Consider the following 57,671-nt stretch of genomic DNA (forward strand, 5'->3'; position numbering starts at 1 on the left):
AACCAGCGACCGATCGTTGCCATGAGCTTCCGCCATCCACCGCGGAAGCTCATTTTTCGTTGCGACGACGAACCCTGTGCAGCCGGCACAATTTCAGTAGTGGAGCTTTTCTGCGGAGGCGTTGACGTGTCCTCGGCTCTCTGGCTGGAGTCCTGAGATTCATGCGCAGAGGGCGCGTGTGCGTCCCCGTCGCGGGTCAAGCTCTCAGGTGACGTTTGCTTCCCTGGGGACGCCGGCTGATGAGAGGTCTCGGGCTGGTGGGGCAGCGCATTCACTACGTGAATAGATGGCATCAGCGCCCGCGGGACGCGCCGGGCAAGATACGTTTGCGCCGATTTTTCCGTCAGGCTCTTGCTCTGGACGTACCCCAGCAGTTTCGGCCCGTGCGTCGATGTCGTGAGCGCCGCCGTGGTGTCGTCGGCACCCGGAAGGTCGTGGAGAACAGCGTCGACATGGATGAGGTCCACGCGGTGCCCGCTGATGCGCGCCTGCTCGTCGATATGTCGCACGAAATGCAGACCGTCCTCGCCGACGGTGACGAGGTCGCCGGTCCGGTACGCGCGATTCCACCCGAATTGCGAGACGGGTGCGAAGGTCTCCGCATCGTGGATGAGGTCGAAGTAGTGGGCGAGCCCAACACCGCTGATCACAAGTTCGCCGGCACGGCCTGGCTCGACGGGGTGTCCCACTTCATCGATGACGGTCGCTTCCCACCCAGCGAGCGGCTGCCCCATCAGCGATAGGGGAGTTTCCGGGGTTATTTTGGCTGCCGACGTGACCCCGGTCGCTTCAGTGCGGTACGTATTCCATACTTCGCGTCCGGCCATGACGCGCGTGATGTCGGCCGGGCAAGGCTCCCCGCCCAGGATGAGGAGGCGTAACGCGGCGGGGTCGGTGTGCCAGGACAACACGTCGCTCGGCGTCGTCGAAATGACAGAGATGCTGCGATCCGCGATCCAGCGGTCAATGGTCGTCGGTGCGGGTCCTTGTACGGCGTCATTTGTGTAGGGCACGAGGCACGCACCGGTGGACCAGGCCAGCCACATTTCCTCGACGCTGCGTGGATCCGTGTGTGACGCAATCGCGCCGATGCGGTCGCCTGCGCCGATCGGATCGGCGGGAACAAAGAGGTGTGTTTCTGCGCTGATCCCCGCGGTGGCGCAACGATGGGGAAGCACCAATGATCGGCGGCCGAAGAACACAGCGGCGGCGTCGGAGGGTGATGGCTTGTGGGCCTGGCGTGTTGCCGGCCGCAGGGATTGAACGCCCGAGTCTGTTACAGCGGCGGTGAGTCGGAGCCCGGCGCTGACCTCAGCGAGTGAATATCCGGAGGCTGGTTCGGGTGACCGAGGAATAGCGCGTGGGCGTGAGGTCAAAGCCGAGTAAGGGACCGTTCGGCCGCGTGCCTGGGACTGCTGTCTTCCTCCACTCCCAGCGGCCGAGCGGTTTTCTCCAGCAGCCGACCGGCGAGTAATCGAGTTCCGCGAGTTCACCGAATCGTGGCCAGCGTGTTCCGCAGATGGTTCAGTGGTGGCATGGTCTGAATCCTGGTGTCGGCCGTGCGCGGAAGTCGCCGACACAGGGACATACGCTGCACCGATAGACATGGTCGCAAGGAGCGCGGCGTAGTAGTCGATCGGGTTAGCGATGGCGATGCCGACGCGGTCGCCACGCCCGGCGACAGCGCGAAGTTCGTCGGCAATCTCGTGGTACCGCTGCGAGAGGTGAGCGTATGTGATGATCTGGGGGCCGGTGTCGATGGCGAGGGCATCGGGGGTGGCGTCGGCCTGATCAGTAAAAATCCGTGTGAGAGTGTGGGGTTGTGAAGCGAGCGAATGGTTCCCCAACACTCTCCGCGAATTCACAATGACACTCCCGTGGTTAGCTTGCTGGTGTATTTCCGTAGGCGGTTACTTTGTTTGTCGTTGAGTTCGTCGAGAAGATCATTTTCGGCGTCGGTTAGCGCGTGACGAATCTTGTGTCGAACAGTAATGCCGTCTGGCGTAATCGTAATAAGTTGTTTTCGACGGTCTTCTGTGGAGCGTACCCGCTGTAGAAGGTTGTCTTCCTCTAATGAATCGATGAGGCGGACCATATCAGAACGGTCAACGCCGAGGAGTTCTCCGAGCTCGCTTTGGGAATAGCCCTTGTCGCGTCGGACGCATTCAAGAAGCCAGTACGCGCGTTGAGAGAGCTCGAATTCATTAAGGGTGTTATCGGCGACCTCTCTGAACATTTTGTTCAGCTGGTACACCTGGTAAAAAAGCGAGTCTTCGACTTCCGAGGTGAGGGTAGCTGGCGCGGTTTCGGTGCCATCGGTTGCACCTTGGGCAGCCTTATTCCCGTCCTTGTTTGATTTATCTGGCTTATGACCAGATTTCTTTTTCTTGCTCGACTTCGCCATATTGCTGATCTTAGCCGAAAGTGGGGTATTAAAAACAATTGATATTTCCCACAAAAATGATGTCGTTATCGTCTTCGACCATTGTGTATTGACTAAGTGTATTGGTTACGCCTGCGTAGTTATTCAATGACGATTATTGACGACGAAAAACCCCGGCACTGAGCACAACTCCACTGAGTTTGTGGTGCTCAACCGAGGTTTAGGAGAGCTACCGGAACCTGGTGCGGGCCTAGCCGCTGAACTTAGTCGTCACCGGATCCCGTTTCCATGGGGAGCTTAGCTTCGCGCCAGGCCAAGGTGCCGTCCTTCACGTTGATGACGTCGAGGCCGTTTTGCTCCAGGAACTGGCAGGCTCGGGTGGACCGTCCCCCGGAGAGGCAGATAATGTACGCCGGTTGATCGAAGTCCAGTTCTTGGTAGCGACCCATTAATTCGCTGAGCGGAATGTTGATAGCACCCTCGGCATGGCCGTCGGCATATTCATCTGCCTCGCGGACGTCGACGAATTGCGCGCCGTCGGGAATGTCGTGGACTGTCACACTTTCCATAAATCTGCTCCTTGTTGGGTATTCGGCGTTCGATCTCGGCGTACTCGGCGTACCTGCCGGTGCAATTACCGGCGCGGTCTTACTGCTGCTCGGTCAACTCGCCGTACTGCAATGGGCCGATGCCATAGGTCTTCGCACCATTCTCATTGGCGGGCGACAAGATACCGATGGGGCGTCGAGTTAACGAGTCTGGCCCCACGTTACCGTCCGATGTCTCCGCAGTCAGGATTTCGGTTCCATTAGGCAGCGTAATGATCCACGGATTAGCGACGGTCAGCTCGACAACATTGAACCGTGCGGACCCCGTGACGGAACCCTTGTAACGACGGATGCCATCGTTTGCAGCTTCTTCGGCGGCACGGTCGCGGCTAAACGACACCGTCTGGGCATCGTCCTGCTTGGCTGCCCCATCCTTGGGGTTGACTCCACCCTGTGCCAGCTTCGTCGCCGTGAAAAGCTCGTTCGCCTTAACGACGAGGTCCTCAGTGGGTGCTGGAGGGGTGTTCGGGCCAGGCTCGGGGGAGTAGTTGATCGGAACGTAGAGCTCCTCGGCTGGGTTGACGGATCCGCCACCGGCGTAGGTGTACACGCCGAAGTTGGTGCCGGGTGTCTGCTCAGGGGGATCGACGACGAGACGAGCGGTGAAGGTGCCGTCGTCGTTCATGGGTTGAGCCTGGCGGGCGATTGAACGGTGCATGTCAATCGGCTGCTGCGGAACTGCGTCCAGTGTCCCCTTGGGCATGACCCACGCCATCCGGTCGTGAGGGTGCTTGCGGGTGGAGGAATCGGCGTTTTCACTGGGCTTCCATTGATCGGGGAATCCACTGTAAAGAACGAATACGCCGTTGGATGTTCCCGGGGGTACCGGAAGCGGGAAGCCGCCCTTATTGGCCTGTGGGGAGAACCCGGAACCGTGGACCAGGAGAACATCGCCACGATGCACGGTTGCACCTTCGGCGGGGGTTCCATCTTCAAAGGTGACAGTGATGGATGGATTCTCCTGAACCTGAGGGAAGATGGGGAGATTATCCGGGATGCTCGGTGTCGCCGCTGTTGCGGGCGCCGGTGCCGTTAGTGCTGGCACACCCACTGCGAGAGCCGCGGTGAGGGCGGTAGAACTGGCAATAAGTACTAGTGGGGAGCGTGAACGAGAGAACATACTTAAATCCTAAACCTAGCCTCCCCTAAACGGAAGAGCGTGGGTGTTTTCTGTTTGTTCACCTAAACTTTTTCGACGGTTTACCCTAAGGTCACGCGAAGATTTGTTAGGGGAGCTAGCCTGCGTGGGTGCTCGATAGTCAATCAATTCACGCACCAGACACCAAGCGGGCTCAACGGAAGGAAGCGCTGCTAGCTGCAGCACTGCTTTTTCCTAATCTCCTGCTGCTGACCGTGTTTACATATCGGCCATTAATAGACAACATCCGTTTATCATTCTTCCGGTGGAATATCTCATCGCCCTCGGCGACGTTTGTGGGGCTCGATAACTACAAGGAATGGCTCACCCGGGATGACACCCGAACCATTGTTCTCAACACCCTTGTGTTTACCGGTTTTGCCGTGATCGGCTCCATGGCCTTAGGCCTTATTCTTGCTTTGATATTGGATCAAAAGTTGTTTGGTCGTAACGCTGTTCGGTCTATTGCTTTTGCTCCCTTCGCATTATCCGGAGCTGCCATCGGGGTCGCCTTTCAGTTCATTTTCGACCCTCACTTTGGGCTGATCCAGGACATTCTCAGCCGTTTTCATATCCCCGTGCCTAACTTCTACTCGGAGCCGGCATGGGCTCTTTTTATGGTGACCTTCACCTTTATTTGGAAGAACCTCGGATACACATTCGTCATTTATCTCGCCGCATTGCAGGGCGTGAATAAAGAATTGGATGAAGCAGCGGCCATCGATGGTGCCGGCCCGTGGACCAGATTGTGGAAGGTCATTCTTCCCCAGCTGCGGCCGAGCACCTTTTTCTTATCGATCACCGTGACGCTCAACTCTGTCCAAGTCTTCGACATTATTTCAGTAATGACCCGGGGTGGCCCGCAAACAACCGGCACGACCACGTTGGTGTACCAGGTCTACCAGGAAACATTCACGAATTTCCGGGCGGGGTATGGAGCCACCGTCGCCACCATCCTTTTCCTCATCCTGTTGTGTCTCACTCTTGTTCAGGTTCGCTATATGGACCGGCAGATGGATAACGGGAGATAAAGACGGTGACTGTAAAGGAAAGCCATACATCTGGCCATAACAAGAGCCATCACAAGACAGGAAGAGGTGACATGGGAAAGAAAGCCGTGGGCTACGTCGGAATGATTTTTATCCTTCTGCTTATCGGGCTGCCCTTATATTGGACTCTCAGCGGATCATTGAAAACGCATCCAGAGATCTACACGAACCCGGTGACGTGGTATCCGCACCACATGCATCCACAAAATTATGATGAAGCAACACAGCGGGTGCCCTTTTGGCATTACCTGCGAAACTCGCTCATCATCACGGTCATTCTGTGCACAGTAAAAATTACCCTGGGGGTCTTGAGTGCTTATGCGCTCGCTATTCTCCGATTCCCCGGACGCAACCTGGTTTTTATCATCATCATTTCTGCGCTCATGGTTCCCAGTGAAATCACCGTGATCTCTAACTATGCATTGGTAGCTGGTCTAGGGTGGCGAAACACTTTCCAAGGCATCATTATCCCGCTCGCCGGAATCGCATTCGGAACGTTCTTAATGCGTAATCACTTCATGAGCCTGCCAAAAGAGCTCATTGAGGCGGCACGGATGGATGGTGCCGGCCCGATGCAATTGCTCTTCCGAGTACTCCTCCCCGTGTCAGGCCCCACATTGGTGGCTTTCGCCATGATCACCGTGGTCAACGAATGGAACCAATACTTGTGGCCCTATGTCATGGCAGATACCGACAAAGTGGCGCCGCTCCCCGTCGGCCTGGCATTACTCCAAAACTCAGATGGAGTGACTAACTGGGGTCCCGTGATGGCGGCAACTCTGCTCACCATGGTCCCGATATTGCTCCTCTTCATTTTCCTACAGAAATACATGATTAAAGGCTTAACGACTGGGGCAGTGAAAGGCTAATGAAAATTTCGGATTGGGGACAACGCTCGAATTCACAGCGCTCAGATTCACAGCGCGCGAGCATATCGCGTCGTTCTTTCTTGGGGCTCGCGGGCACCGCGTTGGCGGCGACGGCGCTGAGCGGATGCGCGGGAACACGATTCTCGCCGGGAGGCCAGGCGCACCAGGATGACAACACGATCACGTGGTGGTCGTCGCACCCGGGGCAATCAAAGCCCGTTGAACAAGAATTGATCCGCCGATTTGAAACGGATCATCCTGATCTCACGGTCAACCTCATTGACGCCGGGAAGAATTACGAAGAATGCGCTCAGAAATTCAACGCGGCCCTAACGGGACGAACCGTTCCCGATATCGTCATGCTCTCGGATGTGTGGTGGTTCAACTTTGCACTGAATGAGCAGATCACGCCGATTGAAGATGTGGCGTCGGAAGTAGGGCTGGATACGTCAACATATGTGACGTCTCTTTATGAGGACTATGCATTCAACGGTAAGCATTTCGCGCTTCCGTTTGCCCGCTCGACGCCGTTGTTCTTTTACAACAAAGACGCGTGGAAACGAGCAGGCCTTCCCGACCGCGGGCCCGAATCATGGGATGAAATGGATGAATGGGGGCCGCGCTTACAGACAGATCGGCAGAAAGGGCACGGGTGGGGCAACGCCGTCGATTATTTGTCATGGACGTTTGAGGGCCCGTTGTGGACAAAAGGCGGGGCGTACTCAAAAGAGTGGGATTTTACTTTCACATCCGACGAAACAATTGCCGCGGTGGAATGGCTCAAACGTACGGTGTCGAGTGATGGGTACGCTGCGATTTCTCAATCGCTGGCCAATGATTTCTCGGCCGGATTATATGCCTCGGTGATTGCGTCGACAGGAGATCTGAACGGGATTGTATCCAATGCCTCATTTCCCGTGGGGACGGCGGCCTTGCCTAATCCTCGGGGAACAGGCGGATGTCCAACGGGTGGGGCAGGGCTCGCTATCCCGGCCATCATTTCCGATAAAAGGAAGAAAAACGCGGCAACGTTTATCAACTACATCACGAACACAGCTAATACATGCTTCTGGTCGAGGGAAGTGGGGTATATGCCGGTTCGAAAAGATGCGTCGGCTGATCCAGAGATGAAAACATTCTTGGACGAACACCCCAACTATCAGACCGCGATTGATCAGCTTCCGCATACGCGCATCCAAGATCCGGCGCGCGTCTTCGTTCCTGGTGCAGACCAGGTTATTGGGGGCGCTTTCGAATCGATCCTCACGAATAACGCCGATATACGGTCCACGATGAAAAAGGTTGATAAGGAAATCAGCCGGGCCTATGAGACGCAAATTAAACCGAAAATGCCGTCGTGATGGGTTTTCATAGCACCGTTTTCGGTCATCACGTTGTTGACCACGTAATTGTTCACAGAACGTAACTGCAGAAAGAAAGAGCACAAGAATGGCGTCGATACGTTTTAATAATGTCTCACGGATTTATGGTGACCGCAAAGCCGTCGATAACCTGAACTTGGATATCGCGGATGGTGAATTCTTAGTTGTCGTGGGGCCGTCCGGCTGCGGAAAATCCACGAGTCTGCGGATGCTCGCGGGCCTGGAACCTGCTGATGAGGGGTCCATTTTTATTGGCGACAGGGACGCGACGGGGGTGCCCCCGCGCGAGCGCGATGTGGCGATGGTGTTTCAGAATTACGCGCTGTACCCCAACATGACGGTTGAGGGGAATATGAGCTTTGCTCTCCGCAACCGTGGGATGGGGAAGAAAGAAACGCGACGACGTGTCCAAGAGGCGGCGGAGATGCTGGAGCTCACCGATCTGTTGGACCGCAAACCCGCAGCGCTGTCGGGCGGGCAGCGGCAACGCGTCGCGATGGGGAGGGCGATCGTCCGTGACCCCGCGGTGTTCTGCATGGATGAACCGCTATCCAACCTCGATGCGAAACTTAGGGTCTCGACGCGGTCACAGATCCTTTCTCTGCAGAAAAAGCTGCGGACAACCACCGTGTATGTGACGCACGACCAGGTTGAAGCGATGACCATGGGCGACCGCGTGGCCGTGCTGAAGGACGGCGTGCTGCAGCAGGTCGATTCGCCCCGCGATGTTTATCAGAATCCGGCGAACACGTTTGTGGCGTCGTTTATTGGATCGCCGACGATGGGCCTTTTCACCATTGATGGTGGGCCAATTATGGGTGTGCGCCCCGAGGACTGGGAGGTCTTATCGGTGGCATCCGGGGACGATAGAGAACCGACGACGGGGGAGGAAAACGTGCAGGTTGCGGGCGCGGAAAGTGATGCGCCCGTACTCGATCTCACCGTCACGCACATCGAGGAGCTCGGTGCGCAGTCCTTTGCTTATGGCACGCCGACGGCCTCACGAGGGTCCCAAGGTGGCGTCCAGATCAACCCGATGACTGGCCGGGACGCCCTCGCCGTGTTCCTCCCGCGAGATAGTGTCGCGGGGAGCGGGCGGAACCACGCCACGTCGGACGTCGTTCATAACAACGGTCAGGCCACGGCTGCAAATGTAGCCGTCGGGTCCGTGATCACTGTCCGCGCAACACGAACCCACTACTTCGACCCAGATACGGGCAACCGAATTAATCCCCCCGCTGGCTCTGCACGTTACTAAGGCCCCAACGAAGCCCGGTTTACTAACCCCCACGGCAGCCCCCCGATGCGGAAGAAAGGACGCTACTAGTCTTCGTAGCGATCCTTAGCTTCCTGCAGGATGCGCTCGGCTTCTTCCTTATCGCCCCAGCCAGAGCCGCTGACTTCCTTGTTCGGCTCCAGATCCTTGTAGTGGACGAAGAAGTGTTCCACCTCGTCCTTAATGTGATCCTCGACGTCGTTGATGTCTTGGTACCGCTCGTAGCGGACATCGTCGATGACGCAGAGCAGCTTGTCGTCGCCACCTGCTTCGTCGGTCATCTTGAACACACCGACCGGGCGGGCCTCAACGATCACGCCGGGGAATACCGGCTCAGGAAGAATGACCAGCGCATCGAGCGGATCGCCATCCTCGCCGAGCGTGTGATCAATAAAGCCGTAGTCGGCGGGGTAAGCCATAGGGGTGAAAAGGTACCGGTCCAGGTAGACCTTGCCCGTTTCGTGGTCGACTTCGTACTTGTTGCGTGAACCCTTCGGGATTTCGATCGTCACTTCAATACTCATAAGTCCTACTGTACTGAACCGCCGCGCAACCGGGGGTGCCACGCTGGAGAACCAGCGCGATTTCTGCCTTTCCTTCTACCTTTCCGTCGCCGCGCATCTGGCCGGAAGGTGAAGTGTTCCGCGTTGTGTCCGGGGTCTCCGCTAAACTCACCACCGTGAAAAAAGGTAAGAAGAACTCTGGTGGGTCGACGGCCGTTCGTACTGGCTCTTTTCGACGTTCCGCTGTCTCTTCTGTCCTCACCGTGCTCACCATCATCGTGGTGGCCGCGGTGATCGTTGGGGCTGTGGTCATATACCATCAGCGCAACGCATACACATCTGCCAACCCGGCGGGGCCAGCCGATAGTGGTGTCTCCGCGTCCGGGCCGAACGCGGACGCTCCCATTCCCGACATCACGAAAGCCCTCCAGGGGCCGGCGTCCAACGGTGCTTTGGGTCAATTGGCTGGCCAGGTGACCGACGCGTCCACCGGGAAGACGTTGTGGGAGAAGAATTCGTCCACCGCGATGGTTCCAGCGTCGTCAACAAAAATGATGACGACGGCGGCTGCGCTGTTAACTCTTGGCCCGAAGGATCGAGTTCGCACGGTGGTGAAACGAGGCACGAAGCCTGGGCAGATCGTGCTGGTTGGTGGCGGTGACGTGACGCTCGCTGCGTCGAAAGACAGCGCGTTTTACACGAACGCCCCCACGATCCAGGACTTGGCGAGCCAAGTGAAGAAGAACATGGGCGGTCAGCCGGTGACGAGCGTGGTGGTTGATAATTCACGTGCCGGCCAGGGCGATACCTTTAATTCGACGTGGAGTCGCGGGGATATCTCTGGCGGAAACGTGACCTCCGTGGACTCTGTCATGCTCAACGGGGGACGGCAGGATCCCAGCGACGCCGATTCCCCGCGAACGGACAATCCGGCGTTAGTTGCCGGACAAGCGCTAGCTAATGCCGTGGGACTCTCTAGCAGCAGTTCTGACGGCGGTGATGGCGCAGACAATGGTGGCGAATCCGGTAGCTCCGGCGACTCCGGTGAAACCGATGATGAGTCCGGCAACTCGGGCGGGGGAGACGACAACTCCCAGGGAGTGTCCGTGTCCAAGAAATCCGTGGATACCGAGGATGGCGAACTCGGCGCTGTGGAATCCGCCCCGCTAGACATCAGGATCCACGACATGCTCGTGAATTCCGACAACATGGAAGCTGAAGCGATCGGTAGAGAAATCGCGAAGAAAGAAGGCAAGCCCTTGACGTTCGAGGGCGCGACGTCCGCGACCAAAGAGGTTCTCTCCCAGCACGGTTTCCCCCTCGAGAGCGTGGTCCTCAAAGACAATTCGGGAATGAGCCCGGATAACCGCATTACTCCACGCCTTCTCGACCGCATCATGGTGAAAGCCACATCCCCGGTGACCAACGAGGGAGATTCCGGTTCGTCCTCGGCGGATAGCCAAAGCCATGATCTCCGGCCCATTCTCGACGGCCTGCCGGTCGCCGGCGGTAACGGAACCCTGGCCGGCCGGTTCACCCCCGGATCATCGTCCGGGCCCGGAGCAGGATGGGTTCGCGCGAAGACAGGGACCCTGGATGGCGTGTCTGCGCTGGTCGGAACCGTGATGAACCAGCAAGGCCGCGTCTTAACCTTCGCGTTTATGTCGAATGGCTCCGATATTGAGCCTGCCCGTTCCGCCTTGGATGATCTTGCGTCCGCATTGAGGATGTCGTCATAGGGAACGCGCCGTGACGAATACCGCCATGAACCCGAACCACAGCGTGAATCAGAGTGGCGAACCCACGCCGTCCTATATGCCACCCTCAACCAAACCCGGACCCCATGTGTTGCGCATCCGCCATGCGCTCGAAGCGTGGCACACAACCTGGAATTCTCTTCCTGCTTCGGAGCAAGCTAAAGGCGACGGCCTGGGGTTTTCATGCCTCATCGGATGTTCCGGTGGCGCCGATTCCTTATGTTTAGTGGGTTGCGCGGTCAAACAAGGTTGGCGAGTCCACGCCGTGGTTATTGATCACGGCCTACAAGCAGGATCAGCCGACGTAGCGACCCGAGCTGCGCACGTGTGCCAGGCCCTAGGTGCGACTGCTGAGGTGGTAAAAGTGAGCCCTCGCGAGGCCACCGAAGCTGCTGCCAGGGAAGAACGCTATCGCGCCTTGGGGCAGGTAGCACAAGAGCGTGGCGGACTCCCCGTGCTCGTAGCGCACACCGGGGATGACCAGGCAGAATCCCTACTCCTAGGGCTGGCACGAGGTGCAGGACTGGGAAGCATCGCCGGAATGCCACCAATTCTCTTCCACCATCCGGCCGTCGACGCCGGAGCCACAGCGCTCGGACGCCCGCTTCTCGCCGTGCGCCGAGACAACACCATTGGAGCCTGCGCGGAACTAGGCATCACACCGTGGCACGATCCCACCAATACGTCCGGGGACAATCTCCGATCGCGGGTCCGCACGCAGCTCATCCCGCAGATTCGCTCCGTTCTGGGGGAGGCTGCCGTCGATAATGCAATTGCCACCGCGGCCATGACCCGCACTGACGAGGACTACCTGGCGCGCCAGGCTGCCGAAGCACTCAAAGAATGTGAGCCCCACGATGCCTCTATAGATAACCCAGGCAGTTCCGACAGCACCAGCCTGGACATCACTACATATCTACGTCAACCGCGAGCGTTGCGCGGAAGGATTATCAAACAGTGGCTGCAGCACCGCGCCGGGCCGTTGACCAGGGCACACGTGACCGCGATCGATGCGTTGGCCACGCAATGGCATGGGCAGGGGGGCGTCGCCATTCCTTGGGCGCGCACGCCCGCCCCGCCTGGGCGCTTGCTCGTCGTTCGTCGTCACGATGAACTACGGCTGACCGCGGAGGCTACGCATGACCGTTAATGTTCAGCGAAAATTGCCAGATGGGCGCCTATAAGCGACCATATATTTACGGACCACACAGACAACAACGCCACATGATCGAGAGCTAATGATGCAATCCCATCAACCCGTCCCCGTCCCCGAACACGGCTATGGCGACGATGTTGACCACGTCCTCATCACCGAAGAACAACTCCATAACCGCATCGCAGAGATGGCCGATCGCCTCTCCGAAACTTACGCCGATGAGGACGACGACCTCATCCTGGTGTGCGTGCTCAAAGGTGCGGTGTACTTCATCACCGACATTTCCCGGCAGATGAGCATCCCGACGCAGCTAGAGTTCATGGCCGTTTCGTCCTACGGCAATGCCACCAGCTCGTCAGGCGTCGTACGCATTCTGAAAGACCTCGACCGTGATATCCATGGCCGGAACGTCGTCATTATTGAGGACGTCATTGACTCCGGTTTGACGTTGCACTGGCTCATCAAGAACTTGAAGAGTCGGAAGCCTAACTCGCTGCGGATTGTGACGCTCCTCCGAAAACCCGAAGCCATCAAGGTGGACATTGATCTCTTCGACGTCGGCTTTGATATCCCCAACGAGTTCGTCGTCGGATATGGGTTGGATTATGCCGAGCGCTATCGTGACATCCCGTGGGTAGGGACGTTGAAATCCCAGGTCTACGAAAAATAGCCCAGGTCAAACACACACGGACAACTGAACACGACGATGCCGACGCCGGAGGACGCGTAACCCGGAGTACGTTGAGGTCAGAACGGGCAGGCGGCGGAAGAATCCGCACTGTTCGCGCACAGCGAACGCCTGTCTGGCCGACGTGTCCTAGGGTTCGACTACCCTGGTAGCAATCGCCACCGTACCTGCGACGACAGGTATTCATATTTTTCCCAATGAGAGGTTCCATGGACCGCAAGAAAGTCATGCGCATAGCGACGGTCATCGCTATCATCATGCTCGGGATTTTCGCTTTCTCGGTATTTTCTAGCTCGACGCGCGGGTATCAAGATGTCGATACCTCCGTCGCCCTGAAGCAGCTCAAAGACGGCAACGTCAAAAAAGCCCAGATTAACGACAGGGAACAACAGCTCCAGCTAGACCTGAAGAAGAAAATTGACGAGGGCGACCACAAGGACGTCGACAAAGTCATAGCGAAATACCCTGCCAGGACGTCGGACCAGGTTTTCGACGCGGTTCAGAAATCCAATCCTGAGAGCTACACAACTAAGGTCACGCAGGATTCATGGCTGGGCCAGATGTTCGCCGTCCTCGGCCCCATGATCCTCTTCTTCCTGCTGATCATGTTCTTCTTCTCCCGCATGCAGGGCGGATCCGGTATGGGCGGCATGTTCGGCTTCGGTAAATCCAAGGCCAAAGAACTGACCAAAGACATGCCGAAAACCAACTTCGGCGACGTCGCCGGTGAAGAAGAAGCCGTCGAGGAACTCACCGAAATCCGTGACTTCCTCCAAGGGCCGGAACGGTATGAACGCCTCGGTGCAAAAATCCCGCGTGGCGTTCTGCTCTATGGGCCTCCCGGTACCGGTAAAACCCTGCTGGCGCGCGCAGTCGCAGGTGAAGCCGGCGTACCTTTCTATTCCATCTCAGGTTCAGACTTCGTCGAAATGTTCGTCGGTGTGGGTGCATCCCGCGTTCGTGACCTGTTCACGCAGGCCAAAGAAAATTCGCCATGCATCATCTTTATCGACGAGATCGACGCCGTCGGGCGTCAGCGTGGCTCGGGAATGGGCGGTGGCCATGATGAGCGCGAGCAGACCCTGAACCAGTTGCTGGTAGAAATGGATGGCTTCGGTGACCGCCAAGGTGTCATCCTGATCGCTGCAACGAACCGGCCGGACATTCTGGATCCCGCACTGTTGCGGCCGGGACGTTTTGACCGGCAGATTCCGGTGACTAACCCTGATCTTGCAGGTCGTGAGCAGATTCTCCGTGTTCACGCCAAGAACAAGCCCTTGGGCCCGGACGTGGACCTCAACTCGTTGGCTAAGCGAACCGCCGGTATGTCGGGTGCGGACCTGGCCAACGTGCTCAACGAAGCGGCGCTACTCACCGCGCGTGTGAACGGCAACATCATCACCGCCGACGCGCTCGAAGAAGCGACCGACCGCGTTGTCGGTGGGCCGCGTCGAAGCTCGAAGATCATCTCCGAGCACGAGAAGAAGGTCACCGCTTACCATGAAGGCGGGCACACGCTTGCCGCATGGGCGATGAAAGACATCGAACGCGTGTACAAGGTGACGATTCTGGCCCGCGGGCGCACAGGCGGCCACGCCATGACCGCCAGCGAAGACGACAAAGAAATGTACAACCGAGCAGAGCTTTTTGCCCGGTTAGTCTTCGCTATGGGCGGTAGGTCCGGTGAAGAGCTCATTTTCGGTAACCCGACGACGGGGGCCTCCGCGGATATCGAGCAGGCCACGAAAATCGCCCGCGCCATGGTGACCGAGTACGGTATGAGCCCCGACCTCGGAGCCGTAAAATACGGTGAGGAACAAGGCGACCCGTTCTCCGGGCGGGGAAGCGGCGGAAAGTTGGAATACTCCGACGATGTCGCGGCGACCATTGACAAACAGGTGCGCTACCTCATTGAAAAAGCCCACGACGAGGCCTACGCGATCCTAAAAGAAAACCGCGAGACCTTCGATCTCTTGGCCCAGAAGCTGCTGGAAAAAGAAACTCTGCGGCGCCCCGACCTCGAAGCCATCTTCACTAATGTGAAACCGCGCGAGCGGCTGGAAATCTTCACCAACGAAGACGTTCTCCACCCGAAAGATGACAAGGATCCCGTCAAGACCCCTGTGGAATTAGCACGTGAACGTGGCGAAGAGCCACCCAAGCGGCACGATTTCCTGGAAGCTTCCCGGCAGGCACGACGTGAACGTGAATCTGCTGTCAACCAGGCGAACGCTCAGTCGGTAAATGCTGGCGGCACTAATAACGCAGTGGGTGCTGGTCAGCAGGGATCGGTGCAGCAGGGACCTGGCGCGCAGGGCTCCGACACCCGTGGCTGGTCGGCGAGCGATGGCTCGGCTGGGGCGAACGGCAACTCCAACGCTGGATATGAAGGCCAAACGACGGTCATACCTCGCAATAATGGATCGTCGAATTACGGTAGCTACCCAGCCGGAACGCCAACGAGCCAGCCGACCCCAGGCTCGACCAATGACGATGGAACGCCCGTTTACGGTGGAACCCCACCGCCCGCCGGATGGACCGCCCCAGGATGGCCACCATCCGATCGCGCCCCCCGGTACTCGGAATCAGGTGAATCCCAGACCCCTGGTGCTCATCAAGCAGGTGCCCGCCACTCTGCTGAGAACCGAGGCACCACAGCAGGACAACCGGGCCAGCACCCAGGAATGCAGAACTACGGCGTCGGCCAACCAAGTGAACCCGCTGATAACGAACTCCACGGTTTCCGATTCCCGGAGAACGAACGCCCAGACCACCCCTGGGACGATGGGCGCCACAGCACCGGGGAGCAGAACTCGAGCGACAACGGACACAACCACGACGCCTCTGGCTACAACTGGTCCGATCACAACGGTTCGTCCGAGCAAGGCAACCGCCGTGAAGACGGTGACCACTGATGGCCGTCGACCATGAACGGGCGCGGGCGGCCGTCCGCGACCTGTTAATCGCCGTGGGGGAAGACCCCGATAGGGAAGGGCTCGTTGACACACCAGAGCGCGTCGCACGAGCCTATGAAGAAATTTTCGCCGGCCTCCACCAGGACCCGTCGGAAGTTCTCACCAAAACCTTCAACGAAGACCACCGCGAACTCGTGCTCGTCCGAGACATCCCCGTCTACTCCACCTGTGAGCATCACCTGGTCCCGTTCTATGGGAAAGCTCACATCGGGTACATTCCGGGGAAATCGGGGAAAGTCACCGGACTCTCCAAGCTGGCCCGGCTGGTTGACCTCTACGCCAAACGACCACAAGTGCAAGAACGCCTGACCAAGCAGGTCGCCGACGCCATGGTGAAGCGCCTACAACCCCAGGCGGTCATCGTCGTCATCGAATGTGAACACCTGTGCATGGCGATGCGGGGCATCCGCAAACCCGGGGCGACAACCACTACGTCCGCGGTTCGTGGCGGGTTCCAAACGAACCCAGCCAGCCGTGCCGAAGTACTCAGCCTCATCCGCGGATAACCACGTCAGCGTCGGAGCACACAAAACACAACAGGCGGAAGGAGCCAAATAAACATCATGGATGCACCACGCACACAAGTGATGGGTGTCCTAAACATCACCGACGACTCCTTCTCCGACGGCGGCCAATGGCTTCCCGCCGACCTCACGCGCTCCGACATCGCCGTCACCCACGCCCGCGACATGATCCGCGACGGAGCCACCATCATCGACATCGGCGGCGAATCCACCCGCCCCGGCGCCGTCCGAGTCACCGAACAGACCGAACTTCAGCGCGTGATGCCCGTCGTCGAAGCCCTCGCGAATGACGACGTTATGCTCTCCGTCGACACCATGCGCGCCACCGTCGCCCGGCAAGCCGTCCAAGCAGGGGCGACGCTCATCAACGACGTCTCCGGAGGACTGGCCGACCCGGACATGATCCGCGTGGCTGCAGACACCGGCGCATACCTGTGCCTCATGCACTGGGAAACCGACCGCTTCGGTGATGCCGACTCCCAGGGCGCAGCCGGCGCCAACCAAGGCGCCGACCACGGACCTCAGTTCGTCCGCCGCGTCGTCGATTTTCTCCGTCAGCGCGCCACCTACGCCAGTGAGCACGGCGTCGACAAGGAAAAAATCATCATCGACCCCGGGATCGGGTTCGCCAAATCGGCGCTCGGCAACTGGTCGCTGCTGAACGGCCTCGACCAACTCACCGAGCTCGGATACCCTGTCCTCATCGGAGTTTCCCGAAAACGTTTCCTGACCAGCCTCATCGCCGGATCCGACGGCATCCCCACCGCACCAGCCGACGCCGATGCAGCCACAGCAGCCATCAGCGCACTGGCCGCCGTCCACGGGGCATGGGCCGTCCGCGTACACGACGTGCGCCCCAACGTGGACGCCGTCAAAGTCGCCCACGCCTGGGCCACAGCCCACGGACCCGACGTACCCCAAGGATGGAGAGCACGACGTGGCTGACCGAATAGAACTCACAGGCGTCGAGGTATATGGACACCACGGGGTATTCCCGCACGAAAAACGCGATGGCCAGCGGTTTCTCACCGACGTCACCGTGTGGACCGACTTCCGCAAGGCAGCTGCTACCGACGATCTCACGCACACGATCAGCTACGCTGACATCGCCGACCTCATCGATGCCACCCTCGGCGGGCCCAGCCGCGACCTCATCGAAACCGTCGCCAGTGAGATCGCCGACACCCTCATCCTCAACAACCGGGTCCACGCCGTCGAAGTCACCATCCACAAACCCGACGCCCCCATCCCGCACCCCTTCGCTGACGTCGCCGTCGTCGCACGTCGAAGCCGAAAAGACCTCCGCCACGTCGTCCTATCCTTCGGCTCCAACATCACTGCCGACGGGATCACCCCAGGCCAACGGGTAGAACGTGCCATGCGCTGGTTCGAGACCAGCGCGGACTACCGCGTCATCGCCACGTCTTCGCTGTACACGACACCAGCCTGGGGCGGCGTCGAGCAGGACGACTTTATGAACTCCGTCGCCGTCGTCGAAACCATGAAAACACCCCACGACATGCTCGACGACGCGCACGAACTCGAACGCGACGCGCACCGCACGCGCGATGTCCACTGGGGGCCCCGGACCCTCGATATCGACCTCATCACCAGCATTAACAACGGATCCGAAGAACACTACGACACCGACGACCTCACGCTTCCGCACCCGTGGGCGCACCAACGTGCCTTCGTGCTCAAGCCGTGGTTGGACGTGGAACCCCACGCTCGGTTAGGGCGGCAGAGTATTGCTTCCCTGTTGGATAACCTGGATTCCCGCGAGGTAGAAGAGGTGAAACCGCAATGACCTCCACCAAGCCCACCTACCTTGTGGCCACCGCACTCATCGTCGGGTTCGGCGCATTCATGCTGATCTGGCGCTTTTATGGCTCCATCCCGGGGTTCAATCTGACGCTCCCGGTCATCCTGATCGTGCTCGCGGTCATCTGCACTATCGCGGGATTCATCATCAGAAAGCGGATCGCCGATAACGAAGTCGGGCAAGATCGATCACAAATCCACCCGCTCACCATCGCCCGATGCTTCGTCATGGGAACGTCCACAGCGTGGTTTGGGGCCATTTGTGCAGGATCGTACGCGGGTATAGCCGTCTACCTGTGGATCAATTACAGCCGGCTGATCGCCGCACGGGAGGACACACCCGCCGTCGTCGTCGGACTTATTGCAGCCATTCTTGTTGCCGCATCGGGTTTATGGCTGGAGCGTTGTTGCGGGGCACCCCCACCAAACGATGAAGATACGCAGTCTAGCAATGTAGTGTGGAGTTCATGACCGGCCCACAGCAATCCCACGATGGTTACGACAGCTCCAACAACCAGGGACACTATGACGACCAGTCGCCTGATTATCGCGACGATTACCCGCCCGCCAACACAGGTGGCAGTGGCAAGTTTTCCTTCGCGGCCATCGTCGTCATGCTGGTCTTTGCCGTTGTTGCGACGATCCTCATGCTCTTTACGGAGAGTGAAACATGGACCAAGATCGCTGTCCTCTGCGCCCTCTGGGCCGCCATCGTCGGATGTATTGCTGTAGCGCGCCTGCGGAAACAGGTGGATAACCAGCAGCGGGACACCGACAACCTTGAGCGCCTGCACCAAGCAGAGCTTGAACGGGAACTGGCTACCCACCGCGAGCAAGAACTCATCCTGGAGCAGAACTACTACGACTCGCTGCAGGAACAAGAGCAAAACACGCTGGCCGATATTCGTGCGGAACTCACCGTGCTTCGGGAAAACCTGTCCGCCATGATGGGCACCGATCTGGACACCGAGCGCACCGCCCTCAAAGCCGAGGCACAGCGCATTCTGGAATTGGAACGCGACACCAAAGAGCAATCATCGACGACGGAAGCGCGCACGAGTGGGTCGACGTCACGAACGTCATCTGTGCCGGCCTCGTCACACGCGCCATCGGGTAAGCGTGGGCAGAACCGTGGTGGAGCTGGTCAAACGCAGGGTGCCGGGAAAGCATCGGGTGCTGGGCGATCATCGGCCGCGCAGCAAGGGCGTGCGAACCAGTCGACGGCTGGATCACGCGCAGCCGATTCGACCTCCTCGCAGCAGGGTGATAATTCCCTGCGCACGGGTTCGTTTAATGCAGTGAAGTGGACTGCTCAGCCATCGCGTCGCTCAGGCTCGGGATATTCCGCGGATCAAACCACCGTATTGCCTTCTGTGGAGAAGAAGTCGAACCCGCAGGCTCAGCAGCGGTCGACCGGGTACGGGGCATCGCAGCAGGCTTCGCAACAGCAGCGGGCCCAGCAGTCTCGGACGCAGCAGCAACAGCCGGCTCAACAGCAGCCCACGCGGCAGGCAACCCAACAGCAGCCTGACCGTGCTGCTCAGAACAACCAGCGGTCGAGCGCGCCGCAGGGGAGCGCGGTGTACCGCGGCGCAGACCGTGACAACTCGCAATTCTTTGCATTCGGCGCGGGTTCGTCGTCAGCATCCTCGGCTCAGCCTGCATCCGGGGCGTCCCAGCCACAGTCGTCTCGAACGGAATCGACGCCCTATGTTGGTTCTCATCGCGGCCCAAACCCGAACGCCAATTCCGCGCAGAGCCGAAGCGCCGCACAAAGCGGCAGCACCATGGGCGGATCTCGTCGGAACACGGATCCCGATACAGGTTCTTTCGCTGCGTTCGGCTCGGGCCGCTCCTCGGCGCCGTCCTATGACCGCACCCACGCCCCGACCACGGGCGGTTTCCGGGCACAATCACCCAGCGCAGGATCCGCACCTGCATCCGGCGGCCAAACCGGTGGCCGCTCTCCGCACGAGGGCATGTTCACGGGGAGCCAGAGTTATGGCCCGTCGGCAAGTTCGTCGAACACTCCCGACCCGAGAGGCCGTCACGAAGGGCCACAGGACTCATCGTCGGGCGGCCGTCGGCGTCGGGCAGACAACGGAGACTCAAGCCAAAACGTCACCGTCGCATCCTTACTTGAACAGCTGAAGAAGAATAGCGAGAAGTAATAACCCACCATGTCTACACCGACGAATCCCGGGTTTGCGGCCGGTGAGCTGCGTGTTCATGATTCCGCCGAGACATTCGCAGCAACAACGAGGGCGTTGCGTAAAACGGGGAAGCGTATTGTTCTTGTCCCCACCATGGGGGCCCTGCACGCGGGTCACCGTGCTCTTCTCCGCGCAGCGCACAGGCTTCCCGGGGCCGTGGTGGCGTCGTCGGTTTTCGTGAACCCAGCCCAGTTCGATAACCCCGATGACTTCGAAAAATACCCCGTGACGCTGCAGCGTGACCTGGATATCCTTCGTGAGGAAGGCGTGTCCCTCGCGTTCACGCCCCAGGCTGAGGACATGTACCCTTACGGGACCCGGACAATGGTCCACCCCGGCCCCGTCGCCGAGGGGCTCGAAGGGGACCGCGATGGCCACTTTGTCGGTGTGGCCACGGTGGTCTCTAAGCTGCTCAATCTGTCCCATGCCACGGACATCGTGATGGGAGAGAAAGATTATCAGCAGTTGGTGATCATCCAGCAGCTGGTCACCGACCTCAACATGGAGGTCACGGTGCATGGGGTGCCGATCGTGCGGGAACATGATGGGCTGGCGCTCTCGTCGCGTAACGTTCGCCTGGACCCGGAGGCTCGCGTCACCGCGACGGCGATCTCGGCCGCGATGACCGCTGCGCTATACAAAGCAAAAGACGGTGCTCGCGCTGTCGAGGCGGAAGCTCGGCGGATCATGGAGGGCGAAGGCATTGATGTGCTTTACGCCGTTGTCCGCGGGAAAGATTTGGGGCCCGCTCCCGAGAACGGGGAGGGCCGTCTGCTTGTCGCCGCAAAGGTTGGTGGCGTGCGGTTGATCGATAACACCGGCGTCATGTTAGGGGAGCTTCCCGCCGACAGCACCGACACACCCGCCGCCCACTAAGCTTACAAAGCCGACTAGGGACGGCCCACAGGTTGCCTGTGAGGCAAGGTCAGCTACTCTTTATCGCGTGAGTAAAGCGACGAAAAACCAGGATGTCCCAGAGCAAGTTAAAGTTCGCAAGGCAAAAAGGGAGCGGTTGCTCTCCGAGGGAACTGCGCCGTACCCAGTCGACGTCGAGCGCACCCACACGCTGAAACAAATTCGCGACGCCTTCGTCGTCGATGAAGATAAAGCGGGGACCACCGAACAACGTGCCGACGGCACCGTTCGTCGTTATTTAGGTATCGGTGATGAAACGGACACTGAGGTGGCTGTGGCCGGGCGTGTGATTTTTATGCGCAATACCGGCAAGCTGTGTTTCGCCACGCTGCAAGAGGGGGACGGGACGCAGCTCCAGGCGATGCTGTCGCTCGCCGAGGTAGGGGAGGACGCCCTCAAACGCTGGAAGTCCGACGTCGATATGGGCGACTTCGTGTCCATTCGTGGTCGTGTGGTGTCGTCGCGCCGCGGCGAGCTGTCGGTGTTCGCGTCGACCTGGACATTGGCGTCAAAGGCCCTGCGCCCCCTGCCCGTGTCCTTCGCCGACATGAATGAGGACACCCGCATCCGCTACCGCTACACCGATTTGATTATGCGGGACGACGCCCGCCGCATGATGATCACCCGCGTGACCGTTGTGCGCGCTGTGCGTGAATACCTCCAGGGCCTGGGCTTCCTCGAGGTCGAGACTCCCATGTTGCAGACGTTGCATGGTGGCGCGGCCGCGCGCCCGTTTGTGACGCATTCCAACGCTCTAGACATGGATCTCTACCTGCGCATTGCGCCGGAACTGTACCTGAAGCGCTGCGTCGTCGGCGGTATTGAGAAGGTTTTCGAGGTCAACAGGAATTTCCGGAACGAGGGCATCGACTCCTCCCACAGCCCGGAGTTCGCCATGTTGGAAACCTATCAGGCCTACGCGACGTATGACGATAACGCCGCCTCCACGCAGGGCCTGATCCAGCATTGTGCGCGCGCCGTCAACAAGTTGGTACACGACAACTGGGATCCGGAGCAGGACCCGGATTCGCTGGTCGTCACTCTTGCCGACGGTTCCACTTACGATTTTGGTGGCGAGTGGCCGAAGCTGGACATGTATGACAGCTTGAACGAGGCTTTGCAGCGCAAGTTCCCCGGCCAGCCCGAGGTGACCATTCATTCGACTGTCGACGAATTGAAGGCGATCGCGGACACGATTGGTGTGGAACCGGGCACAGGATGGGGCCATGGAAAATTCGTCGAGGAAATCTGGGAAGAGCTGTGTGCTGACCAACTGGATGGCCCCGTGTTCGTCCGCAACTTCCCGGTCGAGACGTCCCCGTTGACGCGTGATCACCGGTCGAAGCCCGGTGTGACGGAGAAGTGGGATCTGTATGTCCGCGGTTTCGAATTGGCGACTGGCTATTCCGAGTTGATCGACCCCGTGATCCAGCGTCAGCGCTTTGAGGACCAGGCTCGTTTAGCCGCCGGTGGCGATGACGAAGCCATGGTCCTGGACGAGGACTTCCTCCAGGCCATGGAGCAGGGGATGCCCCCGACGGCGGGAACCGGAATGGGTATTGACCGCTTGCTGATGGCATTAACCGGCTTGGGGATTCGGGAAACCGTGCTGTTCCCGTTGGTGAAGCCGGAGCGGTAAGTAGCGCGGTGTGGCCCTGGGTGAGTACTCACCTGGGGCTTTTCTCGTGAGCTCGGTTTCATTGGGGCCTGATCGTGGCTTTGTCGGTTTTCTTTCGTCATTGTGACACCGATCACGCGCTTGTGCGTTATGCTTATGTTAGCTTCCTGGCAATGCATCGTCGACCGGTGTGTGGCCGACACGAACGACCGAAAGGCCTTTAATGTCTTCAACGAATGAACGCGACAATGGCTCGGGCTCCGCGGCAAGTGCCCGCGACAACGCTGCGAAATCCAGCGGCAAGAACTCCGACGGCAACGACTCAACCGTTGGGAAAAATAACATTAAGCGGGACGCGATGGGCACAGCAATGCGCCTGTTGACGCGAGTCACCGGCTCCGATTTCGCCGCGAAGTATGGCCTCAACGAACGCATTGACCGCGTTGCTTATGAGTCGACGAAGACAGGAATGAAGTCTCTCGGCGCAGCAACCCGCGAATTTAAGCGGGTCACCAGCGGGCAGTCGCCGATCCGCCTCCCGTTCCTCGGCTTGGGCGATGATAAGAAGATTGGCGACGAAAAACCCGACGCCGAGGCCGAGGAAAAAGCTGCGGAATCCAAGAAGATCGTGTGGGACCTCACGCCCGATGAGGACCAGGAGATGATCGTCGAGACGATCAAGGATTTCGCCGAGAAGCGCATTAGCCCGGCAGCACACGATGCCGATGAAGGCGCGGCTGTGTCTGAGGACCTCCGCAAAGAGGCGCTTGGCCTGGGCATTTCCATGGTGAACGTGCCGGAGGAATTCGAGGGAATCGCCACCGGGTCCAACCTCACGACGAATTTCCTCGTCACCGAGGCGTTGGCCCACGCGGACCCGGGGATTGCCTTGTCGGTGATGGCCCCGGCCGGTGTCGCCGCGACCTTGACCGCGTACGGTTCGGACGAGCAGCAGCGCACCTATTTGCCAGCATTCGCGGGCGAGGACATTCCGATCTCCGCGGTGTCCGTCGCCGAGCCTCAGCCGCTGTTCGATCCTTTCTCCTTGTCGACGACTGCCCGCCGCGAGGGCGATGACGTGGTGATCGAGGGCGTCAAGGCCCTGGTTCCCGACGCTGGCAATTGCGAACTGTTCGTCGTCGCCACCATGCTTGACGATGCTCCGACGCTCGTCATCGTCGAATCTGATGCCGATGGCGTCGTGATTGAGCCCGACCCGAGCATGGGATTCCGCGCGGCAGGACTGGGACGGCTGCTTTTGAACGACGTGCGTGTTCCCGCGTCGAACATTCTTGGCGGGGAGGATCGCTCTGCGGAGGACAGGGAGAGCGACTACCGGAACATTATTCGGCGGTCCCGGTTGGGCTGGGCCGCGTTGGCTGTGGGGGCATGTTCGGCGGTGCTGGACTATGTGAAGCCGTACGTCAACGAACGTCAGGCGTTTGGTGAGCCGATTTCTCACCGCCAGGCGGTGGCGTTCGCGGTGGCGAACATCCGCATTGAACTCGACGGCATGCGTTTGGTCGCGCTGCGTGGTTGCTCCCGCGCGGACCAGGGGCTGACGTTCCACCGCGAGGCAGCCCTGGCCCGTGACTTGGCGGCCGAGAAGGGCATGGCGATCGGGTCAGATGGAGTCCAACTGCTGGGTGGTCATGGTTATACCAAGGAGCATCCGGTGGAGCGGTGGTACAGGGATCTGCGTGCAATCGGCGTCGCTGAAGGAACGATCGTTCTGTAAACAGCCAGCCAGAACCGGCGTGAGCTGGCACCTGGCCCGCGATGTACGCACACATGAACACGATGTTGTCAACCGAATAGAACCCGCAGCGTTGAACGCTCTTATGTGACCCCGGAGGGACACAATCATGATTAACCTAGAACTTCCTGGCTTCTTGAAGAAGGGTGCGAACCCTGGGCATCAGGCGGCCGCCGAAATCTTCCGACCCATTTCCCGTAAGTACGACCTCGCCGAGCACGAGCGCCCCGTCGAACTCGACACCATGGCCAGCATGGTGGAAGGTATGGCCGACGCTGGCCGCGGAATGGCAGGCGCGTCGGGTGGTCGCGGAGATAAGAAGAAAAAGTCCGACGGCATCCGCAATGGCGGGAATATGGCCGCGGTGCTGAACGTACTTGAGCTGTGCTGGGGCGATGTGGCCCTCACGCTGTCCATCCCGTACCAGGGCCTCGGAAACTCCGCCATCGCGGCCGTCGCGACGGATGAGCAGTTGGAGCGCATCGGTAAGGTGTGGGCTTCCATGGCTATCACCGAGCCTGGCTTCGGCTCGGACTCCGCTGCCGTGTCAACAACAGCGACTCTCGACGGCGACGAGTACGTCATTAACGGTGAAAAGATCTTCGTGACGGCCGGTGAGCGCTCCGACCACGTCGTCGTGTGGGCGAGTGTGGATAAGTCCAAAGGCCGGGCGGCTATTAAGTCGTTCGTCGTTCCGAAGTCAGCAGACGGCTTCACCGTGGAACGGTTGGAGCACAAGCTGGGTATTAAGGCGTCGGACACGGCGGTATTGCGCCTGGATAACGTGCGCGTCCCGAAGGAGAACCTGTTGGGTTCGCCGGAGGTGAGCACGAAGAAGGGCTTCGCCGGTGCGATGGCGACGTTCGATAACACGCGTCCGCTGGTCGCGGCGATGGCCGTCGGATGTGCCCGTGGCGCGTTGGAAAAGCTCCGTGAGGTGCTGGAAGACGCCGGTGAGGTCATCGATTATGACAAGCCGAAGTATGCTCAGTCGGCTGCCGTAGCGGAATACCTCGATTTGGAGAGCGATTGGGAAGCTGCGTACCTGTTGACGCTGCGTGCGGCGTGGATGGCGGATAATAAGAAGCCAAACACCAAGGAAGCGTCGATTGCGAAGGCGAAGGCAGGGCGCGTCGGAACTCATGTCACGCTCAAGGCTGTGGAATTGGCTGGGCCGTGGGGCTACTCCGAACGCGAGCTGCTGGAAAAGTGGGGGCGCGATTCCAAGATTCTGGACATCTTCGAGGGAACGCAGCAGATTCAGCAGTTGGTTGTTGCCCGCCGTGAGCTGGGGCTGAGCTCTAAGGAATTGAAGTAGACGGCGCGAGGGCTTAACCGCTCTCACACCTCACCCGCGCCGGGATTGTGCGATCGACAGCGTGTGTCTGTTGTGTAGTACGAAACTCGTGCATGGCGACAGCCCTGTCTGCGGACACGTTAGCTAGGGACGTTAAGTAGAGTATCCACTCATGATCTTCTTAGGCGCAGTTGTTGCTGCTCTGGCGGCCCTCCTTCATGTTTTCATCTTTTATTTAGAGTCGGTGGCGTGGACTGGTTCTCGCGCGCGATCAGTATTCGGGATGAGCGAAGACGAAGCAGTATCTACAAAGGAACTAGCGTTTAACCAGGGTTTTTATAATCTCTTTCTCGCCCTCGAGGTGTTCGTAGCTCTTGGTTTCTTGGTTGCCGGAGCGACGGCCGTCGGTGGTGCTTTAGCCCTCGCCGGCGTGGGGTCGATGCTTGCTGCGGCGCTCGTTTTGTGGGTATGGTCACCCGACAACCGCAGTGCAGCCGTCAAGCAGGGGTCACTCCCTCTGCTTGCCGTCATTCTCATCACCATCGGACTCTGCGCGTAACAAAAGTGCTGTAGCGCCGCGGAAAAATCCCCGAATAATCCAGAATGAACCTGGAAACGAGAATAAGCGGGTTCGTTATACTGTCGGCATGGCTTCTTCGCTTGATGGACGTTTGTACCGCTCGGAGATCATCGAGGATCTCACCCGTCGTGTCGCAGCGTTAAAAGATGCGGGTTACCAGCCGGGTTTAGGCACAGTGCTGGTTGGTGATGATCCTGGCAGCCAAGCGTACGTCCGCATGAAGCACAAGGACTGCGAGCAGATCGGCATCCGTTCCATTCGGAAGGATCTCCCGTCGGATATTTCCCAGGAGGACCTCTCTGCTGTTATCGATGAGCTCAATGCCGACGACGCCTGCACCGGCTATATCGTCCAGCTCCCGTTGCCGAAGCACCTAGATGAAAACGCCGTGTTGGAGCAGATTGACCCGGAGAAAGACGCCGATGGCCTGCATCCGGTGAACTTGGGGAAGCTGGTGCTGAATGAGCCGGCCCCGCTGCCGTGTACGCCCAATGGCTGTATTCATTTGTTGCGACGTTTCGGTGTGGAGCTCAATGGCATGAAAGTCGTCATCATCGGCAGGGGGATTACCGTCGGCCGACCGCTCGGCTTGATGCTGACCCGCCGAAGCGAGAACAGCACGGTGACCCTGTGTCACACGGGGACGAAAGATGTGGCGGCCGAGACTCGCGTGGCCGACGTCGTTATTGCCGCGGCTGGTAAACCACATATGTTGACCGCGGACATGATTAAACCCGGTGCAGCCGTGCTGGATGTGGGTGTTTCTCGTGTCGACGGCAAGCTGACGGGCGATGTTGCACCCGATGTGTGGGATAAAGCAGCGTGGGTGAGCCCGAACCCCGGGGGCGTCGGGCCAATGACGCGTTCATTCCTGATGGCGAACGTGGTGGAACGCGGTGAGCGTTTGGCAGGGATAGCGTAATGAGTGGCACTGGGAAGACACCCATTCCCGACGCATACGTGAAGTGGGGGAATCATCTGCGGGGAAAAACCGCACAGAAGTCGATGCTGTCGAACCCGCACGACGGGGATTTCGTCTCCCCCATCCCGTTGGTGTACCAGCGCATCGTAGTGGCCCTATTTGTGGTCGGGATGTCTGTCGCCGCCCTCTTTGTCGCGTTCGAGCACTGGCGACGGGGGTCGTTCGTGATGGGGGCCAGCATGGTGTGGCTGGCCATCGCCCGGGCGACGTGCGACTCGGAAGCTTTGGGCGTTCTCTCCGTCCGTTCCCGGCGCTTTGATGTCGCTTTTTGTTTCGGAGTGGGCCTGGTGGTGCTGTACTTAGCCGTGTCAATGGACGCGATGGCCGGCTAACCCGGCCGCGTCATCTCACCACTATTTCGGTGTGATCGTGATCCGCACGTTCTTGTCCTGCGCCGTGACATGCACCGTCGTGCCGTCCTTAGCGACCTCAGCCGTTCCACCTTCAACATTGATGGTGAATCCGTTGGGGTAGTTCACGGTAGGAACGACAACCTCGCTGGTGATGTCCTTATCGAACGTCCTTTTACCGTCCACGCGGTCCGTCGTCCAGCTGGCCGTGTAGGTTTTTGCCTTTGGATCCCAGTGCGTCGACGTCGGCGTTCCGGCAGCTGCACGGAGGTGCGGTGCCGCAACAATGGCCAGTTTGTCTTTGTTCACAGCGTCGGCAGTGACGGGTCCACCGACGGTTGGATCAGCAACAATTCCCTGTTCCTTCTGGTTTTGGGTGGTCGGATCGTCACACCCGCAGTAGGACCAGTATTGCCATCCGGTGAGGTGCTGGCGGGCCAAGTTAGTGACGCCGAGCAGGGTGTCGGCGTCGTCGGTCGCGCCGAATTCGGAAAGCAGCGTCGCCGAGTTGTTAGCCGCGGATACCTTGTCGGCATTGTTGAAAGTGATGCCATCGGGGATGGTGCACCCGGTGTACGTGCCAGCGATGGCATTGGTCGGGCAGTACACGTGCCAGCTGAGCGCGGTTCCCGCAGATGCGGGGACGCGCGGTGCCGTCGGGCGAGTGTTGAAGCCCATGTTCCACATGGAGTACGGCTCGTAGTGAACGATTGCCTGGGGGTCGGCGGCGGTGATGGAATCTGCGGCCTTTTGGTGGAGTGCGTCGAGGTGCTGGGTGGCCGCCCCACAATCGCCGAGGGCGAGGTAGCACAGTGGGTACGCGCTGCCGGGCCACGGCTCATTCATGATGTCGTACCCCATCATGCCTGGTAGCGAACCCATTTTCTCAGCGACGTGCTTCCACATGGCGGCATAGCGCTCTTGCAGGCCAACGCCCCCGGGGCCGGGCTTATTCGTCAGGAAGTTGTCATAGGCGCGAATCAGGCCGATATTGACCGCTTGGTTAGTGGGGAAGCCGACTTTCAGCAGGCTCGGCAGGCCATCGTCGATAACTGCCCAGTCGGGGGCGAATTCGCCTTCGAACTTCTCGTTGTACATGTCCTGGTGGGCGTCAATCAACGTCATGATGCCACGTTTGCTCAGCATCGTGACAGTGTTCGCGATGGAGTCCAGGTAAGTGTCGTCGTACTGTCCCGGTTCGGGTTCGACAGCTTTCCAAATGATGCCCAGGCGGACGGAGTCAAAACCTTCCTTGGCAAGCCAGTCGGCGTCGTCCTCGTTGAAGCCACCGGCTTCGGCGGTGTAGGGCGGGTGTTTGTACACCATGTTGACGCCCTGGGTGAGGACCGCGCGGCCGCTGCCGTCGGTGTACCATTTTCCACTTTGCCCGATGTGCCCTCGGGCGGTGATGGAGGCCGGTTCCTGTTGGCTGCCGGCGAGTGCTGTGCGTGGTAGGAAGGTCATTGCCGACGCAACAAGCACGGTGGCTGCGATGATGGCGAACAATGCGCGACTATGTGTTGCCACCAATCCACGGGTACGTGTTGCTAACGATGCGCGGATATGTGGCGCGGGGGAGCTGCTCGGGCTGGGGAGTACGCCCGGGAAATGAGTTTTCATAGTTGTTATCGTACTGGGCGCGATTGTGGTCTGGTGCACCAGAATGTGGGTAGTGGAAGGGCTCGCGAGCTGGCGTTAAGGTAGGGACATTGTGCCCAGGCGGTCGGCCCGCCAGCACGTCGCTTCATCTATGAGGAGGTTAAAGGAAGAATGGCAGAGGCTTCACGCGTTTCAAGCGCTTCACGCGTTTCGGGGGTTTCCCGTGGGGACGAGGATGTGACGATCCGGCGTGCTCAGGAAGAGGATAGGGATTTCCTGATCCGCATGAATCACTTGACGGAGACGTGGGGTGATGAGGACGCTGCCCAGGAACGGGACTTTTCCGAATCGGACGGTCACTACGTCGGCAAGTGGACCCCTGACCAGGGCGGAGTGATTGCAGTTCGGGATGATGAGCCGATTGGTGCGGCGTGGTTGCGTACGTTTACCGCGGAGGATCCGGGGACCGGTTTCGTGGAGGAGAAGTATCCGGAGGTGGCCATCGCTCTGGCGCCAGGTCACACCGGCGGGGGCCTTGGCCGTCGTTTATTAACTGCGGCTCTGGATCAGGCGCGGGATGATGGGCGCCCGGGAGTGAGTTTGTGTGTAGAGAAGGGCAATGACCGTGCCCAGGCGTTGTATGAGAAACTTGGTTTCCGCTACGTGACGACGAGGGAGTCTGAGGGTAGTACGTACACGGTGATGGTTCACACCTATGAATGATCGATGAATGATCGGAGCAAAACTCTATGAAATCCATGGTCACTGATTATTTGGACGAGGTTCTCGAGGACGTTCGCCCAGGTGATCGGGGTGCTCCCGCGAGCTACATTCCGGAACTGGCCAATGTTGACCCCGAGAGATTCGGCGTGAGCTTGGCGACGATCGACGGCAAGGTGTACGGCTCGGGCGATACGGAGACCGAGTTCACCATCCAGTCGATCGCGAAGCCATTTGTGTACGCGCTTGCTCTGGAAGACCGTGGTTTTCGCGACGTGTTGAAGCGTGTCAGCGTGGAACCGTCCGGTGAGGCTTTCAACGAGGTGTCCCTGGATGAGGAGGGGCGTCCTCTCAATCCGATGATTAATGCGGGCGCGCTGACGACGCATTCGTTGGTGGGCGGTGACGATTGGACCCAGGGGCAGCGCCTGCAGCGGATCATCGACGGGCTGTCGGCCTTCGCTGGCCGTCGGCTGCAGGTCGATGAGCGGGTGTGCGGCTCGGAGCTGGACCACGCTCACCGGAACTTGTCCATCGCCCACATGCTCCGCAGCTACGACATATTTCCCCAGGATCCGCGCGTGATCGTGGAGGGCTACACGCGGTCCTGCTCTCTTCTGGTATCGACGCGGGACCTGGCGATCATGGCTGCGACCTTGGCGAACAAGGGAATCAACCCGATCACCGGCGAGAAGGTCGTGTCGGGTCGCGTGGTCCGCCAGGTGTTGAGCGTCATGACGACGTGCGGGATGTATGACGCCGCGGGCGACTGGGTGACCCAGGTCGGCATCCCCGCCAAGTCGGGCGTCGCAGGTGGTTTGATCGGCGCATTGCCTGGCCAGATTGGGGTGGCGACGTTTTCCCCTCGGCTGGACGAACATGGCAACAGTGTGCGTGGTGTCCGTCTGTTCGAGCGGATGTCCCGGGACATGGGGATCCACCTCATGGAGGTTCCGCCTTCGGTGCAGACGGTGATTCGCAACACGACGGTGCTCGTCCAGGACCTGACTGACAACGAGAAGGCGCAGGGGGTGAAGCCGCAAAAGATCAAGGTCTATTCGATCCAGGGGAGTTTGCGTTTCGCGGGTGCGGAGAAGATCGTCCGCGAGTTCTCTAGCACGACGATTAAAGAGCCGGCTGTGGCCCTGGACCTGACCGATGTTCACGCATTGGATGGAGTCGCGCGGCGCATGATTCTCGAGGTGGCGCGTCGTTTAACTTTGGACGGTAAGCGCGTGTATCTGATCGATCCGGCCGATGTTATTCCGAAGCCCGATCCTGGTGATGGTGGGCAGGTCATTGTTGTCCAGGATCGCGCGGAGCTCAGGGCTCACCAGCCTGAGAAGCGTAAGAAAGGGAAGAAGGGTAAGTCCGTTAAGAAAGGGAAGAAGAAATAGCGGACGTCAGGCCTGATGACTCCGGTGCCGCACACGTGATGCCCAGTGTTTCGTCGCAAATACGACCATGAATGTGCAGCCCTGCACGACGACGATCATGCCTCCGCTGGACACGTCGGTCCAGTAGCTGATTAGCAGGCCGCTCATGGCCGTCACCCAGCTAATGACCGGCGTCCAAATGAGGGTGCTGCGCATGCGCGCGAAAATGAGAAGGCTGATCGCGCCGGGTGTGATCAGCATGGCGACAACAAGGATCACGCCCACTGCCTGCATCGACGCCACAATGACGAGCGCGAGCATGGTCAGCATGAATCCGCGCATGAGTGTGGGATTGATGCCGAGCGACCGGGCGTTGATCGCGTCGAAACTCCAGAGGGTAATGTCCCGCCGCTTGATCAGGACAAGTGCCGACGCTAGCAACGCGATGACCACAACTTGGATGAGGGCGGATTGCCGCACACCCAGGAGATTTCCGAAAAGGATGGAGTGCAGATCGGTTGTCGACGGCGTCATGGAGATGAGCACCAGGCCGAACGCGAAGAATGTGGTGAAGACGATGCCGATGGCGGTGTCGTCCTTGAGGTTCGTTTTCCCGCGGATGGTTCCGATGAGGCCGACGGTGAGCAGTGCGGCGACCAGCGCGCCAATGGAGAACGGGATGCCAAGGATATAAGAAATAACGACGCCGGGGAGGACCGCGTGCGAGATCGCGTCACCTAAGAGCGACCACCCGAGCAGGATTATCCAGGCGGAGAGAAGTCCGGTGCACAGTGCCGTCACAGACGTGACGATGACAGCGCGCTGCATAAAGCTGTAGGTGAATGGTTCGATAAACGCCGTTGCGACCGATGCGTGGATCGGTGCGCCAGGGAACGCGCCGGTTAACGCAAAGGGGTTCATTCTGCGTCGCCGTCCTTCCTCATATCCTCCATTAGGGCGGTCCCCAACAGAACGCTGGGCGAGGCGGCGAAGAGGGTGTCGTCGGGAGCCCCGTCGCTAATAATTGTTTTTTGCAGGACAACGATCCGATCCATCGAGCGAAGCGTGCCGAGGTGGTGCGTCGAAAGTAGGATGAGCGCGCCGCGATCGCGCCGGGCGGTCAGGACTCGGAACAAGACTTCTTCGGTGTCCTGATCAACGCCGGCGAAGGGCTCGTCCAAGATGAGGATCGGCGCCTGGGTGGCGAGTGCACGAGCGATGAAAACGCGCTTCTTCTGCCCTCCGGAGAGTTGCCGGATGGACCGGCTGGCGTAGGCGGTCATTCCCACACTGGCCAGCGCCTCGTCGGCAGTGGTTTTGTCGTCGCGAGTGGGGTGCCGGAATGCGGTGAGGACAACGTCGCGCACCGTCATGGGGAAATCCCAGTTCACGGCCTCGGTTTGCGGCATGTAGGTGATGCGGCCGTCCACGGTCAGGGTGCCGGTGGTGGGGCGTAGTTGGCCGGTGATGGCGTTGAATAGCGTCGATTTGCCGGCGCCGTTCGCCCCGATGATCGCGGTCATGGTTCCGGGGAAGAACGACGCGGTCACGTCGCGCAGTGCGGCCACGGGTTCCCCGGAGTTGTGCGTGTAGGTTACTCCGAGATTATCGACGCTGACCAGGGGTTTTCGCGGTGTTTCGGCCTGCATTAGCTGGTGAGTCCTTTGCTGATGGTGTCGGCGTCGTACCGGATGAGATCCAGGTAGGTGGGGACGGGGCCGTCTTGGTCGGACAGCGAGTCGACGTAGAGGATGCCGCCGTCTTTTGCTCCGGTGGCGCGGACGATTTGTTCGCGGGGGCCGGAGTCCACGGTGGATTCGCAGAACACAGCGGGGACCTGGTGTTCGCGCACGAACTCCTCGGTCTCCTTCATGCGTTGAGGAGTGGCTTCGGTTTCTGCGTTGACGGGCCAGATGTAGTGCTCCGTGAGACCCGCATCTTTGGCCAGGTAGGAGAACGCTCCCTCGCAGGTCACGAGCGCGCGTTTGTCCTGGGGAACGGTTTCGAGGTCCGCGCGGAGGTCGTTGCCGATGGTGTCCAGCTTGGCGGAGTATTTTTTCGCGTTGTCGTTGTAATCGTCTTTGTGGTCGGGATCGATGTCCCCGAGCGCCTTCGCAATGGTGGTCGCGTACTTCTTCACGTTGGTGGGGCTCATCCACGCGTGAGGGTTGTCTTCGCCGCTGGCTTCACCGTCGGTGATCGGGAGCGGCTCAATCCCATCCGTGGCGACGACGCGTTTGGCGTCGGAATTGCTGGTGAGCTTGTCCAGCCAGTGCTCGAGCCCGAGACCGTTGGAGATGATGAGGTCCGCTTTTGCTGCCGATTTGAGGTCCGACGGGGTGGGGTCGTAGCCGTGGATTTCGGTGCCGGGCTTGGTGAGGGAGTTGACGTTGACGTGGTCGCCGGCCACGTTCCGGGCGATGTCGGCGAGAACCGTGAATGTTGCCAAGACGTCTTTCTTCCCGTTGTCATCGTCGGAGAGTGCGCTGCAGCCGCTGGCGGTGAGTCCGACGGCGAGCGCGGTCGCGATGGCCGGGAGGATTCTTGCGCGTCGACGTCTGTGTCTGGATGCGGTGAATCGTGAGCCCGGATTATGCGTCGGGGAGGAAGGGGCGAGTGAGGGAGCCATGTGAATCCTTACGTTCGGTTGTCACTTGTTGGTTGTTGGTTGCAGTTGTTGGTTGTCGAAAAGCGGGGGTGCGGTGGATATGTCTGTTTATCAGGGGTTTAGCCGAAGGTGTCGCCCTGAGATACCAACCCCCTGAATAAAAAATTCATCACGCTCATTATAAAAGTTCAATGCAATGTATTTTCAAACTGGGGGGAACCTTATGTCCACCCATCGAGTGTGTCAAGGAACCCGTTGTGACGACCCCTATCCCGCCGCTCCAGCGTGGTTGCCCTAGAGATTGGATGGCCCTAGCGTGATAGCTCCGTGTGGCGGCCCCTAGCTTGATGTACTGGTCACCTAATACGATGAAGGGCATGCACGTTTCTGATCTGCCGGACCGCACCCAGGACTACCTCAAGGTGATCTATGACCTGGGCGAGTGGAACGCGGGCCCGGTCACATCGACGCGGATCGGCGAAGTCCTAGGGCAGAAAGCGTCGACGGTGTCAGAGGCGTTGAAGCGGCTGGTGCAGCAGGGACTCATCGTTCACGAGGCGTATAAACCCATCGAGCTGTCCCCAACCGGCCGACCGTTGGCTTTGCAAATGGTTCGTCGGCACCGATTGTTGGAGATGTACCTGTGCGAGTGCGTCGGCTATAGCTGGGATGAAGTTCACGACGAGGCCGAGCACCTTGAGCATGCCGTGTCGGATACGTTTGTCGAGCGCATCGCGGCTCTCATGGGCAATCCCACCCGCGATCCACATGGCGATCCCATCCCAGATAAGGAGGGCAATGTCGCTGAGACCGATCCTGGCTTGCCGTTGGATACCACGCAGGAAGGGGACGTTGTGCGGATTGTGCGCATTGCTGACCGCGACTCGGGTCTTTTGCGTTACTTAGCGACGAAGGGGATCGTGCCGGGGGTCAATGTCGCCGTCCTGCCACGCCCGTATGGCGCGATGATGAACATTCAGCTGGTGGCTGAAGGGGAGGGTGGTACCGACGCGGGTGGTTCCGACGCAGCGAACACGTCCGCGCCGGAGGGTACCGAAAATGGGGCTGGCATAGCAAGCATCAGCGCAGCATCGGCAAGGGACATTCGGGTGAAATAGGTGATGGGGCGCAGCCCCCGTCGGTAAGTAATCGTTTGAGGTTTCAGGTAAATCCGTTAATTGTTACTTGATCGTTATGTAGTCCTTATAACACCTGGTAGAAGACTTATAAGGCTGGTTTAGAAGCCAAACAAGTAGCAAAAATGCCCCTTTTTGCTGCGATATGGTAGCGGAGCTGAGATAAGCCAACTAATGTGAGTTGTGCTTGGTACGCGAAAGCGTTCAGGCAACCTAACGTAGATTGACGTGCTCGTTATTGAGGGTGCTTCCCATCTCGGTTAAGCCCTTTGTAGCGCGCCCGCTGCGTTGTTTTAACAGTTTTATTAGATATATTGCGTAACTATCAGTAAAGGAGATTTACGTGGCTGATCAGAAGTTCATTCAGGCCGTGCTCGAGTCCACCGCTTTCGACAAGAATGGCGACAAGGTTGGCAAAGTTGGCCAGCTTTTCGTCGACAGCAATAGCGGTGAGCCGACGTTCGTAGCCGTGAACACCGGACTGTTTGGTCGCAATAGTTCCCTCGTCCCGCTGGCTGGCGCCAAGCTGAACAACGAGGAACTCCATGTTGCTCACACCAAGGATGAGATTTCGGACGCTCCGAACATCTCCGACACCGACGAAGGTCTGGAGCCCGAGGAAGAAGAGCGCCTGTACAAGCACTACGGCTTGACGACGCAGGATTCCGCACAGACTCAGGCCTCTGACCGCGGAAACGCTGCTCAGGCTGGTACTGCTGCAGGCACCGGCGCTGCCGCTGGAACCGCTGCTGGTACGACGGGTCGTCGCGAGGAAACTGCGAAGACCTCCGCCGACACTGGCAAGAAGCCTGCTACCTCCGGCGACGGCTCCGTGATCCGTTCCGAAGAGCAGCTCAACGTTAACAAGGAGAAGGTTGCCTCCGGCCGTGCTCGACTGCGCAAGTACGTCGTCGAGGACACCGAAACCGTCGAGGTTCCGGTCAGCCGCGAAGAGGTGAAGGTCGAGCGCGAGAAGCTCTCGCCGGAGGAAGCCAAGAAGCTGGGCAACACCCGCATTGGCGAAGAGAACGCCGACGTTGTGCTCCACGAAGAGCAGGTCAACGTTGACAAGGAAACCGTGCCGGTAGAGAAGGTCAACCTGAACAAGGAGACCGTCACCGAGAAGCAGAAGGTTTCCGAGGACCTCAAGAAGGAACGCGTCGAGTTCCAGGACGATACCAAGGACGGCAAGAAGTAGTCCAAGTGGGCTATTAGTCCGCGAACTATGAGCCCATGAGCTCATAAGGTCTCAAGGGCCATAAGTTTGTGGCACTCGGAGGATTAGTTCTCCTTCATAGTTAGACAAACGGCGCGCTTACCAGCGTGGTAGGCGCGCCGTTTGTGGCGTCTGAGGGTTTTTAACTCTGCTTTGCGGTGGTGTTTGGGGGCCGGGACCGCGCTTGGCTGCGCGAAGCTCCCATCTGGCCCGTGCGCGGGGGCTTCTGATCTGCGTGTGTGGCTTCTGCGGGGAGTTTGCGGGATTTGTGCACGCACGCTGGAAAACGCCGGGGGCGTATCGGGGTCGGTTGTGAAAACTGTGGGGGTATATGGCCAATTTTTGGCGATTTTTCGCCCATATACCCCCGCACTTTTATTTGGGCTGCATATCCCCCAGCAGTTTTCGAGCTCAGGCGCAGAGGCCTCTAGAAATACCTCGCTAAGTTTTCCCTTTTCCCGTTCCCCACGGTTGTCATCGCGATTCACATCACGGTTCCCAGCGGTCCTCGCCATCGCGAATCTCACCGCGGCCCCCGTCGTCGGCAATCTTGGTAAGGAACTTTTCGACGATCCGCCGGGTTTGGAGTGTTTCGGTGAGGAAGCCGTCGTGCCCGGTCGGCGACGTAATTTTTGACAGCCCAATGAAGTTGCCGAGGTTGCGCGACAGGTGTTCTTGCTGGTGAAACGGGTAAAGGATGTCGGAGTCGACGCCGGCAACCATGATCGGGACGGTGCATTCGCCGAGGACAGCGTTCATTCCGCCGCGCCCGCGTCCGATGTCGTGACGGTTGAGCGCGTCGGTGAGGATCACGTAGCTCCCGGCGTCGAACCGCGCGGCGAGCTTGGAGGCCTGCGAATCTAGGTAGCTTTCGATGGAAAAGCGCTGGTCACGGGATCGATAGGGGCCGTACGGGTCCTCGTCGCGCTGAGGATCGGCGCCGAATCGCTCGTCGAGCTCGAGCTCGCCCCGATAAGTGAGGTGTGCAATGCGACGCGCCTGGCCGATCCCGTGGGTGGGCGCGCGTCCGGTGCCGTAATAGTTGCCGCCCTGCCAATCGGGGTCGGCCTCGATAAACCGGATTTGTGCAGATTGAATGCCGATTTGCCACGCGCTCGCTCGGGCGGAAACCGCGATAACCAGTGCCGACGCGACCACGTCGCGGAACATGATGCACCATTCCAGGGCCCGCGCCCCGCCCATCGATGCGCCGACGACTGCGTGGAGGCGGCGGATGCCGAGTTGCTCCAGCGCGCAGTGTTCGGCGTCGACCATGTCCCGCATGGACAGGGCCGGGAAGCGCGACCCCCACGGCGAACCATCAGGGCTTATCGACGACGGGCCCGTGCTGCCATCGCAGCCTCCAAGGACATTCGCGCAAAGGATGAGGTAGCGGTCTGTGTCGAAGCCGAGACCTGGGCCGATGAGCCCTTGCCACCATTCGGCGGCGTTGCCATCGCCTGTGAGAGCGTGCTCGATGAGGATTATCGGGCGGTCGAGAGGGCTTGGGGGAATAGAAGTGGCGTCCGGTTTTAGGCGGGGGGCGTCGGCTGCAGCGGTGGTGTCGGGCACGACGTCGTCTGGTGTTATGTCCGGTGTGGCGTTGCCCTGGGTCGTGTAAAACGCGTATATGCGGAGCGACGCGCCAGGTAGTGGCACACCAGCCTCCGTCACCCATGGGTCGTCGGCCGGTGAGAAAGGCACGTCGACATACTGCCCATTGGGCGGAAGCGATACCTGTTCGGCCACGGCCGACACCTCCTTATTGTCTGGCGCGCCCCACATTCCACCCCGCACAACACACGGGCGTACGAAACACGGCCAAAGGGCCGGCCATCGTTGCGCGGCCAGCCCCTCGTCGGCAAGAAGATTAACCTGGAGAAAATTAACCCCAAAGGAAATTAGCCTAGAAGATTAAACCTGTTCAAAGGCCTGCTTGAGGTCGTTGATGATGTCGTCGATGTCCTCGATGCCGACAGAGAGTCGGATGGTCGACTCGTTGATTCCCGCCGCCCGCAGCGCCGGCTCATCGGACTGGGAGTGCGTGGTCGAGGCAGGGTGGACGACCAGCGACCGCACGTCGCCAACATTGGCCAGGTCCGAGTGCAGCTTCAGGGCATCGATGAACTTCCACGCCGTGTCGCGCCCGCCATCGATGTCGAATGAGAACACCGAGCCTGGGTACTTCAGCCCCAGCTTCTCCTTGACCGAATACCATGGCGAACTCTTCAGCCCAGGGAAGTTAACCTTCGTGACCTTCGGATTGCTTTCCAGATATTCAGCGACTTTCTGCGCATTTTCGTTATGCTTTGCGATGCGCAGAGATAAGGTATCCAACCCTTGGGCCGTGACCCACGCGTTAAACGGCGAGGGCGTCGCGCCCGTATCGCGGAGCAACCCCGCGCGAGCCTTCAACCCGAACGCCACATTCCCCAGGTCCGCGTACTTCAACCCGTGGTAGGCGGGATCCGGCTCGACAAAATCGGGGAACAGCGGCTTGCCGTCGCGCTCCACCGTCCAATCGAACTTTCCGCCGTCGATCAACACACCACCAAGCCCGGATCCGTTGCCGGTGTAAAACTTCGTCAACGACGCCACAACAACGTCGGCACCGAGCTCCAAAGGACGAACGGCAGCCGCCGTCGCCACAGTATTGTCGACAATCAACGGTACGGAATGCTTATGAGCGACCTCCGCGATGGCCGGAATGTCCAGGATATCGGCCTGCGGGTTGGCGAACGTCTCGCCATAAAACGCCACCGTGTTGTCCTTCGCGGCCGCGTCCCACGACTGCGGATCATCCGGGTCCTCCACGAACGTGACCTCAATCCCGAGCCGACGGAACGTGTGCGCCAACAGCGTCTCCGTGCCGCCATACAAGCGCGGCGACGACACAATATGCGACCCTGACCTCGCGATATTCAGGAACGCCGCCGTCTCCGCCGCCTGGCCGGATGCGAAGAGCACCGCATGCGTTCCACCCTCAAGGGAAGCCAACCTATTTTCGACGGCGGCCACCGTCGGATTTGTCAGGCGCGAGTAAATCGGGCCCTCGTCCTCCAGGCCGAAGCGCTGCTTGGCGTGCTCGGCGGAGTCGAAAACGTACGACGACGTGAGGTAAATCGGGAGGTTTCGTGAGCTTGTCTCACTATCCACGGGCTGGCCGGCGTGGATGGCGCGGGTCTCGAAGCCCCACTGGTCGGCGTTGCTGTTGTCGTACTTGGTGGTCATGGTGTTTCCTCGTAATTCTTTGTGTTGGGTTTGTGTGGTGGTTTTGTTGCCGGCGGGTTTCACGCTGTTGGGCTTGTATAACCGCCGGCTTCCCGGGGTGGCATAACCGCGTGTGAAAAATGATGCGGTCGTTGCCTGACGATGAGCTCTTTTGAACTCGTAAGACGAGATTAATGGACCGCTCGGTCTAGTGCAAACCGCTCTGTCTATTTTGTGTCTATATGTCCAGCGCAGAGCTATGAAAAAAACTAGACTAAGCGGTATGTAGGTTATGTGCTGTCCGACTTTTTTAGTCCACGGTCGGTGGGATGTGAATCTTGCAGTGGGGATGCTCATGCCTGTATGTCTGCGGCCCACGCGATGTTGTCGCACGGGCTTTGCGCCCGCTCGCTGGAAAACTGCGGTGGCATATAGGGGTCGGTTGTGAAAACTGCGGGGGAATATGGTCAATTTTTGGCGATTTTTCGCCCATATACCCCCGCACTTTTATTTGGACCGCATATCCCCCCCGCAGTTTTCAGTGCACTTCTCAACAAGATTTCTCGGGGACCCCGTTTCCTGCCGGATCAATTCTTGAAAACCAGCGTATTCGATCAGGTAGTGGCTTTATCCTCCCGCCTCCGGACATGCCAAGCGTGAACTATCCACAGGTGCGTATTTATCGACAGCGGACTTGGCATGACATCCGATAACGACGGTTGCAGGCGCGATCCTCGTCCTATTCTCATGCGTATCCGGTGCGGAGACTGAAAAAGTTGCACGCGATACGGGCTCTACTCGGTGAACTCGTGTTTTAGGCCTTGCGTTCGTGTTTCAAAAGTCGTAAGCCTCGCACGCCAGGAAATGACAAACGAAATAACGACCTGAGGGGGAATCGTGGAAGTAAACCGTGTCGTCAGGGGTAGAAGTATTTTCCCGGCGATAGTCCCCATCCTGTGTACTGACCTGCGCAAACAGGGGTTCTCTGCAGAGAGGACATCGCGGCTGTGCGATCCGGTGACCAGGTTTGCCGTTATTCCACGAGGATCGCAACACGTTGGGAGCAAGTGCAATTCCGTCACACAGCTAGCCGACGGAAGCATATCGGCCGGTGGAATCAAGCGTACCGAGAGGAACTACCCCAAGCTCGCGTTTTACTTCGGCCGCCACGAATATCCGAGACGTCACCAGAACGATGCAGGTCACGAAGCATATACGCACCGTATGCATCTTCGTACCAGCCCTATACGTATCCACACCGGTACGCATATCCACCTCCTCACCTCGCGCCCAGTGCATCCCGCCACTTGGCTGCGCAGCGGGCCGAGCTCCTCGAGTTATGCATTCCCGAGCGTTCTAACGTCGTCAATCTGCCGGAGAACTCCCCGCTCTTACCCCTTATCACCACAATGTCCCCGCAGATGAAGAGGTGTACGACCGGGGTTCGCGCCGCCTCCGTCCGTCGATCCGGTATCGGCACGATGCGATAACCCGGATGCGCGCCCATTGGCTCACGCACCCCGAATGGGTTGCGGCGTCGATGTCCGCGCTCGCTATGTATGGGTGCCGCTACTTTGTCGACGAGGCGGACACGTTTGTGGTTCGGGCCGAGCGCAGGCGCGCGAGGACTCCGCTCCAGGTCTCGTCAATTGGCCTCGATGTGTCGGCCGGCATCGATTCTGCGTCGATCGAGACGGTCCTTATCGACGACATCACGCCGGGCCTGCGCCTTCTGACTCCGAAGCTCACGCTGGTGACTGCCGTGGCTTCGGCGTTCCGCGGGGGCTGTGTGGTGGCCGACTCCGCCTATTCCTGGGTTGCCTTCGGGGCTCGTGAGGGCGGTTCAAGTTGCCGACGTTGCCGGGGGTTCCTCGATGTGGATCCCGCGTAGGCCCTGACCAGCGAGGTCCCGCTGCGTTTCCGCCAGGAGGCTCGGCGCACGATTGCGTCGTTGTCCGATGTGGGTGCGGATTCGCCACCGGAGACGGCATTGCGACTACTGGCGTCGTTAGTATTGCCGACGGTTGTTACGCAGATTCGGATCGACGAGGGCGGGCAGCTTGTGACGTATGTTGATGTCGGCGATCCGGGGCTGAAGATCGCGTTGTTTTACGGCGGTGACCAGCATTTATGGCGTGGGCAGCGGGATCGCGATAGCCGCGTGTGGGCGGTGATGCAGGACCAGGGGTGGTGGGGGCGGCGTGTGACTGCGGGGGATGTGCTGGACCCGCGGGCGCTGCTGGGGTCGATTCGGGCGGAGATCAATCGGAGGTCGGTGGGGGCGGCGTACCTGTGATTTGACCTCCGACGCCAGAGCGCGCGCCAGGGAAACGCTACGCTCGAAATTCGTGATGAGAGCCATCCACCCCCGTTTGGGCTCGGAATCAAATATCTCTTCCCGCGAGCTGTGGGGAGCGACTATTCTTGGTTGCAGAGCGAGTTCCCGCTGGCAAGGCAGTGAAACAAGATGGTACCCCGCTAGGAAAAGGCGTCGATGAAGTGGCCTTATGTCGGCGGGAACTTGTTTATGATGCCGGCCCTACTACTCGCGGGGCTGAGGCATCGGCCCCTCCAACCGTGGGGATGAAATAAACACCCTGCTACAAAGTGGGGTAATAACCCGTCGTTGAGGTAGATCATCCTCGACGTGTCTCAAGTGAACATTCGCTCGAGGCAAAGGTAGCCTGATGGCACTCACGCAAGTGATCAGTAACTGATCAGTAATGTGAGGGTGCGCGAATGGATTGTCGGCACTCGGGGGAGAGCTTCCGCATCGAGGGGGGAATAAGCCAGGTCAACGCGCTGCCCACCCATGCAGCATGTTGTTACACCGATGACAGATCGAGGTTTACCGTGTCCGAGCAATCCGCATCCCGCCCCTCCGACAACCAGGGCAACGAACCAACTGATCAACAAAACGAGGTATCTCCGACGGCGACCTCCTCGGACTCCGCCGACCACCCCACCCCCTCGTCGGAAGCCTGGGACGTCCCGGTAGCCGCGCCGGGGTCGTCGTCGGAAAGAATCGGGGTCGTCATGACCTCGACGGACATTATTACGTCGGCGGAAACGCACTCCCAACGGGCGAAGAGTGCGCAGAGTTTTCGTGAGGAAACCGACCTTCTAGGCACTCTACAGGTTCCCGCCGACGCCTACTACGGTGTGCACACGCTGCGCGCGGTCGAGAATTTCCAGATTTCGCGGACGAACATCAATCACGTTCCGGAGCTCATCCGCGGCATGGTGATGGTCAAGAAAGCCGCCGCCATCGCGAACCGCGAAGTCCACGCGCTACCAGCCAAAAAGGCGGAGGCGATTATTTGGGCTTGCGATCAGATTCTCGACAAGCACCGGGGGATGGATCAGTTTCCTATCGACGTGTTCCAGGGCGGCGCGGGCACTTCGGTGAATATGAATACGAATGAGGTCATTGCGAATTTCGCGCTCGAATATCTGGGGGAGCCGAAGGGCAATTACGACGTTATCAATCCAAATGACGACGTCAATATGTCCCAATCGACGAATGACGCTTACCCAACCGGTTTTCGCTTAGGTTTGCACTTCGCGATTGAACAATTGGCAAACCATGTCGACGCTCTGGAACGCGCATTCTTGGCCAAGGGAAATGAATTCAACGACGTCATGAAAATGGGGAGGACGCAATTACAAGATGCCGTTCCCATGTCGTTAGGACAAGAATTCCGCGCGTTTGGAAACAACTTGGCGGAAGAGCGCAGCCAGCTGGAACGCGCCCAAAGCCAACTACGTGAAATGAACATGGGCGCGACGGCCATCGGCACCGGCCTGAACACCCCCGCGGGGTATCAAGCGGCGGTCATCCGCGCACTGAGCGCGGTATCGGGCCTGGACATTAAGCCCGCACGCGACCTCATCGAGGCAACCAGCGACACGGGCGCGTACGTCAACGCGCATTCGGCCGTGAAACGTCTGGCAATGAAACTATCGAAGATTTGCAATGATTTGCGTCTTCTGTCGTCGGGGCCGCGCGCCGGGTTAAACGAAATTAATCTCCCGGAGCGCCAGGCGGGTTCCTCGATTATGCCGGCGAAAGTTAACCCGGTTATTCCGGAAGTCGTTAATCAAATTTGTTTCAAAGTCTTTGGAAACGACGTCACCGTCGCGATGGCCGCGGAAGCCGGACAATTGCAGTTGAACGTGATGGAACCGGTGATCGCGCAATGCGCGTTCGAATCTGTGCGGTTCCTCGTGCGAGCCTGCACGACGCTGCGCACCCGCTGCGTCATCGGAATCACCGCTAACGAGGACGTTTGCCGCCGTTATGTCGACAATTCGATCGGCATTATCACCTATCTGAACCCGCTGATCGGCCACCACTGGGGCGATGTGATTGGTAAAGAAGCGGCTCGGACGGGCCGATCCGTGCGCGACCTCGTCCTGGAGAAAGGCCTGCTGGATAAGGACACCCTTGACGACGTCCTCAGCCATCACAACCTCTTGAACCCCAGCTTCCACGGAAAGCTATACAACGGGGACGAGGAAGACTGACGGCCCGCTCGACATAGGTGCGCCAAAAACTGACGATGCGCTGAAGGCGGGGACACACTAAGTCCCCGCCCTACTCACCGAAACCTACTGGCGCAGGTCATCCCCAACGCAGGTAAACCCCTACTGGTGCAAATCGTCGATGATCGTGTTGAACGTCTTCGACGGCCGCATCACCGCGTTCACCTTGTCATCCGACGGCCAGTAGTAGCCGCCCAAGTCGACCCTGGAGCCCTGCACAGAGAGCAGCTCTTCCGCGATCTGATCCTTCTTCTCGTCGAGAGCGTCGGCAATCGGCTTGAATGCCGCAGCTAAATCGGCATCGTCGGTCTGCTGAGCCAAAGCCTTCGCCCACCCCAACGCGAGGTAGAAGTGCGAGCCGCGGTTGTCGATCTCGTTGACCTTACGCGACGGAGAATGCCCCTCTTCCAGCACACTCTCGGTGGCTTTATCCAGTGCATCGGCAAGGATCCCGGCGCGATCGTTCCCGTCCTTACGGGCAAAGAAGCGGAACGACTCCGCCAGAGCAAGGAACTCACCCAGCGAATCCCAACGCAGGTGGTTCTCCTCCTGCAGCTGCTGCACGTGCTTCGGTGCGGATCCGCCCGCACCGGTTTCGAAGAGCCCGCCACCAGCGATCAGCGGAACCACAGACAGCATCTTCGCCGACGTGCCCAGCTCCATGATGGGGAAGAGGTCGGTGAGGTAGTCACGCAGCACGTTGCCGGTGACAGAGATGGTGTCCTCGCCCTTGCGGATGCGGTCGATCGAGTACTTCGTGGCGGCGACGGGATCCATGATCTGGATGTCCAGGCCGTCGGTGTCCTCGTCCTTCAGGTATTCCTCGACCTTGGCACGCACGTTGTTGTCGTGCGCGCGCTCCGGGTCGAGCCAGAACACGGCCGGCATTCCCGACAGGCGTGCGCGTTCAACAGCCAGGCCGACCCAGTTGCGCACCGGGATGTCCTTCGTCTGGCAGGCGCGCCAAATGTCGTTGGCCTCGACGTCGTGTTCCATGAGTACGGTGCCGGACTTGTCGACGACCTGCACTTTGCCGTCGGTCGGCATCACGAAGGTTTTGTCGTGCGAACCGTATTCTTCCGCCTTCTGAGCCATGAGCCCGACGTTCGGCACGGTGCCCATCGTCGTCGGATCGAAAGCGCCATTCTCGCGGCAGTCGTCGATAACTGCCTGGTAAACACCGGCATATGACGAATCCGGAATGACCGCCAAGGTGTCTTGCTCTTTGTCATCGGCGTTCCACATGTGGCCCGAGGTGCGGATCATCGCGGGCATGGAGGCGTCGATAATGACGTCCGACGGGACGTGGAGGTTCGTGATGCCCTTGTGGGAGTTCACCATCGCCAGAGCAGCGTTGTCCTTCAGGGCCTGGTCGAAGGCGTCCTTAATCTCGGCCCCATTGTCGAGATCCGACAGGCCCTCGAGAATGGCGCCTAAACCGTTTTCGCCATTGAGCCCGGCGGCCAGCAGTTCCTCGCCGTACTTGTCGAACACGTCGTGGAAGTAGGCGCGAACCACGTGGCCGAAGATCACGGGATCCGACACTTTCATCATGGTTGCCTTCAGGTGGACAGAGAACAGCACGCCCTCTGCTTTCGCGCGGCTGACCTGGGCGCGGAGGAACGTATCCAGCGCCTTCGCGCTGAGCACAGTGCCGTCGACAATCTCGCCCTTGAGAACGGGGAGGGACTCCTTAAGAACAGTGGTTTCACCATTCGGGGCGACAAGCTGAATCCGCAGCTCGTCGTCGTTCTCAAGAACCACCGACTGCTCGTTGTGACGGAAATCCTCCGACTCCATCGTCGACACATTGGTCTTGGAGTCCTTGCTCCATTCACCCATCGTGTGCGGGTGCTTGCGGGCGAAATTCTTCACGGCCTTCGGCGCGCGGCGGTCCGAGTTGCCCTCACGCAAAACGGGGTTAACAGCAGAGCCCTTGACTGAGTCGTAGCGGGCGCGGGCATCGCGTTCCTCGTCCGTCGACGGTTCCTCGGGGTAATCCGGAAGATCGTATCCCGCAGCCTGAAGCTCCTTAATCGTTGCCTTCAACTGGGGTACCGACGCCGAAATGTTCGGTAGCTTCACAATATTTGCGTCCGGGGTCTTTGCCAGCGCACCCAGTTCGGCCAGCGCATCGTTGACCCGCTGGTTCTCCGGCAGCACATCATTGAACGCCGCCAACGTGCGCGCCGCCAATGAAATATCCCGGGTTTCGACGTCGACACCGGCGGTTGACGCAAACGCTTCCACCACTGGCTTCAACGAATACGTTGCCATCAAAGGCGCTTCATCGGTACGGGTGTAGATAATTGTTCCCATGGTGGGGCAAAACTCCCTTACTCGCTAAATATTGTTCAGGATTATGCGTGCTGTGCGTTCCGAGGCCGGTGTCCGGGTTCTAGCACTGCCGACGGTGTGCAGATGTTGCGATCTGCATATGATGTGCATATACAGCGTTGATTTGCGGATTCGGGCAGTGCGTCATCACCTAGACAAGGCCTGGGTAGCAAAGCTATCAACATAGCGGATACTTCCTTTTTCTAGAGTACGTGACGACGCCACAAATGCGACTCCACGATGTGACGCACCCCCACAGACGGGGCGACGATACGCTCGTTGGGGAGGCGGGGATGTGACGGTTGGTCCCCGCAGCTGGGGCTGGGGAGGGCGATGGGCGTGCCTACCTGGCTGGAGCGGAGTCCCCTAGGGCGCTATTCCCCGCGCGAAGGTGTCCAGTAACCATGTGGAAAAGCCCGGTTCGAGTTGCTCCAACGTGGCTGGAAGAGGCCTGCTCAGAAGGCCCACTCCCATTTGGAACTGTGCTGGGCTGATTTCTGGGCGAACCAGCCCACCGTTTTTAGCGCGATTCAGGACGGGTTCCACCTGACTCAAAGCCTTCGTGCGTAAAGCTGTAATCCGATCATAAAGTTCGGGCGACACAGCGATTTTTTCAGCTATTTGTGCCACCAAAGCGCCCATTCGTAATTCGTAATCGTCGGCAATGAAAGCTGACCATGTAGTGGCTGGATCTTCATCCCAGGACGGCGCGTCAACGTACTGATCACACACTGCTTTGAACCGGGCCACCATTTCTTCGGCGACGCCCACAAAGAGGTCCTCGCGTGTAGGGAAGTGCCGGTAGAGGGTAGCGATTCCAACCCCAGCATCCTGCGCGATGGACCGCAGTGAAATATCTGGACCGTTGGTGGCAAAACCTTGCCACGCAGCGTCAATGATGGCGGCACGGCTGGCAGTCGCGTCTGCACGCACGATGTTTCTCCTAGTGGTGTGGTCTCAGCGCTTGAAACCGTTGATGGGGTCACATTCTGTCACGTCTGGCGCGTTTGCACCAATCTAAACGGAGCGCTATGCTCCATTTATATCCGGAGCGGAACGCTCCGTTTAGTTGGGTAATGCCTTCAGGTAGCACCTGCTGGTCATACCTACGGGCGAGCCATATTCATGCATGTCAACGGCGACGTCGCACTACACAACATCGAGAAAACGACGATGGCCGCGTTGCACGTCGAAACACATCGGAGAAAGGGGAGACCTTATGGCAAGTAACAGCGTTTCCACGGAGGTGACTACCCGGAGCACCTCGGCCACTACGCAGGCCACTGAACGCGCCACCAACCAGGCGCCTAACAGCACGAATCAGGCGTCGAAAGACACGGAGCAAACCACTGAACACACGTCGAGCGGAAAAGTAGTGGGCATTGTGTTCGGCCTCGCCGCCGTCGTCACGCTCATGCTGCTGTCTTTCTTGGCGCCCGCAGTGAATTCCGGCGCGAAAGACCTACCGCTCGCCGTCAGCGGGCCAGATCAGGCGGTTACTCAACTCACTCAAAACATGGAGCACAACCAGCCTGAGGTTTTCGAGATCAAGCATGTTGACGACGCCAAACAGGCCGTCCACGACCGCGAGGCCATCGGAGGCATTGCTCTGGGGCAACGGACGGCAGGGCCGAACGGCATCCCTGTTCCCACTGCCGAGGTGATTACCGCGACAGGGGCCGGAACTACGTATCTCCGGGTCATGAATGGGGTCACCCAGGCACTTACGTCACAAGGTGCCCAGGTCACTACCACAGATGTGGCCCCGCCAGCATCCGGCGACGAACACGGAACAGCCTTCGCCACCCTGGCACTCCCGATGGCGTTTGGCGGCATGATCTCCGCAGTCGTCTTGTCCACCCAGGTCCACGGAGGACGCACCCGTCGATTCCTCGCCTGCGGGGCGTTCGCCATCATCGCCGGTTTCATCTTGGCCGCTGTGATGCGCTTCGGTTTCGACGTCGTCGACGGAAGTTATTGGGAAATCGTGGGCACATTATCGCTGGCCATTGTCGGTGTGTCGATGTTCGTCCTCGGCATGGAGTCCAAGTTCGGCTACGCGGGATTGGGCATTGGCGCTGTGTTCGTCATGTTCCTGTCGAACCCGCTCTCCGGCATGCAAACAGGCCCCGATTGGCTGCCTTCGCCATGGGGCACCATCGGACAATTCCTACCCTTAGGCGCTGCCGGCTCAGCGTTGCGTTCGGTCGGATTCTTCGACGGCGCCGGGTGGGGTATCCACGGCCTCGTGCTGGCGTGCTGGGCCCTGCTAGGAATAGTGCTTGCCGGTTGGTCTGCGTGGACGGCCTCGAGGCGGAGTAACTGACCGATCACCAGGAATCCAAAACCGTAGCGGTGCCTCTTTATTCTTCGAAATTCCGATCCGTGGCCCCGTGACATAAGGAACAATGTCGTCCTCAGCGCGGGCACGGCTTAGCCGCAGCTCCGTGGCTTCGGGATTGCCGACGCCGGTCTGTGCTCCATCATCATCCACGACGATGGGCATCCCGTCGAGATGAAGATCTAACCCCAACGCGGATCCCACATTTCCCGGCCCACGGGCAAGCCCATCGTCCTCGGGGCGGTCCCTTCGTCGGGATCGAACGACGTCATAACCATCAATAACGCGCCCGGCGCGCAATAACAGTCCCGACGCCACGCCTTCGGGGCAACAGACCACATTGCCCGCACGATGAATGCCATAGCTGGCATAAACGTAAAGATGCAGCGGTGGGCCGAACATCGTCGCGCAGCGTGGCGTCGGCCCTCGAGAAGCATGTGACGCAGGATCGGCTTGCCCCAAGTACGCCTCGACCTCAGTAATCATCAGCGCGACCGGGCCGCGGCGAAGCGTCGACCCTAAGACGTACGGGGCGACAATGTCCGCGGGATGGGAAAACAAGTCCGGCGGAAACCCCACCGATAACACCTCCTCAGCTGCGGACCTCGTCGACTTCTTGCTCGCCAGCTGCCCGCTCGTCGGCCTCGTGCTCATGTTCCGTGTCGTCGTCGCCGTCGACCGGGTTGCACACCAACACAACGACCATGGCCACAATGACGACGGCCACCCCAGCGACGGGCACCGGCACCCAGGTGGAAGCCACCGTCACCACCGCCCCAATCGGAATCACGGTGCGCACAAGTCGCGGAGTCCCAGGGTACGCGACGGCCCAAATCGCGAGGATGAAGACAGCCACCGGCACAGTCACCGCCAATGACACAGCGACATAGGAAAGCTCCGACGATCCCGTCACGTAGTCCACGAGCGCCTCGATCCCCGCCGAAAACGCGCCGGCAGACGCGAAAATCAGGTAGTGCGCATAGCCCCACCGGACAGACAACAGAATCGACGAGTTCGATAACCGCTCCGTATGCCGCGGATAAAAGTAGATCCACCAAATACCCGCACTGATCACAATGGTCATGATCGATACATCGATGAGCTGGCCAATGTGCTCCCCCTCGTCGAGAGCCTCGATAATCGCATTGGCGGACCCCAGCAGCGACTCACCTAAAACAATCATGGTGAACAGGCCGTACCGCTCCGCAATATGCTCCCGGTGCCACGGCGTCCCGCCTGTGACCTCGGCTACCAGGGGAACCGACAGTTCCACGATGACGAAAACAACGAAAATCCACAGGGGGATACGTCCCGACGTGACCACCGCCGAGATCACCCACAGCACCTGCGCCGACAAAATCCCGATGGCGTACGTCAACGCCGAACGGCCTTCCTGCCCCTTAGCGCGTGAAGCGCGAAGCCACTGTGCTCCCATGGCCACGCGCATAATGACATAGCCGATGACCATGATGCTGAAATCACGGTCTTCAAACACGTCGCCGATCCCCCGAGTCAAAACCAGCACGCCCGCCATCTGCACGAACGTGCTTAAACGGTAGAGCCAGTCGTCGCTATCAAAACTGGTGGCAAACCAGGTGAAGTTCATCCACGCCCACCAAATGGTGAAAAACACCATGAGATAGAGGCCAATACCTTTGCCCGCGTGGCCTTCGGTGAGGGCATGATGCAACTGCACGCCAGCCGTCGATACGGCGACGACGAAAACGAGGTCGAAGAAGAGCTCAAGAACGGTCGCAGCGCGATGAGGTTGTTCAGGATCACGCGGGCGCATCGGAGTGAGGAAAAAGCGGGGGCGTCGAGTGTCCTGTGTTCGCACGTCAGATGAGCTCACTGGAAGTCCTTCTGTTAGTGAGGGTGGTGTTGGCCACGTTGAGGGTTGTGGGATGACAGCGTGATGAAGGCCTGCTGTCGCGCCTAAATTCAGGGTCAAGATTACCTGTCGGTCCCGACAAAACCGGACACGGCTTCCCTAAGAACGCCGGGAAATGTGGACACGACTGAACGACCCGTCGCGGCTGCAACTGAGATACTTAGCTCAGAAGAGCTGAAATTACCCCGCCTTTGAGGCCGACAAAGTAAAACGAATCACAATGCGCACGGGAATGTAATGAATTGTGCAGGGGAAAATGGGCTTTTCGCATTGCACGATGGCACACGTATGTGCAAATGTAGGCAACTCGAACGCGACCACAAGGAAACCTCCGGAGACATGACAATGTGTCGCTTCCCCCGTCAATTCCGTCAACCCCGCGTCCGCATAACCCCCTGACTTCGACCGAACTAATACCGACGCAAGACCGATAAATTCACGTTTACACCGACTACATCGACACACGATCACGAGTACATGACGCACCGACGTCAAGAGAAGAGGAAGTGTGATGCCTGTGGGGAGCCTTATCCGTAGAGCCGTCGACGTTTTTCGCGACTATATGGACGCAGACAACTACATCATTGCGCCACGCGCATTGACCGAGCCCGTCGCCACGGGAGATACCCATACGCCAGAGGGCATGGAGGCGTCCGGCGAGCGTGAATCGGGGCGTGAATTCGGTGACGCGTCGGGAGCTCCACAAGAGCCGTACGCAACGCTGGTCCACCAGTCGCTGAGTATCGACATCGATGACCACCCGCAGGTCCACGGCAACGGGTACTCCCTTGACGATGCAGGTGACGACGAAGAATCGGCCGGCACACGCGCAGACGAACATGAAGCCGCTGCACACGGAACCGCGCACGATCCCGCCGAGGACAAAGCGGCCCGCAAGGCGGCGAAAGCGCAGCAGCGTCGCGTTAACCGAGCCCGCCGCGCCCAGGCGCGCAAAGAAGTCGTCGCAAAGAGTACACAGGCGTCGAAGAAAGCCGTCGCGAAAACTGCCCATTCGTCTCGTGCTGCCGCAGCAAAGACGGCGCACACGTCCCGTGCCGTCGCTGCGAAAACCGCTCACACGTCCCGCGCCGCTGCTGTGAAAACTGGCCAGGCGTCACGCCACGCGTATAACAGCAGCAAGCAGGTCGTCGTCGAGCGCATGCCAGAGCGCAAACCGATCCCGCGGCAAACCGAAATGGGATCCCGACGTGCCCTGTTCGCCCTGATCGCGCTCTCTATCGGTGGGTTCGGCATCGGCACCACGGAGTTCGTCTCCATGGGGTTGCTGAAGTACATCGGCGCCGACTATGGCATCTCCGACGGTGCCGCCGGACGTATCGTGACGGCCTACGCGATGGGCGTCGTCGTCGGAGCGCCGCTGATCACCGCTCTGACTGGCAAAATCCCACGTCGGCGGCTCCTCCTCCTGTTGATGGGGGCGTTCACCGTCGGTAATGGTTTGAGTGTTTTTGCCCCGAACTATCCCTTCCTGATAGCAGCCCGGTTTATTGCGGGTATCCCGCATGGTGCTTTCTTCGGGGTGTCCTCGTTGGTTGCGGTGTCGCTGTCCAAGCCTGGTAAGAGGGGCCAAGCAATCGCCATTGTGAACCTGGGGTTGCCGATCGCCACGTTGATCGGTGTTCCGCTTGCGCAGGCGATCGGTCAGGCCATGAGCTGGCATTATGCGTACGCCATGGTGTCGCTGATCGGGCTCGCCACCTTGGTCTCGATTTGGATCGCGCTGCCGCACATGACCCTCATGCTGACGACGAACCCGTTGACCGAGCTCAGCGCGCTCATTAAGCCACAGGTTTTGCTCACCTTGCTCATGGGGACTGTCGGATTTGGTGGCATGTTCGCCGTCTACACCTACATATCGTGGACGATGACGGAAGTCGCTGGCCTGCCGGCAAGCCTCATGTGGATCGTGCTGATGTCTTATGGCGTCGGCATGATTATCGGCACCTGGTTCGGTGGAAAACTGGTGGATTACAACCCGGAGCGTGGAATTTTCTTCTCGCTCATCGTGATGATGGTGGTTTTGACCGCGTTCTTCTTCACCTCCCACAACCCGTGGCTCGGCACCATCAACTTCGCGCTGATCGGGATGTCAGGATCGCTGCTCACCCCGAACCTGCAGTCCCGGTTGATGGATACGGCGGGTGAGGCGCAGACCCTTGCGTCCGCCCTCAACCAGTCCGCGTTGAACCTTGCGAATGCTGGGGGAGCGATGGTCGGCGGCTGGGTCGTGTCCGCCGGGTTCGGTTACTCCAGTGGTGGTCTGGCCGGTGCTCTCATGGCGCTGTTGTCCATGATCGTGTGGGCGCCCACCGCGTTGGTTCGTCGGCGGTCAACCGCGTCGGTGCAGCCTGTGAAGACTCCAGCCAGCTAAAACACGAGTTAACCCGGGGCATAAAAGGTGCATAAAAGCGGCACAATAATTGCCGACGCCGGCCGGCGCCCATCGTTGAACGGCCACTGACCAGGCTTATTGCGCCGGCGTCGGCTGCCCAGATGAAGTCGTGTCCAGCGCATCCGCTACGATGTCCGACATGCCTCCCCACAGTACGCCGATAAAACCCAATGATGACAACACCCCCGGGCACCGCAATTCATTTGCCGCGTCCGCCGGATCGTTTGCCGACGCGTCGCTGACTGTCGCGTCGATCAACGTGAACGGTATTCGCGCAGCGGTCAAGCACCGGTCGGACGAGAACCTCGGCTTCCATGAGTGGTTGAAGAACGCCAACGTGGATGTTGTGCTCCTCCAAGAGGTGCGGGCGTCGGAAAAGCAGGCTGAGAATGCTCTCAAACCTGCCCTTGACGACGGGTGGTCGCTCACCGTTGCGCCGGCGGCAAGTCGTGGCCGCGCCGGGGTGGGGATTTTGTCGACGTTCCCCGTCGACGACGTTGAGATCGGTATCCCCGATTTTGAGGACGCCGGCCGCTGGATCGAGGGAACGATTCACGCTGGTGAGGGATTAGGCGATGTGCGCCTGGCCTCTCTGTACCTCCCGAGCGGCGGCTGGAACGAAAAACAGGACGAAAAGTACGCGTTCTTGGACTCGCTCGCTCCCGTGCTGGAGCAGCGGGCCGAGAAGTACGACAAGATGCTCGTCGCCGGGGACTGGAACATTTGTCACCGGCGTGAGGACCTGAAGAGCTGGAAAGGCAATCGCAAAAAAGCGGGCTTCTTGCCTGATGAGCGGGCGTTCATGGACTCCATCTTCGGCCCGGGGCCTGGTGCGACGGTCTCTGAAATTAACGACGATATCGAGGCGCCCAGAGGCGTGACCTTGAGTGACGGGCGACGTCAGGGGAATGCGGGCGCAATCGGTGACTTCTTCGCCTCGAAGGACTACAAACCGTCCGCGGCGAGCTTCCGGGATCCGGCGAAGCATCCGAAATGGATCGACGTTCAGCGCTCATTCCACGAGAACGAAGAAGGCCCCTACAGCTGGTACACCTGGCGCGGGCAGGCTTTCGACACGGGCGCTGGGTGGCGAATCGATGTCCACGCGGCGACACGGAGTCTGGCTGAGCGGGCGGTCGCCGCCCGCACGGACGTCGCTGATACTTATGATCTTCGCTGGTCGGACCATTCGCCCGTCGTCGTCGGTTTTAAATAGAAATATCTATTTCATTCACCCGGTATCGAACGTGTCTGACGGCCGGTTGCAGAAACGCGTGCGGTAAGAAGTACTGTAAATTCCATGGCTAGTGAGAATGAACAACAAAGCGCACAAGAACATAAGGCTCGCGTTGTCTCGGGGTTGCAACCAACGTCAGATTCGTATCACTTAGGTAATTATCTGGGTGCAGTCCGGCAATTCATTAAATTGCAGGACAACTATGACGCTTTTTACTTTATTCCCGATCTTCACGCGATCACCGTGGATCAGGATCCGCAGCAATTGCGCAAGCGTACGTTATCCGGTGTCGCGCAGTTGCTGGCCTTGGGTATTGACCCAGAACGGTCGACGCTGTTCGTACAGTCTCACGTTCCCGAGCACGCTCAACTCGGGTGGATCATGACATGCCTGACGGGTTTCGGCGAGGCCAGCCGTATGACCCAGTTCAAAGACAAGTCGTCGAAGCAGGGCACTGAGCGGACGAGCGCTGGTTTGTTCGCCTACCCCATGTTGATGGCTGCCGACATTTTGCTGTACAAACCGGAGCTGGTTCCCGTGGGGGAGGATCAGCGCCAGCACATGGAACTCACCCGAAACTTAGCGCAGCGGTTCAATTCCCGTTTTGGTGAAACATTTGTTGTTCCCGACGGTTTTATTCCGGAGGGTGCGGCGAAGATTTACGATCTTCAGGAACCGACGTCGAAAATGTCGAAGTCTGGGTCGAATCCCAAAGGGATTGTTAATTTGCTCGACGATCCAAAAGTGTCAGCAAAGCGAATCCGTTCGGCTGTCACCGATAATGATGCCGAGATCCGTTACGACCGCGAAAACAAGCCGGGTGTCTCGAACCTCCTTGTTATCCAGGGTGCGCTGACGGATAAGGACCCCAAGGAACTCGCGGCAAAATACCAAGAGTCGGGTGTGGGCTATGGCGAATTGAAGAAGGACACGGCGGAAGCCCTCGAAGCCTTCACCACTCCGCTGAAAGCCCGCTACGAAGAATTCATGTCTGATCGGGCGCAATTGGAGAAAATTCTTGCCGACGGCGCAGAGCGTGCCCGCTATGAAGCACACAAAACTTTGCGTAAAGTGCATAAGAAAATTGGGTTTTTGCCAGAAAGCAAATAACCCTAAAAGACAATACGAGAGAACAATACGAAGCGGAGTCAGCCGCATTTTTGGCTGAATCACAAGCTGAAACCATAAAGGAAGGGCTATTGTGGCTCCAGCGAAAAACGTGGCAGACAAAAATACCGGGCGCGCGGACGAATACACCGGCATGGAACGTTCGCACGACGACGAACTGAGCAAAATGGAAAAGGCTCGGCTGCGGTTCCCGTGGTTTGACCACCTCATGCGCATGCAAGACCGCTATAGCGAACAAGGTGGCAACCACTTTGCGGCAGGGATCACGTATTTCTCCGTTCTCTCCCTTATCCCCATTATGTTGATCGTCTTCGCCGGCTTCGGTTTCGTTCTGGCGGGGAACGACGCTGCCATGGACAAAGTTGAGCAGCAGATCCTGGATCTGGGTACGAGTGGTCTTAAAGACACGCTGCAAACACTGGTGGATACAGCCGTTGAACGGCGCAGCTCCATCGGTGTTATCGGTCTGTTGACCGCACTCTGGACTGGCCTCGGCTGGATGGGCAACCTTCGTCTCGGCGTCTCTGAGATGTGGAAGGTGAAGATCACCCCGGACAATTTCGTGAAGGGGAAGCTATCAGATCTTATCGGCCTGATCGGGCTGTTGGTCGCCTTTGTGGCGGCCTTTGTGGTGACCGCTATTGGGTCGTCGAGTCTGACCAAGAAATTCCTGGAATATATTGAGCTGGATTCAGTACCGGGAATTCATTTTGTGACGTGGTTGGTTGCATTCACTGTTGGTTTGCTCGCCAACTATATTGTGTTTGTTTGGCTGCTGAAGTTCCTGCCGCGGGAAAAAGTGCCGTGGAAATCGGTGCTTCAGGCGGCCGTTATCGGCGCAGTGGCGTTTGAGTTGATCAAGCAGTTCGGTGCAGTATTCATTTCTGCCACGATGAACAATCCCGCGGCCGCTGCATTCGGGCCAGTAATCGCCATCATGGTCCTCTTCTACCTGATCTGGCGCGTTGTGCTCTATTGCTCGGCCTGGGCCGCCACGACTCAAGAATCTCGAAAAGTTGTCGACGTTCACACCCCGCCGCCTGCGGTTATTTCTATCCGTGGGGCAGAGGTTGATGAAGAATCATCGACGACGAAGAAAGCCGGTTTGGTGGGCGTTGGTGCCCTGGTTGGTGCTCTGACCGTCGGTTCGGCGATGCGCAAAGCGCGTGGTAACAAGAAGAACGACGCGTAGGGGAGCGGGTAGGCCGGCTGCCTGAGTTCCCGTTCGCCCGCTACGTTGACTAGGTCGGTGACGTCGATCGTCGGGTGCGAGTTTTTAAACCCATATACTTCTGCGGGGCGCGATGATTACGGCCATCGCGCCCCGCAGAACTTATATCGGGCGATACGGCTGAAGTAGTTAGCCGCTGGCCCTACTGCATAGTGTTTTTACTGTGCTGGTGCCGGGCCCTGGTGAGCGACGCTCGGAGCTCCGAGCTGCGTACCCGTGTTGATGAGCACTTGGTCGAACTGATTGACCGTGGAGACGACGGCCTGGCGTGTCAGCTGAGCAGTTTCCTGGGCCGCTTGAGCCGCATTCTGGACTGTTCCAACTGCCGTTGCGAATTGGTTACCGGCAACCTGGGCCGCGTCAGAGACGTGGTGGATGACTTCGTTTGCCTGAGCCGCCCGAGCATCGATGGATACCTGGTTCTGTGCAGCACGGTTGTCGACGGACGCGTGCGCACGGTCAGCTACACCATCGATTGTTTGGTTAGCCACAGACACGGCGTTGTCGACGGCGGCACCTGCAGCATTGTGGACAGCAAGTTGCGCACCAGCGAAGTTGTTGGAAGCAGTTGCTGTGCCCTGCGTGACAGTGTCAGCGATGCGTGCACCGACAGGATTGTGGTGTGCCTCTGACTGCTCGCGCACCGAGTTGGCCGCGGTCGCAATACGCGTAGCGGTATCGGCGTTGGCTTGCGCCACCGTGTTGTAGGTGCTGGTCAGAGAGTCGTAGACCGGTGTGACAACGGTGCCGACGGACTCTTTAGCCTGACCGTGGATCGCATCGATGCGATCATTTTGCTGCGCAGCTTGAGCAGCGGCGGCTGCAGATTCCCTATCAGCTTCG

At 59.2% G+C, this 57,671-nt stretch carries 48 protein-coding genes (2 of these 48 running past the window's edge); 32 read left to right on the forward strand and 16 right to left on the reverse strand.

Annotated features, from left to right (window positions below; translation table 11 throughout):
• The 4 genes from JMN36_RS09415 to JMN36_RS09430 form a co-directional block, all read right to left on the reverse strand.
• Positions 1-1,865: the 5' portion of an AMP-binding protein gene (locus tag JMN36_RS09415; protein WP_204087448.1), read on the reverse strand. It extends 13 nt beyond the left edge of the window; the window shows 1,865 of its 1,878 coding nt (coding positions 1-1,865); it begins with the start codon at positions 1,863-1,865; its stop codon lies off the left edge, out of view.
• Positions 1,862-2,404 carry a MarR family winged helix-turn-helix transcriptional regulator gene (locus JMN36_RS09420; RefSeq protein ID WP_236881875.1) on the reverse strand — a complete coding sequence of 181 codons (543 nt, stop codon included), beginning with the start codon at positions 2,402-2,404 and terminating at the stop codon, positions 1,862-1,864. Before JMN36_RS09420 ends, JMN36_RS09415 begins: the two co-directional genes overlap by 4 nt.
• 242 nt (positions 2,405-2,646) lie before the next feature.
• On the reverse strand, positions 2,647-2,952 hold the full coding sequence (locus JMN36_RS09425; RefSeq protein ID WP_204087447.1) for a rhodanese-like domain-containing protein: 306 nt from the start codon (positions 2,950-2,952) through the stop codon (positions 2,647-2,649).
• A 79-nt stretch (positions 2,953-3,031) separates the two neighbouring features.
• Positions 3,032-4,111, reverse strand: a complete 1,080-nt coding sequence (locus JMN36_RS09430; protein WP_204087446.1) for an HtaA protein — start codon at positions 4,109-4,111, stop codon at positions 3,032-3,034.
• Between the two features lie 128 nt (positions 4,112-4,239).
• Between JMN36_RS09430 and JMN36_RS09435 the strand changes: the two genes are divergently transcribed.
• From JMN36_RS09435 to JMN36_RS10940, 4 genes are all read left to right on the forward strand, one after another.
• Complete coding sequence (locus JMN36_RS09435; protein WP_236881874.1) at positions 4,240-5,160, forward strand: carbohydrate ABC transporter permease; 921 nt, start codon at positions 4,240-4,242, stop codon at positions 5,158-5,160.
• A gap of 71 nt (positions 5,161-5,231) precedes the next feature.
• Positions 5,232-6,047, forward strand: a complete 816-nt coding sequence (locus JMN36_RS09440) for a carbohydrate ABC transporter permease (protein WP_236881873.1) — start codon at positions 5,232-5,234, stop codon at positions 6,045-6,047.
• On the forward strand, positions 6,047-7,408 hold the full coding sequence (locus tag JMN36_RS09445; protein ID WP_204087444.1) for an ABC transporter substrate-binding protein: 1,362 nt from the start codon (positions 6,047-6,049) through the stop codon (positions 7,406-7,408). Before JMN36_RS09440 ends, JMN36_RS09445 begins: the two co-directional genes overlap by 1 nt.
• Before the next feature lie 88 nt (positions 7,409-7,496).
• Positions 7,497-8,687, forward strand: coding sequence for an ABC transporter ATP-binding protein (locus JMN36_RS10940; RefSeq protein ID WP_204087443.1), 1,191 nt, complete (start codon positions 7,497-7,499; stop codon positions 8,685-8,687).
• A gap of 65 nt (positions 8,688-8,752) precedes the next feature.
• Here the strand turns inward: JMN36_RS10940 and JMN36_RS09455 are convergent, their stop codons facing one another.
• The gene (locus JMN36_RS09455) at positions 8,753-9,229 is read right to left on the reverse strand and encodes an inorganic diphosphatase (protein WP_221924321.1); all 477 of its coding nucleotides are present in this window, start codon (positions 9,227-9,229) and stop codon (positions 8,753-8,755) included.
• Positions 9,230-9,354: 125 nt separating this feature from the next.
• On the opposite strand from JMN36_RS09455, the gene dacB reads away from it, so the two are divergent.
• From dacB to JMN36_RS09535, 16 genes are all read left to right on the forward strand, one after another.
• Positions 9,355-10,947 (forward strand): D-alanyl-D-alanine carboxypeptidase/D-alanyl-D-alanine endopeptidase, encoded by a 1,593-nt coding sequence (gene dacB / locus JMN36_RS11035; protein ID WP_221924322.1) that lies wholly within the window; start codon positions 9,355-9,357, stop codon positions 10,945-10,947.
• 10 nt (positions 10,948-10,957) lie between these two features.
• On the forward strand, positions 10,958-12,115 hold the full coding sequence (tilS, locus tag JMN36_RS09465; protein ID WP_204087440.1) for a tRNA lysidine(34) synthetase TilS: 1,158 nt from the start codon (positions 10,958-10,960) through the stop codon (positions 12,113-12,115).
• A gap of 88 nt (positions 12,116-12,203) precedes the next feature.
• Positions 12,204-12,791 carry a hypoxanthine phosphoribosyltransferase gene (gene hpt, locus JMN36_RS09470; protein ID WP_412728553.1) on the forward strand — a complete coding sequence of 196 codons (588 nt, stop codon included), beginning with the start codon at positions 12,204-12,206 and terminating at the stop codon, positions 12,789-12,791.
• Between the two features lie 227 nt (positions 12,792-13,018).
• On the forward strand, positions 13,019-15,724 hold the full coding sequence (ftsH, locus tag JMN36_RS09475; RefSeq protein WP_236881872.1) for an ATP-dependent zinc metalloprotease FtsH: 2,706 nt from the start codon (positions 13,019-13,021) through the stop codon (positions 15,722-15,724).
• Complete coding sequence (gene folE / locus JMN36_RS09480; protein ID WP_046202699.1) at positions 15,724-16,290, forward strand: GTP cyclohydrolase I FolE; 567 nt, start codon at positions 15,724-15,726, stop codon at positions 16,288-16,290. Before ftsH ends, folE begins: the two co-directional genes overlap by 1 nt.
• 57 nt (positions 16,291-16,347) lie before the next feature.
• Positions 16,348-17,253: a dihydropteroate synthase gene (gene folP, locus JMN36_RS09485; protein WP_221924324.1), complete on the forward strand. Its 906-nt coding sequence runs from the start codon at positions 16,348-16,350 to the stop codon at positions 17,251-17,253.
• Entirely contained in the window at positions 17,246-18,115 is an 870-nt protein-coding gene (folB, locus tag JMN36_RS11125; protein ID WP_204087437.1) for a dihydroneopterin aldolase, read from the forward strand. The genes folP and folB overlap by 8 nt, the downstream gene beginning before the upstream one ends.
• Positions 18,112-18,600 (forward strand): DUF3180 domain-containing protein, encoded by a 489-nt coding sequence (locus JMN36_RS09495; protein ID WP_204087436.1) that lies wholly within the window; start codon positions 18,112-18,114, stop codon positions 18,598-18,600. Before folB ends, JMN36_RS09495 begins: the two co-directional genes overlap by 4 nt.
• Entirely contained in the window at positions 18,597-20,300 is a 1,704-nt protein-coding gene (locus JMN36_RS09500) for a DUF6779 domain-containing protein (RefSeq protein ID WP_204087435.1), read from the forward strand. The genes JMN36_RS09495 and JMN36_RS09500 overlap by 4 nt, the downstream gene beginning before the upstream one ends.
• Positions 20,301-20,309: 9 nt before the next feature.
• Entirely contained in the window at positions 20,310-21,218 is a 909-nt protein-coding gene (gene panC / locus JMN36_RS09505) for a pantoate--beta-alanine ligase (protein ID WP_204087434.1), read from the forward strand.
• Between the two features lie 67 nt (positions 21,219-21,285).
• A complete protein-coding gene (lysS, locus tag JMN36_RS09510; RefSeq protein WP_012732256.1) occupies positions 21,286-22,896 on the forward strand; it encodes a lysine--tRNA ligase in 1,611 nt (536 codons plus the stop codon).
• A 202-nt stretch (positions 22,897-23,098) separates the two neighbouring features.
• Positions 23,099-24,613, forward strand: coding sequence for an acyl-CoA dehydrogenase family protein (locus JMN36_RS09515; RefSeq protein ID WP_236881870.1), 1,515 nt, complete (start codon positions 23,099-23,101; stop codon positions 24,611-24,613).
• Positions 24,614-24,740: 127 nt separating this feature from the next.
• Complete coding sequence (locus tag JMN36_RS09520) at positions 24,741-25,949, forward strand: acyl-CoA dehydrogenase family protein (protein WP_204087433.1); 1,209 nt, start codon at positions 24,741-24,743, stop codon at positions 25,947-25,949.
• Positions 25,950-26,100: 151 nt separating this feature from the next.
• On the forward strand, positions 26,101-26,487 hold the full coding sequence (locus JMN36_RS09525; protein WP_204087432.1) for a DUF1304 domain-containing protein: 387 nt from the start codon (positions 26,101-26,103) through the stop codon (positions 26,485-26,487).
• An 88-nt stretch (positions 26,488-26,575) separates the two neighbouring features.
• Entirely contained in the window at positions 26,576-27,430 is an 855-nt protein-coding gene (locus JMN36_RS09530; protein ID WP_204087431.1) for a bifunctional methylenetetrahydrofolate dehydrogenase/methenyltetrahydrofolate cyclohydrolase, read from the forward strand.
• Complete coding sequence (locus JMN36_RS09535; RefSeq protein ID WP_204087430.1) at positions 27,430-27,822, forward strand: DUF3017 domain-containing protein; 393 nt, start codon at positions 27,430-27,432, stop codon at positions 27,820-27,822. Before JMN36_RS09530 ends, JMN36_RS09535 begins: the two co-directional genes overlap by 1 nt.
• A gap of 21 nt (positions 27,823-27,843) precedes the next feature.
• Here the strand turns inward: JMN36_RS09535 and JMN36_RS09540 are convergent, their stop codons facing one another.
• Positions 27,844-29,460: a cellulase family glycosylhydrolase gene (locus JMN36_RS09540; RefSeq protein ID WP_236883102.1), complete on the reverse strand. Its 1,617-nt coding sequence runs from the start codon at positions 29,458-29,460 to the stop codon at positions 27,844-27,846.
• Between the two features lie 150 nt (positions 29,461-29,610).
• On the opposite strand from JMN36_RS09540, the gene JMN36_RS09545 reads away from it, so the two are divergent.
• Both JMN36_RS09545 and JMN36_RS09550 read left to right on the forward strand, forming a co-directional pair.
• On the forward strand, positions 29,611-30,162 hold the full coding sequence (locus JMN36_RS09545) for a GNAT family N-acetyltransferase (protein ID WP_204087429.1): 552 nt from the start codon (positions 29,611-29,613) through the stop codon (positions 30,160-30,162).
• Between the two features lie 26 nt (positions 30,163-30,188).
• Positions 30,189-31,556, forward strand: a complete 1,368-nt coding sequence (locus JMN36_RS09550) for a glutaminase (RefSeq protein WP_221924325.1) — start codon at positions 30,189-30,191, stop codon at positions 31,554-31,556.
• A gap of 6 nt (positions 31,557-31,562) precedes the next feature.
• On the opposite strand, the gene JMN36_RS09555 is transcribed toward JMN36_RS09550, so the two are convergent.
• From JMN36_RS09555 to JMN36_RS09565, 3 genes are read right to left on the reverse strand one after another with little or no spacing between them, the layout of a single operon-like run.
• On the reverse strand, positions 31,563-32,456 hold the full coding sequence (locus JMN36_RS09555; protein WP_221924326.1) for a metal ABC transporter permease: 894 nt from the start codon (positions 32,454-32,456) through the stop codon (positions 31,563-31,565).
• On the reverse strand, positions 32,453-33,184 hold the full coding sequence (locus JMN36_RS09560) for a metal ABC transporter ATP-binding protein (RefSeq protein ID WP_221924327.1): 732 nt from the start codon (positions 33,182-33,184) through the stop codon (positions 32,453-32,455). The genes JMN36_RS09555 and JMN36_RS09560 overlap by 4 nt, the downstream gene beginning before the upstream one ends.
• Positions 33,184-34,164, reverse strand: a complete 981-nt coding sequence (locus JMN36_RS09565) for a metal ABC transporter substrate-binding protein (RefSeq protein ID WP_221924328.1) — start codon at positions 34,162-34,164, stop codon at positions 33,184-33,186. The genes JMN36_RS09560 and JMN36_RS09565 overlap by 1 nt, the downstream gene beginning before the upstream one ends.
• Before the next feature lie 356 nt (positions 34,165-34,520).
• Between JMN36_RS09565 and JMN36_RS09570 the strand changes: the two genes are divergently transcribed.
• Both JMN36_RS09570 and JMN36_RS11040 read left to right on the forward strand, forming a co-directional pair.
• Complete coding sequence (locus JMN36_RS09570; RefSeq protein WP_221924329.1) at positions 34,521-35,261, forward strand: metal-dependent transcriptional regulator; 741 nt, start codon at positions 34,521-34,523, stop codon at positions 35,259-35,261.
• A 361-nt stretch (positions 35,262-35,622) separates the two neighbouring features.
• Positions 35,623-36,477, forward strand: a complete 855-nt coding sequence (locus tag JMN36_RS11040; protein ID WP_221924330.1) for a YsnF/AvaK domain-containing protein — start codon at positions 35,623-35,625, stop codon at positions 36,475-36,477.
• Positions 36,478-36,984: 507 nt separating this feature from the next.
• On the opposite strand, the gene metX is transcribed toward JMN36_RS11040, so the two are convergent.
• Both metX and JMN36_RS09585 read right to left on the reverse strand, forming a co-directional pair.
• Positions 36,985-38,280 carry a homoserine O-acetyltransferase MetX gene (gene metX / locus JMN36_RS09580; RefSeq protein WP_412728552.1) on the reverse strand — a complete coding sequence of 432 codons (1,296 nt, stop codon included), beginning with the start codon at positions 38,278-38,280 and terminating at the stop codon, positions 36,985-36,987.
• 129 nt (positions 38,281-38,409) lie between these two features.
• Positions 38,410-39,726: an O-acetylhomoserine/O-acetylserine sulfhydrylase gene (locus JMN36_RS09585; RefSeq protein WP_046202686.1), complete on the reverse strand. Its 1,317-nt coding sequence runs from the start codon at positions 39,724-39,726 to the stop codon at positions 38,410-38,412.
• A gap of 1,474 nt (positions 39,727-41,200) precedes the next feature.
• On the opposite strand from JMN36_RS09585, the gene JMN36_RS09590 reads away from it, so the two are divergent.
• From JMN36_RS09590 to aspA, 3 genes are all read left to right on the forward strand, one after another.
• Positions 41,201-41,596, forward strand: a complete 396-nt coding sequence (locus JMN36_RS09590) for a hypothetical protein (RefSeq protein ID WP_204087421.1) — start codon at positions 41,201-41,203, stop codon at positions 41,594-41,596.
• Positions 41,597-41,656: 60 nt separating this feature from the next.
• Positions 41,657-42,001: a hypothetical protein gene (locus JMN36_RS09595; RefSeq protein WP_221924332.1), complete on the forward strand. Its 345-nt coding sequence runs from the start codon at positions 41,657-41,659 to the stop codon at positions 41,999-42,001.
• Between the two features lie 740 nt (positions 42,002-42,741).
• A complete protein-coding gene (gene aspA / locus JMN36_RS09600) occupies positions 42,742-44,232 on the forward strand; it encodes an aspartate ammonia-lyase (RefSeq protein ID WP_236881898.1) in 1,491 nt (496 codons plus the stop codon).
• 120 nt (positions 44,233-44,352) lie between these two features.
• Here aspA and JMN36_RS09605 read toward each other — a convergent pair whose 3' ends face one another.
• A complete protein-coding gene (locus tag JMN36_RS09605) occupies positions 44,353-46,569 on the reverse strand; it encodes an NADP-dependent isocitrate dehydrogenase (RefSeq protein ID WP_204087418.1) in 2,217 nt (738 codons plus the stop codon).
• Between the two features lie 384 nt (positions 46,570-46,953).
• Entirely contained in the window at positions 46,954-47,520 is a 567-nt protein-coding gene (locus JMN36_RS09610; protein ID WP_204087417.1) for a TetR/AcrR family transcriptional regulator, read from the reverse strand.
• A gap of 286 nt (positions 47,521-47,806) precedes the next feature.
• Between JMN36_RS09610 and JMN36_RS09615 the strand changes: the two genes are divergently transcribed.
• Positions 47,807-48,913: an ABC transporter permease gene (locus tag JMN36_RS09615; protein ID WP_221924333.1), complete on the forward strand. Its 1,107-nt coding sequence runs from the start codon at positions 47,807-47,809 to the stop codon at positions 48,911-48,913.
• Here JMN36_RS09615 and JMN36_RS09620 read toward each other — a convergent pair.
• Both JMN36_RS09620 and JMN36_RS09625 read right to left on the reverse strand, forming a co-directional pair.
• Positions 48,857-49,507: a DNA-3-methyladenine glycosylase gene (locus JMN36_RS09620; protein WP_221924334.1), complete on the reverse strand. Its 651-nt coding sequence runs from the start codon at positions 49,505-49,507 to the stop codon at positions 48,857-48,859. The two genes, JMN36_RS09615 and JMN36_RS09620, sit on opposite strands and share 57 nt — an antisense overlap.
• Positions 49,508-49,520: 13 nt before the next feature.
• Positions 49,521-50,780, reverse strand: a complete 1,260-nt coding sequence (locus tag JMN36_RS09625) for a low temperature requirement protein A (protein WP_236883105.1) — start codon at positions 50,778-50,780, stop codon at positions 49,521-49,523.
• Positions 50,781-51,330: 550 nt separating this feature from the next.
• Between JMN36_RS09625 and JMN36_RS11045 the strand changes: the two genes are divergently transcribed.
• From JMN36_RS11045 to JMN36_RS09645, 4 genes are all read left to right on the forward strand, one after another.
• On the forward strand, positions 51,331-53,211 hold the full coding sequence (locus JMN36_RS11045; RefSeq protein ID WP_306421624.1) for an MFS transporter: 1,881 nt from the start codon (positions 51,331-51,333) through the stop codon (positions 53,209-53,211).
• Positions 53,212-53,362: 151 nt separating this feature from the next.
• On the forward strand, positions 53,363-54,448 hold the full coding sequence (locus tag JMN36_RS09635) for an exodeoxyribonuclease III (RefSeq protein WP_204088773.1): 1,086 nt from the start codon (positions 53,363-53,365) through the stop codon (positions 54,446-54,448).
• 84 nt (positions 54,449-54,532) lie between these two features.
• Complete coding sequence (gene trpS / locus JMN36_RS09640; RefSeq protein WP_204087414.1) at positions 54,533-55,579, forward strand: tryptophan--tRNA ligase; 1,047 nt, start codon at positions 54,533-54,535, stop codon at positions 55,577-55,579.
• Positions 55,580-55,670: 91 nt separating this feature from the next.
• A complete protein-coding gene (locus JMN36_RS09645; RefSeq protein WP_236881866.1) occupies positions 55,671-56,789 on the forward strand; it encodes a YhjD/YihY/BrkB family envelope integrity protein in 1,119 nt (372 codons plus the stop codon).
• 197 nt (positions 56,790-56,986) lie between these two features.
• On the opposite strand, the gene JMN36_RS09650 is transcribed toward JMN36_RS09645, so the two are convergent.
• Positions 56,987-57,671: the 3' portion of a hypothetical protein gene (locus JMN36_RS09650; RefSeq protein ID WP_204087413.1), read on the reverse strand. 185 nt of this gene lie beyond the right edge of the window; only the last 685 of its 870 coding nucleotides appear in the window; its start codon lies off the right edge, out of view — the gene reads right to left on this strand; its stop codon occupies positions 56,987-56,989.

It is taken from the genome of Corynebacterium pseudokroppenstedtii (assembly GCF_019754945.1).
Lineage (GTDB): Bacteria > Actinomycetota > Actinomycetes > Mycobacteriales > Mycobacteriaceae > Corynebacterium > Corynebacterium pseudokroppenstedtii.

What these genes read in the sequence shown, in the direction of transcription:
- JMN36_RS09420 (WP_236881875.1), bottom strand. Translation starts at nt 2,404, where the DNA reads ATGGCGAAGTCGAGCAAGAAAAAGAAATCTGGTCATAAGCCAGATAAA.
- JMN36_RS09425 (WP_204087447.1), bottom strand. Translation starts at nt 2,952, where the DNA reads ATGGAAAGTGTGACAGTCCACGACATTCCCGACGGCGCGCAATTCGTC.
- JMN36_RS09430 (WP_204087446.1), bottom strand. Translation starts at nt 4,111, where the DNA reads ATGTTCTCTCGTTCACGCTCCCCACTAGTACTTATTGCCAGTTCTACC.
- JMN36_RS09440 (WP_236881873.1), top strand. Translation starts at nt 5,232, where the DNA reads ATGGGAAAGAAAGCCGTGGGCTACGTCGGAATGATTTTTATCCTTCTG.
- JMN36_RS09445 (WP_204087444.1), top strand. Translation starts at nt 6,047, where the DNA reads ATGAAAATTTCGGATTGGGGACAACGCTCGAATTCACAGCGCTCAGAT.
- JMN36_RS10940 (WP_204087443.1), top strand. Translation starts at nt 7,497, where the DNA reads ATGGCGTCGATACGTTTTAATAATGTCTCACGGATTTATGGTGACCGC.
- JMN36_RS09455 (WP_221924321.1), bottom strand. Translation starts at nt 9,229, where the DNA reads ATGAGTATTGAAGTGACGATCGAAATCCCGAAGGGTTCACGCAACAAG.
- hpt (WP_412728553.1), top strand. Translation starts at nt 12,204, where the DNA reads ATGATGCAATCCCATCAACCCGTCCCCGTCCCCGAACACGGCTATGGC.
- ftsH (WP_236881872.1), top strand. Translation starts at nt 13,019, where the DNA reads ATGGACCGCAAGAAAGTCATGCGCATAGCGACGGTCATCGCTATCATC.
- folE (WP_046202699.1), top strand. Translation starts at nt 15,724, where the DNA reads ATGGCCGTCGACCATGAACGGGCGCGGGCGGCCGTCCGCGACCTGTTA.
- folP (WP_221924324.1), top strand. Translation starts at nt 16,348, where the DNA reads ATGGATGCACCACGCACACAAGTGATGGGTGTCCTAAACATCACCGAC.
- JMN36_RS09495 (WP_204087436.1), top strand. Translation starts at nt 18,112, where the DNA reads ATGACCTCCACCAAGCCCACCTACCTTGTGGCCACCGCACTCATCGTC.
- JMN36_RS09500 (WP_204087435.1), top strand. Translation starts at nt 18,597, where the DNA reads ATGACCGGCCCACAGCAATCCCACGATGGTTACGACAGCTCCAACAAC.
- panC (WP_204087434.1), top strand. Translation starts at nt 20,310, where the DNA reads ATGTCTACACCGACGAATCCCGGGTTTGCGGCCGGTGAGCTGCGTGTT.
- JMN36_RS09515 (WP_236881870.1), top strand. Translation starts at nt 23,099, where the DNA reads ATGTCTTCAACGAATGAACGCGACAATGGCTCGGGCTCCGCGGCAAGT.
- JMN36_RS09520 (WP_204087433.1), top strand. Translation starts at nt 24,741, where the DNA reads ATGATTAACCTAGAACTTCCTGGCTTCTTGAAGAAGGGTGCGAACCCT.
- JMN36_RS09525 (WP_204087432.1), top strand. Translation starts at nt 26,101, where the DNA reads ATGATCTTCTTAGGCGCAGTTGTTGCTGCTCTGGCGGCCCTCCTTCAT.
- JMN36_RS09530 (WP_204087431.1), top strand. Translation starts at nt 26,576, where the DNA reads ATGGCTTCTTCGCTTGATGGACGTTTGTACCGCTCGGAGATCATCGAG.
- JMN36_RS09535 (WP_204087430.1), top strand. Translation starts at nt 27,430, where the DNA reads ATGAGTGGCACTGGGAAGACACCCATTCCCGACGCATACGTGAAGTGG.
- JMN36_RS09540 (WP_236883102.1), bottom strand. Translation starts at nt 29,460, where the DNA reads ATGAAAACTCATTTCCCGGGCGTACTCCCCAGCCCGAGCAGCTCCCCC.
- JMN36_RS09545 (WP_204087429.1), top strand. Translation starts at nt 29,611, where the DNA reads ATGGCAGAGGCTTCACGCGTTTCAAGCGCTTCACGCGTTTCGGGGGTT.
- JMN36_RS09550 (WP_221924325.1), top strand. Translation starts at nt 30,189, where the DNA reads ATGAAATCCATGGTCACTGATTATTTGGACGAGGTTCTCGAGGACGTT.
- JMN36_RS09555 (WP_221924326.1), bottom strand. Translation starts at nt 32,456, where the DNA reads ATGAACCCCTTTGCGTTAACCGGCGCGTTCCCTGGCGCACCGATCCAC.
- JMN36_RS09560 (WP_221924327.1), bottom strand. Translation starts at nt 33,184, where the DNA reads ATGCAGGCCGAAACACCGCGAAAACCCCTGGTCAGCGTCGATAATCTC.
- JMN36_RS09565 (WP_221924328.1), bottom strand. Translation starts at nt 34,164, where the DNA reads ATGGCTCCCTCACTCGCCCCTTCCTCCCCGACGCATAATCCGGGCTCA.
- JMN36_RS09570 (WP_221924329.1), top strand. Translation starts at nt 34,521, where the DNA reads ATGCACGTTTCTGATCTGCCGGACCGCACCCAGGACTACCTCAAGGTG.
- metX (WP_412728552.1), bottom strand. Translation starts at nt 38,280, where the DNA reads ATGTGGGGCGCGCCAGACAATAAGGAGGTGTCGGCCGTGGCCGAACAG.
- JMN36_RS09585 (WP_046202686.1), bottom strand. Translation starts at nt 39,726, where the DNA reads ATGACCACCAAGTACGACAACAGCAACGCCGACCAGTGGGGCTTCGAG.
- JMN36_RS09590 (WP_204087421.1), top strand. Translation starts at nt 41,201, where the DNA reads ATGCGCGCCCATTGGCTCACGCACCCCGAATGGGTTGCGGCGTCGATG.
- aspA (WP_236881898.1), top strand. Translation starts at nt 42,742, where the DNA reads ATGACCTCGACGGACATTATTACGTCGGCGGAAACGCACTCCCAACGG.
- JMN36_RS09605 (WP_204087418.1), bottom strand. Translation starts at nt 46,569, where the DNA reads ATGGGAACAATTATCTACACCCGTACCGATGAAGCGCCTTTGATGGCA.
- JMN36_RS09615 (WP_221924333.1), top strand. Translation starts at nt 47,807, where the DNA reads ATGGCAAGTAACAGCGTTTCCACGGAGGTGACTACCCGGAGCACCTCG.
- JMN36_RS11045 (WP_306421624.1), top strand. Translation starts at nt 51,331, where the DNA reads ATGCCTGTGGGGAGCCTTATCCGTAGAGCCGTCGACGTTTTTCGCGAC.
- JMN36_RS09635 (WP_204088773.1), top strand. Translation starts at nt 53,363, where the DNA reads ATGTCCGACATGCCTCCCCACAGTACGCCGATAAAACCCAATGATGAC.
- trpS (WP_204087414.1), top strand. Translation starts at nt 54,533, where the DNA reads ATGGCTAGTGAGAATGAACAACAAAGCGCACAAGAACATAAGGCTCGC.